This window comes from Flavobacterium sp. RHBU_3, assembly GCF_046613565.1.
In the GTDB taxonomy this organism is placed as follows: Bacteria; Bacteroidota; Bacteroidia; order Flavobacteriales; family Flavobacteriaceae; genus Flavobacterium.
In genome coordinates this window covers 229,940-287,610 of the sequence record NZ_JBKJHC010000003.1, presented here as the reverse complement: position 1 = coordinate 287,610, position 57,671 = coordinate 229,940, and the positions used below count along the sequence as shown (strand labels likewise).

Below are 57,671 nucleotides of genomic sequence, written 5' to 3'. Positions count from 1 at the left end.
GTTGCAAGTGTTGCAAATCCTTGTGGTATAAGGAAGTTACGGCCGTATCCTGGCTTTACTGTAACTACATCATCTTTAAAACCTAAGTTTTGTACGTCTTGTTTAAGTATAAGTTCCATAATATTGCCTCTTTATTATTTTAGTAAGTCAGCCACATATGGCATTAGTGCTAGGTGACGTGCCCTTTTAACGGCTACAGATACTTTCCTTTGGTATTTTAGTGAAGTACCGGTAAGGCGACGAGGAAGGATTTTACCTTGCTCGTTTACAAATTTAAGTAGGAAATCTGCATCTTTGTAATCTACATACTTGATACCTGATTTCTTGAAACGGCAATACTTTTTAGTCTTGTTTGTCTCTATGTTTAAAGGCGTAAGATACCTGATATCTCCGTCTTTTTTTCCTTTAGCTGACTGCTCTATTGTTGACATAATTAGTTTGCTTTAGCTTTTAGTTTTTCCCTTCTTCTTTCTGCCCATGAAATCGCGTGTTTGTCAAGCGCTACAGTTAGGAAACGCATAACCCTTTCGTCACGACGGAATTCAGTTTCAAAGCCGATTAGTGCATCAGCAGGAGCTTTGAATTCAAACAGGTGGTAAAACCCGCTTTTTTTGTTTTGGATTTCATAAGCCAGTTTCTTAAGGCCCCAATCCTCTTTTGATACAAACTCGGCACCCTTAGAAGTAAGGTAGTCTTCAAACTTACTTACTGTTTCCTTTACCTGGGTTTCAGATAAAACGGGATTCAAGATGAAAACAGTTTCATAGTGATTCATAGTACTATATAAATTTTGTTATAAAATTGGCTGCAAAGGTAATTCTTTTTATTTAATGTGCAACCTTAATTTTTTAGTTTTTTCCCTATTATCTAAAACGAAAAAAAACATTATATTTGTAAGCATTCCATCAAAAAAAAGCATAATACTGATTACTAAAACTTTCAAAAAAATATAAAAAGATGAAACTGAACTGTGTTGTTGTTGATGATAGCACAATACAAAGGATTACCATCGCTAAACTTGTAAATGAGCATCCTAACCTTACGTTAGTAGGCGATTTTTCAAATGCTTCCGAAACGCGCAATTGTATATTGCACAAACATGTTGATTTGCTTTTTTTGGATATTGAAATGCCGGTACAAACAGGTTTTGACTTGCTCGATGGTCTTAAGGTGCGGCCACAAATAATTTTTGTGTCTTCAAAATCAGATTATGCACTTAAGGCTTTTGACTATGCAGCGCTTGATTACCTGCACAAACCAGTAACCAAAGACAGGTTTAATAAAGCTGTACAAAAGGCAATTGACATGAAACTGCTCCAAAAAGAAGGAGTAGAGGAAGAAGGCGAGTTTATCTTTGTAAAGAGCAACCTTAAAAACTTTAAGGTGTACATTTCTAAAATCCGCTGGGTGGAAGCTTTTGGTGATTATATTAAAATTATTACCGAAGACGATTCTCATTTGGTACTGTCTACCATGAAATCATTTGAGAGTGAACTCCCCGCAGACAAGTTTATGCGTGTACACAAGTCCTATATTATTAACCTGGATAAGGTAGAACGCTTTAACAGCAAGTTTGCTGAAATAGGCGATACAAAAATTCCATTGAGCCGTAACAAGAAAGAAGATCTTGTAGCAGTGCTAAACAGGCCACAATAAATTGCCTGTAAAAAAAAGCTTATAAAAACCTCTCCACTACAACATACATTTCAGACTGCTTTTGCAGTCTGTTTTGTTTTAATATGGGTCTACATTAGGGGTAACCTTTACAGAACGGTACTGGGCTATGGTATCCATACTTTCCAGTATGCGGGTTATATTTCGTTTTGTGGTGCCAAGTGCCGCACCTAGGGGGATCTTTACTATAATGGTACGTATGTATTCATTACGTATACGGCTAATAGAAGGTTCTTCCGGACCCAGTATCGGGATGTTTAAATGTTGTTTTAATACGTTGTACAGCCAAAACGATGCTTCTTTCAGCTTTTCGTAATCGCGGTGCTTTAGTGTAAGGCGTACCATTCTGTAATATGGAGGATACTTAAAGTTTTTACGTTCGTAAAGCTGCTCCTTAAACATGCCTTCGTAGTCGCCTTCGGTTACCTGCTGAATAATATTGTGTAGCGGATTGTACGTTTGTATGTACACCTTGCCCCGGTCGTATTTACGCCCTGCACGGCCCGCCACCTGAACCATCATTTGGTACGCACGTTCAAACGCCCTGAAATCAGGTTGGTGCAGCATATTGTCGGCATTAAGGATGCCTACCATGCCCACATTGTCAAAATCAAGTCCTTTGGCCAGCATTTGTGTGCCCACCAGTATGTCTATTTCACGGTTTTTAAATGCGTCAATTATCTTTTCGTAACCGTGCTTGCCCTTGGTGGTGTCCTGGTCCATACGCCAGGTATTACGCTTCGGGAATATTCCCTGCAATTCCTGCTCTATCTGTTCGGTGCCAAAGCCCTTGGTGCTTATATCTAAACTATGGCACTGGTGACAATGCGTAGGCATGGCCATCGTATAGGCGCAGTAGTGGCAACGCAACTGGTTTTTGTATTTATAATAGGTAAGGCTTACATCGCATTGAGGGCATTGTGGTACGTGTCCGCAGTTCATGCACTCTACCCAGGGCGAGTAGCCTCTGCGGTTTTGAAACAGTATTATCTGCTTGCCTTGTGTTAGCGTTTCGGCTATGGCTTCCTGAAGCGTGTCGCTAAAATGCCCGGTCATTTGCTTGCGCTTGTACTTGTCTTTCAGGTCTACCAGAATAATTTCCGGGGGAAGTACACGCCCGTAGCGTTCCTTAAGTTCGGCGTAACCGTATTTACCACTTTGTACATTGGTGTAGCTTTCTATGCTTGGTGTAGCCGAACCCAACAGTACTTTTGCCTCAAAATAATTTGCCAGTACAATAGCCGCATCGCGGGCATGATAGCGCGGTGCAGGGTCTTGCTGCTTAAAGGTCTGCTCGTGTTCCTCGTCTATTACAATAAGGCCAAGGTTTTGAAACGGCAGGAACAAAGCCGACCGCGCTCCTATAACCACCTGCGCTTTTTCGCTTTGCTGCAACACTTGGTTCCAAACCTCTATGCGTTCGTTATTGGTGTATTTGCTGTGGAATACTGCTACTTTATTACCAAAATAAGCCGACAGCCGGTGAACCAACTGTGTGGTGAGCGCAATTTCTGGCAGCAGGTACAATACCTGTTTACCGGAATTGATGTATTCTTCAATGAGTTGTATGTATACCTCGGTTTTCCCGCTGCTGGTAATGCCGTGCAGCAGGGTAACAGGTAGTAGTTCAAAGCTGGCCTTAATGGTGTTTAGCGCCACCTGCTGACGGTCGCTGAGTTTAAAACCGGCATCGCCGCTTTCGGAAAAGCTTACACGGTCTTCCTGCAAAAAGTATTCTTCAAAAATGTTTTTATCGATGAGCGACTTTAATACCGCCGGTGTACTTCCTGCCGATTCCAGCAGGGCTTTTACCGTAATGGGCTTACGTTCGCGTGCCTGTAGCTGAAAATAGTGCAGTACCAGTTCGCGCTGTTTTTGCGCACGGCTTAGCAGTTCCAGCAACCCGCTGAGTTGTTCCTCTTGTAAAAACTCCTCCTGTAGCCGCACGTAGCGAATAACCTTTGGTTTGTATTTTTCGGCAATTTCCTCCTGTAGCAGCACCACGTTTTTTGTAATCAGGCGGTTTAGGGTAGGGAGTACCTTTTTTTTATTCAGTATAGCGGCAACCTCTTCTACCTTAAGTGCGCTCTGTTTTTGCAGTGCTTCGTAAATCAGGTATTCGTCGTCGGTGAGTTGGCCCGCATCCGGGGTAAAATCTTTCTTTGGGGTAATTATCGTTTCGCTTTCCAGCAGCAGCCCGCTGGGCAGGGCATTGCGGTACACCTCGCCCACGGTACACATATAGTACGATGCTATCCACTCCCAGTGTTTTAGCTGGTTAGCGGTTACAATAGGAGCATCATCCAGGATTTGGTCAATGTCCTTAGCCTGATAGAGTTGGGGAGGGTTTTGGTGTAGCGAATGTACCAGCCCTGTGTACAGCTTGTTTTTACCAAAGGGCACCGCCACGCGCATACCGGGCTGCAAAAACGCGTACTCCGCCGCATTGACCGAGTAGGTAAAGGTTTTTGGCACAGCCAGCGGCAGTATCACTTCAATAAAATAAGGCATGGAGTGTGTTTAGGGCAAAGATAAGAAGAAAGTAGTTATGCTATTTAAAAAGAAAAACCTGCAATTTTGTTACGGGTTGGTGTGGTGCTACTTTTTTCTAATTTCTGTAAGTATTTGTGAAATCTCTTTATATTGATTTATCCATATTACATTAAATCCTAGGTTATTTGCATCTTGCTCTTCAATGTTCTCCAATACAGGTATTACTTTTCGATCATTCTTAGAAAGATTTTGATTTTCAGGATATAAATCTTCAAGTGTGTAACGTTTTTTTATTATATAATGATTTTTTTCTCGTTTACCATTTTTTCTTGCTGACACATCAAGTAATCTTCTCATATTTGGGTCAGTTAAACTAATTCCTATAAACAAGCATGTGCTATTATTTAGATGACTTAATTGAACAAGATTACCCCAACTAAATGGATCAATAAACTGCGTGTGATATGCATCTTCACTAAATACGACTTCATTCTCGTTTGTAAGTTCAATTTTTCGAGGAAGAAATCCATGAGGATGGTAAATAGGTAATTCTTCATCACTAAATCTTTCGCCTTCTTTGTAAATAGATTTGAAATCTATTTTTTCTTTTAGAAGCTTCTCTTCAATCAAATCGTCAAAATTAAAAGTTATAATAGCTTTCAAAGGATGACGGTTTCTTTTTTGCCGACATAGTTCTATAATTTGTTCAATTGTTGAACTTTCATCTGTACAGTCCTTATATAAAGTATCTCTTACGGTCGAAGTGAACTTATTTCCTAACATAGTTTTTAAATACTGAGCAAGAATTAGAGGACTGACATTTATTCTTTTTAAAAAAAGATTAGCTAATTTATCATCCAGATTTGGTATTTCATGTGGATTCTCAGAATAGATTGCTTTTAATAATGATTTCAAAAGTATATTCCATGTAGGTATTTTTGCATCATAAGAAATGCCTGCACCACAGAATAAAGTTAAATTGCCATTTCTAAAAGAGTCTTTTAAACTTTTTATTTGATATTCATAAGATTCAACTTGAAAATTTTCAACATCACGATCTGGCTCTTGTAATTTAATATTATTTTTTCTTTTTAAAGCTCTGATGAGTTTGTTATATCCTTCTTCGAAGGAAAGCCGAAAATCGGCATATAATCTTTCTCTTAAAAATGATGGAATTTCACAATCTTCAATAAGTGCGGGAAGAATTATAGTTATATCTTTTGAAATTTCATTTAGGCGAGTAATTCCTAACTCATGATTTACCCATTGGGAACTAACTCCCGCTTTTGAAAGTATTACGATCAGATAATCAATGTCCTTGAGAGCATTATTAACTTCTTCAATGATGTTATCATCGTTAGCAATACCATGACGACCGATTAAGACATCAATCTTATCTTTTTTCAACCTTTCAGTTAATTTCATTGTAAAATCGTTGTCTTGGTAGCTATAGCTGATAAATATTCTCGCCATAATTGTTGGTTTAAGATTTTGCAATTTAACAAAAAAATCCCGCAGTTTTCACCACAGGATTTCCTAATATTCAGAGATTTCTCGACTCCGCTGCGCTGCGCTCGAAATGGAAGAAAAAAATTACTCCTCACTTTCCTGTTGCCCCATCATCATAAGATAGGCTTTCAGGAACGGGTCTATTTCGCCGTTCATAATGCCGTCTACATCGCTGCTTTCGTGTGCGGTGCGTACGTCTTTAACCAGCTTGTACGGGTGCATTACATAGTTACGTATTTGCGAACCCCACTCAATTTTCATTTTGTTGGCTTCAATTTCGTCGCGCATTGCCTGGCGTTTCTTCAGCTCTATTTCATAAAGCTGCGATTTCAGGAGCTGCATCGCCTTAATCTTATTATCCAGCTGCGAGCGCGTTTCCGAGTTTTCAATGATAATCCCGGTAGGGTGGTGGCGTAGGCGTACCGCGGTTTCCACCTTGTTTACGTTCTGTCCGCCCGCACCGCTGCTTCGCATGGTTTCCCAACTGATGTCGGCAGGGCTAATCTCAATTTCTATGGTATCGTCGGCAAGCGGGTACACGTACACCGATGCAAACGACGTGTGGCGCTTGGCATTACTGTCAAACGGGGAAATGCGCACCAATCGGTGTACGCCGTTTTCGCCCTTAAGCCAGCCAAAGCTGTAATCGCCTTCAAACTCCAGCGTTACGGTTTTAATACCGGCAACCTCCCCCTCCTGAAAGTTGAGTTCCTTTACCTTATAGCCGTGTTTTTCGCCCCACATTATGTACATACGCATAAGCATACTGGCCCAGTCGCAGCTTTCGGTACCACCGGCACCGGCTGTAATTTGCAGTACGGCACTCATGCTGTCACCTTCGTCCGATAGCATGTTTTTAAACTCCAGGTTTTCTATATGGGTAAGTACTTCGTGGTACTGGTTGTCGAGTTCTTCCTCGGTAACATCGCCCTCCTTAAAAAAGTCGAACATTATTTGTAATTCCTCGGCTAACTCGTTGGCTTTGTTATAGTCTTCCACCCACTTTTTCTTGCCGCGCAGGTTGCGCACAATAAGCTCGGCCTGCTTGGCGTTGTTCCAAAAATCAGGGGCGTAGGTCTTTTCTTCTTCGTTGGTTATTTCTATTAACTTCCTGTCGATGTCAAAGATACCTCCTCAGTGCTCCAAGGCGCTCCATAATACCTTTAATTTGTTCGGTATTTGTCATAAAAAATGTAGTTTTGTAATTGCTTACAAAAATAAGCGATACTTTTCATAATATGGAAATTAATTTAATTAGCGATACGGTTACCAAACCATCACACGAAATGCTGCAACAAATGTTTCGCGCACGTGTGGGAGACGATGTTTATAAACAAGACCCTTCGGTAAACGAACTGGAGGAAACGGTGGCAGGGCTTTTTGGCAAAGAAGCCGGGCTGTTTTTTCCCAGCGGTACCATGGCAAACCAAACCGCAATTAAACTGCATACCCAGCCGGGTGATGAGCTTATCTGCGATAAATGGGCGCACGTGTACAACTACGAAGGTGGCGGTGCTGCGTTTAACAGTGGTGTGTCGTGCAAGCTGATAGACGGTAACCGTGGTATGGTTACGGCACAGCAGGTACAGGAGGCTATAAACCCGCCTGATTTTTACCACAGTCCGCTTACATCATTGGTATGCATAGAAAATACAACTAACAAAGGGGGAGGTGCGTGCTATGACCTGCAAACCCTACGTGATATAAAAGAGGTTTGTACCCAAAACAACCTTAAATACCACCTGGACGGCGCCCGTCTGTGGAATGCCCTTGTGGCAAAGCGCCAGCACCCGCGCCAGTTTGGCGAACTGTTTGATACGGTATCGGTATGCCTTAGCAAGGGGCTTGGTGCCCCGGTAGGTTCGGTACTGGTGGGCAGCAAAGCCGATATGAACCGTGCGCTGCGCATCCGTAAGGTGCTTGGTGGCGGCATGAGGCAGGCCGGTTATCTTGCTGCTGCGGGTATGTATGCACTACAGCACAACGTAGGCCGCCTGGAGGAAGACCACCGCCGTGCGAAACAGCTGGGCCAACTGCTGAGCCAACTTCCGTGGGTGGCAAAAGTGGAACCTGTGGAAACAAACATCCTGATTTTTACGCTTCGAGAGGGTTTCAACGAAACGGCTGTAATAGAAAAACTGAAACAAAAAAGCATTTTTATCAGCTCTATGGGGCAGGGCAAATTACGTATAGTAACCCACCTGGATTATAAAGAGGTAATGCACCAGTATGTAGTGGAAACGCTGAGCAGGTTTACGGTTTAATTTTGTTTAAAGTTTAAGGTTTAAAGTTGCTTACTCGAACCGTACGGTTTCAGTTTATGAAAAAGTTACTTCCATTACTCACTATGGCTATGAGTTTGGTTTCCTGTAAGAAATCAAATGAGGAGATTGTGGCTTCGCATCAGTGGAAGTTTGGCGAAGGGGCACATGACCTTGGCGATTGGGTAAACTTTCCCAAAAAAAGTAACCCGCTACATAACGATACTATATTTAAAGATAATATACCCACAGCAATAATTGATTCTGTCTACCATAATTATGACCATTATATACTTGTGATCCGCTCGGTAAAGACAGGTCAAAAAGGACTTTATTTTGAAAAAGGGGAAGTAGACTAATTTTTATTATCCTTTATCACTTTCGGCATGTCCATAGATTTTCTGAAATTCAGGAAGCAGTTTCATGAAATTTTCCATTTCTTCCTTTTTTTGGTCAACAACCGAAGGGTGAAACATACCGTCAACTTTAAATACTATTTTGTATTCCCGTTTCTTTTGGAATACCACATTTTCATTTAGTGGTGAAATTGTTTGTGGGTATTCTGTGTCGATATAATGCAATTCCAAATTTTGCGGCAGAGGAGTGACTTTCTTCTTATCCTTGTACCATCCGTAATCATTTATTGAGGTAAACTCGCTGGCAGATATTTCATACACTTCCCTGCCAAAGCTGTTCCATAAAAGCGACCTTGAAAGGAATACCACAAACGCCCCCAGGAATACAGCCCCGATAAGCTTGCCGAAAGGGCTGCCGCCCGGTACAAAAAGTATCCCTATAGCCAATACAGCACATGCAACATTAATTACCAGGAATAATATCCTGAAAATAATATTGGCAGGCTTCACTTTGAACTCAAGCCCTATTTCATTCGGTTTTATTGTAGCATGTATCATGATTGGTTGGCTTTATAATGTAAGAGTGAGCAACAATGAACCATAAACAATAAACAAACTAACCTTCAAGCAGATCCGGCCTACGGGTTTTAGTATGTTCATATGCCATGTCCTCACGCCATTTGTCTATGTTTGCCTGGTGACCGCTTAATAGGATATCCGGCACTTTCCAGCCTTTGTATTCGGCCGGGCGGGTATATACCGGTGGGGCAAGCAGGTTGTCCTGAAAGCTGTCGGTAAGGGCAGAGGTTTCATTGCTCAATACACCCGGAATCAGGCGTATGATAGAATCTGCCACAACAGCAGCGGCAAGCTCACCACCCGATAGCACAAAATCACCTATAGATATTTCTTTAGTAATAAACTGGTCGCGCACGCGCTGGTCTACACCTTTGTAATGCCCGCACAAGATTATGATGTTCTTTAAAAGCGACATACTGTTTGCCATCCCCTGGTTTAGCGTTTCTCCGTCCGGGGTCATATAAATCACCTCGTCGTACTCGCGCTCAGCTTTCAGTTTGCTTATGCACAGGTCTATGGGTTCAATAGACATCACCATACCCGCACCGCCGCCAAACTGGTAGTCGTCTACGTTTTTGTGCTTGTTAGTGCTGTAATCCCTAAGGTTGTGCAGGTGTACTTCTACCAGGCCTTTGTCTATGGCACGTTTCAGGATAGAAGCCTCAAATGGGCTGCGTAATAACTCAGGTAATACGGTAATGATATCGATGCGCATTTTCTAATATATCAATTTTTCAATGTGCAAATGTAACAATTAAAGGCGGTGCATAAAACATTGTGTATACAGTATTTGATGTGCCAATTTTTTAATGAATTAATGTAGCAATTAAACCCAAGCCAGTAAACACGTTGCCAAAAATTGATTAATTGTTACATTAAACCATTTTTACATTAATTATACCCCGAATTGCTTCAGGTGGTGGTCAAGGTGTTTCCATTGGGCGGTATCTATTTCCTCATAGGTCATTTTCCCGAATAGTGGATGATCGGTTACCTTAATGCCATCATGGCCTTCGCGGCTAAACTTGGCCACCAATTCTTTAAGTTGAGTTTTCGCCGTTTCAAAGTGTGGTTCGTGTGTTACTTTGAACTCTTTTGCTGTAGGCATGCCTTTACCAAAAGGATGCACACTGGTAAATTGTTTCTTTATACTTTTTCCGAACAAGAACTTCAAAAGCGGGTTTACTTTAAGTTGGCGTGTACCGTATACTACCTGTAAAGGCATTTGGCAGTGTTCCAGCATCTGGCTCACAGTCATTACGCCCCATTCAGATAGTTTTATAGGGGTAAGTTTGTCTATACGGTCTAATATATGCTGATTCCCTACCGGGTGAAAAAGGCTTTCCATAATGGTGATTTTTAACGTATCAAAATTAAGAATAATTCTCAGTTATTTATCCCCGATAATAGTGTGTAAACCTCTTTTTATTATTTTTTTGACGAATTGAATTGGTCATTATTCTAATATTTTTATTTCGAGGAATAGTACATCTTTGATGTAATCTAAAAGTAACCAATCAGGTAATTTATGTATCATTCCCTTCTTAAGTTTGAGATAAGGCAAAATGTTAAGAGCAATACCCTTTCGTACTTCGTTTTCTTCTTCTGTGTATCCATCGTCTTTTACCCTATTATCATAGAACAAAACGCATAATGCCGTGAGTAATATTTCTTTTTTAAATTGTAAATAGTTACTGTTGTCTATTGCGTCTATAAAGAGTGCAATATTTGCTTCATCAGCTAAAATGATTTCTTCGTCCTGTTCAAAAAAATAAAGATTAGGATGTTTCCCCCAAACGTCTAAAATTTGCTTGTCTATTTTAATAGTATTCAAATCAATGTGATTAAAGACATTCATATTGCAGTTATTGCAAGGTAGTGCAATCAAATTTTCATAATCCGAAAAAGTCGTTGCGGTATCATTAACTTCTAAATGAATATTTTGTGCACAGTTAGCACAGTATTTAGTTAATTGTGTTAGCATACTGGTATGTTAAGGGATACCAAATTTACTGTTTTGATATGAGTTACCTCCACAAATAAATTTGTAAATTTGCTGCTTCAAATAAACTTGATAGATAATGGAAAACGGAATTTACGCAAAATTTCATACTTCAAAAGGAGATATCCTTGTGAAACTTACTTACGATCTTACTCCGGGGACTGTGGGCAACTTTGTGGGCCTTGCCGAGGGTAACCTTGATAACGATGCTAAGCCGATGGGCAAACCATATTATGACGGACTGGTATTCCACCGTGTTATTTCTGACTTTATGATTCAGGGCGGATGCCCGCTGGGCAAAGGTACAGGCGGTCCTGGTTACCAATTTGACGATGAGTTTCACCCAAGCCTTAAACACGATGGCCCGGGTGTACTAAGTATGGCTAACGCCGGTCCTGGGTCTAACGGATCTCAGTTCTTTATTACGCACGTGGCTACTCCGTGGTTAGACAACAAACATACTGTGTTTGGAAACGTAGTTGAAGGACAGGATGTGGTTGATGCTATTCAGCAAGGTGATAAAATAGAGCAGCTTGAGATTATTCGTGTGGGTGAAGAAGCCCAAAAATGGAATGCAATAGAGGCCTTTCGTACCTTTGAAGGGTCGCGTGAAAAACGTATTGCCGAGCAAAAACGCCAGGCTGAGGAAGCTCTTGAAAAACTTGCAGCAGGTTTCGAAAAAACTGAAAGCGGTCTTCGCTACCAAATAATTCAAAAAGGTAACGGTAAAAAAGCAGAAGCCGGCCGTAAAGTATCAGTACACTACAAAGGTGCTCTTGAAAACGGTATGGAGTTCGATTCGTCTTACAAGCGTAAGCAGCCTATTGAATTCCCATTAGGACAAGGCCACGTGATTGAAGGCTGGGATGAAGGTATCGCCCTGCTTCAGGTAGGTGACAAAGCCCGTTTTGTTATTCCGTCGTACCTTGGTTACGGTTCTCGTGGTGCAGGTGGTGTTATCCCTCCGGATGCTACACTTATTTTCGACGTAGAACTTATGGACGTGAAATAGTATTAAGACTTTAGTTCGAAGTATTAAGATAGAAGGCTGCCCAGTTGGGCAGCCTTCATTTTTAGGAAAGGTATATATAAAAAACGAGTATGCCTATTAATCTCTTAATTCTTAATACTCCCACCTTAATACATCATTACTGTTTTACCAGTTTTTGTGTTTCTACAGTGCCGCTTTCCGTTTGCAGGGCTATACTGTAGTATCCGCTTGCCAAATGATTTACGGAGATACTATTATCACCTTTGGCTGCGTTACCTGTTGCCACTACACTTCCGGTAAGGCTGGTTATGGTATAGCTGCCGGCTTCATCGGCGACAAGTGTTACTTTTTCCCCGGCAGGGTTAGGGTAAATGCTGAATACAGGAGTGCTTATGTCTCCTACTTTTTTACTGCCGGCCGGTTTGGCACTGTTTTCTACTTGCGTAAAAGACCATTGTTGGTTTGTACCACCTCCATATGCCCACACCTGAATAAGTGCGCCATTAGCTGTAGAAACGTCGGTAACATCAAGCGCTTTTCCGCTATATACATTTTCTATTTTGTAATAGCCGCTGCCCACACTGGTTACTGTCCACTTGTAGGTGTCGTTATTTACAAAACTTTTTTGCTGCACTTTTATACCATCTGCTGTGCTTGTACTTGCCAAGGCAAGGTACATATTGGTTGATTTTACACGGATGTAATATTGGTTATTACCTGCGCTTTCAAACCTCCAGCGTTGGTTGTTTCCACCACCGCTCGTAATGTCCCATTGCTGTATGCTTGCACCGCTTGAGGTAGAATTGTTGGCTACATCCAGCCCTTTGCTGCTCAACCTCGAAATAATGTTGTAGTAGCCTGGAAAACCCTGCGTGCTGCCTTCAGTCCACTTAAAACTTATGGCTGCAGAAGCGGGGATTGAGTAAGTAAATGCATTGGAACCCGATACAATTTTGGTGCTCAATGCCGAACCCGATGAGTTATATACCACAAGCACTACTGAACCGTCGTTGTTTTTAAACGCTGAAGCCGAAAGGCTGCCGTTTGTACTGCTGCTGCCTATGCGTACAGCGCCGTTTTTTACGAACTTAGATATTTGCCCGATGATGTAGTAAGGTGAGTTACGGGTATAACTGCTGCTGCTGTTTATGGTTACGGCTCCCATACAATTGGTACACCCACCCGAGGTATGTGGCCCGTAAGAGGTATCAGTAGCCAGGTTCCATTCCAATGCGGTTTTACTCCAATTATTCATACTGCCGATTACCACATTTTGCATATGCCAGCCAAAGTCGCCCGAAAAACTGCCTGGGCCGCCTACATATTGCTCGGTAAAATATACGTTTTTACCGGTGTTGTTTTTTACTGTGGTCATTGCTGATATGCTGCCTGCATACAGGTGGAAAGCTGCGCCGTCTACATAGCTGCTGTTGTTCAGCACATCGGTAGGATAGGCGGTGTTGTCGCAGTTGTGGTCAAAGGCAATGATTTTTACATAACCATATCCGGCCGACATCAATGCTGGGCCAAGGTTGTTATTAATAAAGTTTTTCTGCTCGGTAGAGTTCATGGTCATGCTTGGCTCGTTGTATGGGTTCTCAGGCTCGTTTTGAGGGGTTATGGCCCAAATCTTTATACCCTGTGCCTGCATGGCCTGTAGGTACTTTACAAAGTAATTAGCATACACACTGTAGTTGGCTGCCAAAAGGCTGCCGCCTATCCAGCCATTGTTGGTTTTCATCCAATACGGGGCACTCCACGGGGTAGCCAGTATTTTGATGTTTGGGTTAATGGCAAGGATTTTCTGTAATATCGGCACTGTGTAGGTAAGCGTAAAACCCGACAGGCTGAAGTTGTTTAGCGCTGTATCTCCATAGGTGTCGTCGTAACTGTAGGTGTACTGGCTTAGGTCTGATGAGCCAATACTAATGCGCACCACATTAGAACTAAGCCCTGTGCTGGGATTAAAAAGTTCCTGTAGCAGGTTGTTTTGGGTAGTGGCATTCAGTCCCGAAATTACCTGTGCGCTGCCATCGGTCAGTGTCCAGCCATAGCCGTCTATGGTTTGGTAGGTGGTACCGGGGGTTACGGTAATGGTGTTTGAGTTGGTGCCGGAGTTTGTAGTAAAGCTTACATTTCCCTGCTGGGCAATTAAGGCCGACTGGTCGCCTTTAGTAAGCCACGGGGTTACGGTTTGTGCCAACCCCGAAAAGCTGAGGAGTAATCCGGTAGCTGAAGTAATAAAAAGTTTTTTTGCGCTTGCGCGAGAAATGAGTGAATGGTTTTTCATAATTAAAAATTTAATGAGACAAAATTTTAATTTGCATAAAATTAGTCTCTTAAATTTTCAGGAGGTTCAAAACACCTTCTATCAAAAACCTATCATTCTGCTATTTAAATCTTTACAAAAACTTATTTAAATGAATTAAACACCTTTGAAAATCAGTTTTTTAACACTTGAATCTTACTTTGTCTCAAAACCTTTCCAACGATTCTTTTCGTCGGTGATATCTGCTTTTAAAAGAGGTCTTATGTCCACTTTAGCGCCCTTAAGGATGTAAATACTAGTTCCGTTTTCCCTTGCCAATGGATTGTTCAGCTTACCGTATCGGGTTACCGATTCAAAAAGTGGCTTTTCTTTTTCACGTTCCGGATCGTCGTCACTTGCTTCCTGTACCAAAATCACGTTAGCGTATTTTTTATTCAGGTCTATCCAGTTTACATAGTCGGCATTCATGGTTACCGCCTGTATATTTGGGTCAGTACTGTAATAGTTTATGGCTCCTGCCTGTCCGTAATTGTCGCACAACACAAGCGTATTGTTATTTGTATCTACTTTGTGGTAGGCATTTTCAGCCATTAAAGCAATGGCACGCCACCCCTGCATATCGGCAAAATCCTGTGGCAGGTCGTGCAGCTTATCGTCTTCCCAACGCGATAGTTCAAGTTTCTTATAGCGTGCCGATATTGTTGAAATCTCTTTAGGACTGTATATCGGGAATGCAACTGTGGCAATCGGGATGAACAGTGCTATGGCAAGGATGACCAAAACCGGCTTTATGAAGCGCTTTTTGCCTGTTTGCAACAACTCTTCCAGATATACCGAACCAAAGCCAATATAAACAGGGTATAGCCCTAAAGCATAATATCCTTTGGCTTTAAACCAGATAAAAATACCCAGTACTATGAAGAATGACACAAAGAACACCCTGTATTTTTTAAAAGGGATGTAGGCAAGAAAACCAATTAATGCAGCCGGAACCAGATAGAATGTACCAATAAAAAACAACAATTGCTCTTTTATGAAACCACCACGGTCGGCATTTATAAGTTGAGTTTCGTTCAGTTCCTTCATGTGGTGCAGCACCGGCCAGTAGTTGTCGTATTGCCAGTACAGGTTGGGTGAAATAGTGAGCAATGCCAGTAGAGTAGCCCCTATAATATGCCCGTTAGCAAGTATGCGGCTGTTCCTAGTAAAAAGCAGCGCAGGTACTATTCCGGCTACGAGAAATACAATATTGTATTTGTTAAGGAAGCCTATGGCAAAGCCCACTGACATAACATACAGCCAGCGGTTTTGCTGTGTACTGATGTGCTTTATGAGTGCAAAGCATACAAACGTCCAGGCCAGTATATCGAAAGAATTGGGCTGGAATAGTAGGTTGATGCGTGCCAGTGCACTAAAAGTAAGTGCGGTAGCAGCCAGTATCTGGGCGTAGTAACCACCTTTCAGCTCTTTAATGATGTGCCACACCACTACTATGGTCAAAGCTCCGAAAAGTGCTGGGAAAAAGCGTACCCAAAAAACATCGTTGCCCAAAAGCCAGATTAGGTATGAAAACCATGAGGTAACCGGAGGTACCGATAAATAGCCCCAGGCTAAGTGGTGTGCCTGATCCAGGTGCAAGTATTCGTCGCGGTGCAGGTCGTAACCGGGGTCTATGAGGAAAAACTGTAATACTATTTTAATGATGACAAATAACAACAGTATTACAGTATTCTTCATGGCTTATATGCAGAGTTTTATTGGTGTTTTAAAAAATCCTTCAGCTCACTGTAGGTACTTATCTTTGTGGCTTTTTTCTCGCCGCCCAGTACCGCCTTTATCTGATCCGGAATAGGGATTTCAATGTTAAGGTTGTTTACAATGCTGTCTGCAAATTTAACAGGATGCGCGGTTTCTAAAAACACTCCTGTTAAATTTTCATGATTTTCTAAATATTTTTTTAAACCGAGGTAACCTACAGCACCGTGAGGGTCGCACAGGTAGCCGTCTTCGGTGTATACCTTTTGCATGGTAGCCACAGTTTCGGCATCGGTAAAGGAATATGAGGTAAGCTCATTATCAAGTGCGCCAAACTCCTTACCAAACAGTTCCAGTATGCGTACAAAGTTGCTCGGGTTGCTTACATCCATAGCGTTGCTCAGGGTTTCTACGGTAGGCTTAGGCTCATATTGTTGTGATTCCATAAATCTTGGTACCGTGTCATTCACGTTGGTAGAAGCCACAAAGTGCGCTATAGGCAGGCCAATCTTCTTAGCCATCATACCGGCACATATGTTCCCAAAGTTACCACTCGGTACACTCACCACTAGCGGTTTGCCTAGTTTTTTTAACTCTTTATAGGCTATAAAGTAGTAGAACATCTGCGGTAACCAGCGCGCCACGTTTATAGAATTGGCCGACGTAAGGCTCACATCTTTTAATTCTTCATCAAGGAACGCCTGTTTTACCATATCCTGGCAGTCGTCAAAGGTACCGTTAACTTCCAAGGCTTTTATATTTTGACCAAGGGTAGTAAGCTGCTTCTCCTGCACGTCGCTCACCTTACCGCTTGGGTAAAGGATTACTACATCTATGCCTTCCACACCCAGGAAACCACTGGCTACAGCCCCGCCGGTATCACCCGAAGTTGCCACCAGTATGGTAATCTTTTTATCCTCGCCCTGTGTAAAGTAATTAAGGCAACGCGACATAAAGCGTGCGCCTACATCCTTAAACGCCATAGTAGGCCCGTGAAACAGCTCCAGCGAATACACGCCTTCTTCTACCTGCACCACAGGGAACGGGAACGCAAGGGTTTCGGCTACAATCTGCCTTAGTTTATCTTCGGGTATTTCATCGCCTACAAATGGCGCTATGGCACGGTAGGCAATTTCTTCATAGCTGTAGTTTTCTATGTTTGCTATAAAATCAGCATCCAGCTGTGGTATGCTTTCCGGAAAGTACAGCCCTTTGTCTTTGGCTATGCCGGTTATGGCTGCTTCCTTAAAGCTGGTTTGTATGTCGGGGTTATTTAAGCTGTAGTATTTCATTATAATATCTTTATTCCTGTTGGATTTATTGCCGATACATGTACTTCAAACGGCACATTGATTTCTTCTAAAATTACTTTCATTGCCTGTGCGGCCTTCTCTGCGTTTTCTCTGCCTTTGCTTAGCGCGAATACCGATGGCCCCGAACCCGAAATCCCTCCACCCAAAGCACCCGCTGCAATGGCTGCAGCTTTTAGTTCGGCAAACTTAGGTATCAGTATACTGCGTACGGGTTCTACAAGTTCATCGTGCAGGGAGCGGCCTATAAGGTAGTAATCTTCGGTGTACAGCCCGCTTATGAGTCCTGCTATGTTGCCGCATTGTATGGTAGCTTTTTTAAGGCTGATGTTTTCGCGTAGCACAGAGCGCGCGTCTTTGGTCTTTAATTCTATCTGCGGATGGATAACCGTAGCATACAACTCCGCCGGAGCTTTTATGGCAATGATATCCAAAGGTTCATAACTGCGAACCAACGTAAATCCACCCAAAAGGGCAGGAGCTACGTTATCGGCATGGGCGCTGCCGCTGGCTAGTTTTTCGCCCTGCATAGCATGGAAAACCAGTTCCTTTGTGCTAAGCGGATTACCCAGTAAATGGTTGATGCCAAATACCGCACCTGCCGCACTTGCAGCGCTACTGCCTATGCCACTACCTGCCTTGATTTTTTTGGTAAAGCTGATGTCAAAACCGCAATAAGGCTGAAGTGCTTCCAGTAGCGAAAGCGCTGCTACACCGGCCACGTTCTTTTCGGTTTCCAAAGGCAAATCGGCACCGATGATTTCAGTGATGCGTATGCCTTTTTCGGCAGACTTTCTTATGGTCATTTCATCGCCCGTGCTGTCCAGGCAAAGCCCCAACACATCAAATCCACATGATACGTTGGCAATGGTAGCCGGGCAAAATAATTTTATCTCCTCCATAGTTTATTGGCCACGAATTATGCTAATTAAACGAATTTTATGAGTAATGAATTGGTGTAATTCGTGAAATTAGTGGCACGTCTTACCTGTTTCCTATCCTGATTACATCTGCAAAAATACCTGAGGCGGTTACATCGGCTCCTGCACCTGCACCTTTTATAATCAGTGGCTGATCGGCATAGCGGTCGGTGTAAAACAGTACAATGTTGTCTTTACCCTCCAGGTTATAAAACGGATGCGACTGCGGTATAAATTGTAGCCCAACATTTGCTTTGCCGTTTTCAAATGATGCCACAAATTTCAGGCGGTCGCCATTGTCTGCAGCTTTTTTGTATAGTGCATTAAAGTGGTCGGCATTTTTCTCAAGCGAAACCAAAAAGTCGTCGTTATTGGTGGTAGCCATACACTCATCCGGCAGGAATGAAATGGTTGCTATATCGTCAATCTCCATTTCGTAACCACTTTCACGGATAAGGATAACGAGTTTACGTTTTACGTCCACGCCACTAAGGTCAATCTTAGGGTCGGGTTCGGTATAGCCTTCCACCATAGCCTGTTTTACCACATCGCGGAAAGCCGTTGTATCATTAAAATTATTAAAGATAAAGTTAAGGCTACCGCTTAGTACTGCCTGTATTTTATGCACGCGGTCGCCGCTGGCCACCAGGTTTTTAAGGGTGTCTATAATAGGCAATCCTGCACCCACGTTTGTTTCAAACAAGAATGGCGCGTTGTACTGCCTGCTCAGGTTTTTCAGGTACTTGTAGTTAGAAAACTCAGACGAACAAGCCACTTTGTTACAGGTAACCACGCCTATACTGCTCTTAAGGTATTGTGCATAAGTAGCAGCAACCTCATGGCTGGCAGTGTTGTCTACAAAAATGCTGTTGCGCAGGTTCAGTGCTTTTATCTTTTTAATGAAACCGTCAAAATCACTGGCTTCACCTTGAGGTAGTAACGCTTTCCAGTTTTCAAGGTCTATGCCTTCCTCATCAAAATACATGGTACGCGAGTTGGCAAGGCCTGCTATACGTACATTCAGGTGCAAGTTATCGCGCAGGTATTGCGCCTGTTTTTGTATTTGGGCTATAAAGCGTTCGCCAACATTGCCTACACCCATAACAAACAGGTTCAGCTGTACTGTAGCATCTTCAAAAAAGGTTTCGTGCAGGGTATTCAGCGCTTTTTTTACATCCTTACTGTCTATTACGGCAGAAATGTTACGCTCGCTGGCACCCTGAGCTATAGCCCTGATGTTGATGTTATTTTTACCAAGAGTGCTAAACATACGTCCGCTAAGCCCCTGGTGGTTTTTCATGTTTTCGCCCACCACGGCTATAATGCTAAGTCCGTTTTCTATAATGGCAGGGTATATTTTTCCCTGTTGGATTTCAAAACTAAATTCGGCATTAATGGCGGCTTCGGCTTTAGCCGCTTCGTTATCGGCAATACCAAGGCAAATAGAATGCTCAGATGACGCCTGTGTAATGAAGATAACGCTTACGTTTTCTTTACTGATAACGTCAAACAAACGTTTAGAGAAACCTGCAACGCCCACCATACCCGGCCCCTCAAGGGTAATCAGGGTAGTGTTGTCTACGTTGCTTATACCGCGGATAGGGTTATCGCTTTTCACCTCCGGCACCTTGCTAATCACACTACCGTGGGCTTCGGGCTCAAAAGTATTTTTTATGTGTAGGGTAATGTCCTTGTTCAGTATGGGCTGAATGGTAGGAGCATACAATACTTTGGCACCAAAATGCGAAAGTTCCATAGCTTCCTCAAAGGTAATGTAAGGTATGGGCTCGGCTTGCTTTACCAGCTTAGGATTTGCAGTGAAAATACCGTTTACATCCGTCCAAATTTCAAGTGAAGGTACCTCAAGCGCTGCGGCTACAATGGCTGCGGTATAGTCCGATCCGCCACGGCCCAGGGTGGTGGTATGCCCATCTGCCGATTTGGCGATGAAGCCCGGCATAACCGTTACCTGTTTGTTGCTACGTTCGTAGTAGTCAAATATCAGTTTGTTGGTGGCGTCAAAGTCTACCGATGCTTTACCAAAACGGCTGTTGGTTTGTATTAGTTCTCGGCTGTCGGCAAGGGCAGCGTCTTCGCCTTGGGCTTTCAGTGCTTCCGATATTATATATGATGAGAGCATTTCACCAAAAGAAACAATAAGGTCTTTGGTACGCTCAGATAGTTCGCCCAGTAACGAGCAGCCATCCATTAGTGTTTCCAGTCGGTTTAGCTCACGTTTTACGTGGCTCAGTACTGCGCTTTGTCCTGCTACCGGAATCAGTTCTTTAACGGTATCCAGGTGACGTTTTTCTACTGTTTCCAGTATTTCTTTATAGTTGTCCTGTTTTTCAGATGCCTGTGTGGCGGCATTCAGTAGTAAATCGGTTACACCTCCAAGGGCTGATACTACTACGATTACAGATTCTTTTTCTCGTTTTTGTTTGATGATATTGATAGAGCGCTGTATGTTTTGCGCATTGGCTACAGAGGTTCCGCCAAACTTTATAACATTCATTTCTGAAATGGTTTTCGGTAAATATATGGATTTAAATACAGAGGGTTCCGCTATTTTCTCCCGAAAATAACCCTTAACGTGGCTATATGTAAATGATTATACCCCGCACGGGGTGATGGTTGTTGTTGTTGTGCCAATAATGCCAATAGCCCCGGTAAACGAGGTAGCTATTGTTAAATATTTATTGGCAACGTGATTCATATAGTTACAAATGTAATAATTTTACATAGCCAGCCAAATGGATAGGGGCTTTTTAGGGATATTCTAAAAATTCAACAAATTAAAGGGTGTATGAAGATTTTTGACACAAAAAACATTAGGGAAGCTGATAAAACTACAATAACTGCACAGCAAATTACTTCTTATGAGTTGATGGAGCGTGCCGCAACTGAGGCTTTTTTGTGGATTAAAAAACACTTTGCCGATAAGGAGACCACTTTCCATGTGTTTTGCGGACGCGGTAACAACGGCGGAGACGGACTGGTAATAGCACGGCTGCTACACAACGACCACTATGCGGTAAAAGTTGACATTATAGAGGAGGCGGGCAGTCCAACACCTGATTTTGAGTTGGCATTAAAGCATTTGCAGGAAAGCGGTATTAACATTAATACAGACATTGCCTATCCTTACGAAAAAGGTAAACTTATATATATCGATGCGTTATTTGGCATTGGGCTGAATCGGGAATTGCCCGAGGCTGTAAAAACAGTAGTTGAAAAGATAAATAGGAGCGAAGCCTATGTTATATCTATAGATACCCCAAGCGGATTGTTTATGGATAAGCCTACCGAGGTTGCGGTAAAGAGTGACTATGTACTCACATTCCAGTTCCCGAAGCTGGCTTTTTTCCTGCCGGGTAATTGCGAATTTGTAAATAAAATTGCGGTGCTGGATATTGGTCTTGATAAAGACTTTATTGCCAATACGCCTACTCATTTTTATTATATAGACAGAAAAGAAATAGGTACGCGGTACCGGCCGGTAAAGCCCCATGCACACAAAGGTACACAGGGGCATGCACTCATCATTGGCGGAAGCTATGGTAAAATAGGAGCGGTGTGTTTATCTGCCAAGGCTGCTTTAAAAGCGGGTTGCGGACTCGTAACGACTTATTTGCCTAAATGCGGCTACGAGGTTATGCAGGGTTATTTCCCCGAAGCTATGGCGCTGACGGATGGCGATACCCACATACAAAAAATCAGTTTCGATTTTGAACCGAAAGCTATTGGTATAGGACCGGGTATTGGTCAGCATCCCGAAACTCAAGAAGCTATACTCAATTTTTTAAAGCTGCAAACCAAACCCTTGGTGATAGATGCTGATGCGCTAAACATTTTGGCACAAAACAAAGATTGGTTACAGTACCTCCCCGAACACTCTATCCTTACGCCTCACCCTAAGGAACTTGAACGCCTTATGGGGAGCTGGCATGATGATTTTGACAAGCTTAGTAAAATGAAAGCTTTCAGTATGGAGCATAAATTGATTTTGGTAGCCAAAGATGCCCATACAATGATTGTTTCAGGCGAAAGCGTTTATGTAAACTCTACTGGTAATGCTGCACTGGCTACCGGTGGTAGTGGCGATTGCCTTACGGGAATCATTACCGGGCTGCTGGCACAGGGGTATAATCCTGTTGATGCGGCTATTTTTGGGGTGTATCTCCACGGGCTAACCGCCGATGTAGCAATTGCCGAAACCAGTATGCAGGCCTTCACTGCGTCGGATATCCTGCAATATCTGGGCAAAGCGTATATAACGATTGAGAACGAGTGCCGACAAAAATGAATTATTGGTAAAATTGTTGTTTTTTAATTGCAGAATAGTGAATTTTGGGCTTTCAAAAATCAGTACCTGATGGACAACATACATTATATAAGCAGTGATATCCTTTCGCTTGAAATTGTGAACACAATCCTGTCGCAGGATATGAAGCTTGCCCTTAGCGAGGAAGCCCGCGGAAACATAGAAAAATGCCGTGCTTACCTGGATAAGAAAATGGAAACGCACGAAACCCCCATTTATGGCATCAATACAGGTTTTGGGGCGTTGTATAATGTAAAGATTGACACTGATAACCTTTCTAAACTTCAGGAAAACCTTGTAAAGTCGCACGCTTGCGGTACCGGTGATGTGGTACCGGAAGCTATTGTGAAACTAATGCTGTTACTAAAAATACAGTCGCTTAGTTACGGTAATAGCGGGGTGCAGCTGGTAACGGTGGAGCGCCTTATCGATTTTTATAATAATGATATACTTCCTGTAGTGTATAACCAAGGGTCGCTAGGTGCATCGGGCGATTTATCGCCATTGGCGCACCTATCATTACCTTTGATTGGAGAGGGCGAGGTATTTGCTGATGGTTTCCGTCAGCCAGCGCACAAGGTGTTGGCAAGTTTTGGCTGGGAGCCTATTGTATTAAAAAGCAAAGAAGGCCTTGCCCTGCTAAACGGTACACAGTTTATGAGTGCGTACGGCGTTCATGTACTACTTAGAGCTGTTAAATACTCGTATTTAGCCGATGTTATAAGTGCTGTATCGCTTGAAGGCTTTGACGGACGTATAGAGCCGTTTAACGAGCACATACACATAGTACGTCCGCATAAGGGGCAGATTGTTACGGCACGCCGTATGAACGAGCTGCTTGAGGATAGCGAAATCATAGCACAGCCTAAAAAGCACGTACAGGATCCGTACAGTTTCCGTTGTATACCGCAAGTGCATGGTGCTACAAAAGATACTATTGATTACGTAAAAAAAGTGTTCCGTACCGAAATAAACTCGGTTACCGATAACCCTAATATATTTGTGGAAAGCGACGAAATCATTTCGGGGGGTAACTTCCACGGGCAACCACTGGCGCTTACGCTAGATTTTCTGGGTATAGCCCTAGCTGAGTTGGGCAGCATATCAGAGCGCCGTACCTACCAACTTATCAGTGGGCTTCGTGGTTTGCCGCCATTTTTAGTGAGCAACCCAGGACTTAATTCCGGCTTTATGATACCACAGTACACTGCGGCAAGTATCGTAAGCCAGAACAAGCAGCTAGCCACCCCGGCCAGTGTAGACAGCATAGTATCGAGCAACGGTCAGGAAGACCACGTAAGTATGGGGGCTAATGCCGCTACCAAAACACTACGAATAATGGAGAACCTGGAGCGTATCCTTGCCATAGAGCTAATGAATGCTTCGCAGGCACTGGAATTCCGCAGGCCGTTAAAGTCGAGTGATTTCCTTGAAATGTTTATCAGCTCGTACCGCGAGGAAGTACCGGTTGTAACCGAAGACCGCATACTGCATTATGATATAGAAAACACCTTGTCTTTCCTGCATAATTTGCAGATAGATGAAGTGGTTTACGAATAGATTATTGGATTTTCAGATTCTTAGATCTTTAGACTGAAAATAAATCCGAGTATATAATAGAAGCGCTACTCTGCAAGGAATAGCGCTTCTATTATTTTAGAGGAAAATGTACTTGCTACGGTTTCTATAAAATGCAGGAAATCGGCAGGAGATTCTTCATCGGCAGTATCAGAGATAATACGGATTACTGTAAGCGGAATATCGTGCTCAAAGCATACTTGGGCTACTGCTGCGCCTTCCATTTCCACACATTGTATGGTAGGGAGTTTTGCAAGCAGGTTCTGTTTATCAGCTGAGGTAGCAAAAAAACGGTCGCCACTGGCTATGTCGCCCACTATCACTTTTGGGTTATAACCCTCGGCAGGAGTACGGAGAATGAGTTGGCTAATGGCTTTAGCGGCTTTATCACGGTACGTGGCATCGGCATCCAGGAATTTTTTCCCCAACAACGGTATCTGGAATTCCTCCATAATTGGGCGGGCATCAATATCATGCTGAATCAGTCGGTCGGCTACTACTACGTCTCCTATGTTTAGCTCAGGAGCAATACCGCCTGCCACACCCATAAACAGGATACGGCTTACTTTAAATTCGTTAATCAGCGTTGCGGTAGTAGCCGCTGCGGCTACCTTACCCCAACGCGAAAACACCAAAACCACACGTATACCATTTATAGTGCCATGGGTGTATGTACGGCGGCCTATGGTGGTCTCCAGAGGGCTTTGTATCAGTGGAATAATGCCGTTTATTTCCTGGGGCATGGCGCCCATAATGCCTATAATGGTGTCTGTCATGTTATTTGTTCACTTTAATATTGAAACGCATTACCATTTCGTCGTCCAAATATACTTCAATAAACCGCACATTCGGGTTTGTTACTGTATATTGAAATGTATATTGTTTGTCGTTTTTGGAAAAAGGAATAACCGTAAGGTCTTCTGTATATTCTAAATATTTATTACTCTCATCTTTATTGATGGTATATGTTTTTTGCCGTTTTGTATTGGTATTGAGAGATATTTTTTCAAAATAAGCATCGGTATTAAAGCTGAAGGTAAGTACGCTTCCTAATTTGGCTTCTACAATTCCTTTTGAAGGCAGTGTTATTTCTGTATTTCTTATATAATCTTTTTTGATATAAGGATTGTCGCGGTATTTTTCTACAGGGTATTCAGCTGCCCCTGGATTGGTTTTGTCTTCGGGGTAATGATCCATGCAAAATTTTTCAGTGGGTGTAAGCCAATAAAAATTATTAAAGCTTTTGAAGAATTCATCCAGATGTCCTTTCTTATCTATAGTACAGCCTCCTGCAGCCCATGTAACATCCAGGAAATAGTATTTTTCATCGAGTATTATCCCGTTCCAGGCATGGTCATTTGTGCCCATACGACCTATCTGATTAGGCTGATTCTTTACATATCCGGGAACATAATCAGTTTGTAATCCTGCATAATCGCACATGCGTTTAAACAACATTGCATAACCCTCGCATACGGCTTTCCCTTTCCTTAATACCCTGTTGGTATAGTCTATTTTCCACTGGGCTACAATGTCGTTATAATTTTTACCCTTTTTAGGTTTGGGACGCTTCGGTAGTTTATGCTTATTAAAAGCCTTACAGTCGTAAGCTATATTGTCAGTTATCCATACAAAAATGGCACGGGCTTTTTCGGTTTGTGTAGTGCAGCTTTCGGTAAGTTGGCTTACCAGCAAAGGTAAATCACCGTTATATTTTTTTTTACGGGAAATGCTGTCAAGTTGCGTAAAATCGGTTTGAGGAGCCTGCGCAAAAGCAGTGACACAAAACAGTAGTAATAGATGGTAGAGTAGGTGGTGTGGCCGTGAGGATTTCATGGCATTAGCCTCTTGGCGGATTTAATCCGTCATCGCCTTTATTACTGGTGGTAGTTGATGTGCTTCGCGGTGTAGTGGTTGCCGGTGCTGTAGTGGTACGTGTTCTTGGCGCTGTACCGGTTGTGGTACCCGATGTACCCGTAGTACGCCCACCGCCGGTAGCCTGGTTTGTTGATGTCCTTGACCCCGCAGTACGCCCCGAAGGTGTACTGTTAGATGTTGTGGTACGTCCACCTGTAGTAGTCCCTGTACCTGTCCTGTTGCCTGTTGTTGTACCTGTAGGCTTAACTCCGGTACCGCCCTGAGTCCTGGTTAAAGAACTTGCAGTAGTACCTGAAGGTTTTGTGCCGGTAGCAGGTGTAGAGGTTCCGGTTGCCGGAACTGTATTAGGTGCTGTTTGCTGCGGTTTTGTACCCGGAGTGGTAACAGGTTTAGTTCCAGTTTGCGGTTTTATTGCGGGTTTTACTGGCTGGTTTGTTGCCGGTGCCACGGTAGCGTCGTTTATAGGTGGTAAAACAGGCTGGGTGCTCAGCGAATCCACTATTATAGGTTTACCAATAGGAATGTATATATCCGTTTGCCATTGCGATGGCCTACGGGTTTGTTTTATGTTTTTGGTATATATTTCAAGGTATTCCCCGGTAGTATTTTCTTCAAGTGTTTTTTCTGCTACGTGCTGCCAGGCTTTTTTCCAGGCGGCAGGAAGGTGCGAATAGTCGCCCTTTAGGGATGTTTTTAGTGCTTTAAAAGGGATAATCTCGCCACCGTTGTATTCGCTTCCGGCACTGGTAAATATGGCTTCTTTAAGCGGAATGGCAAATGTACAATCGGCGGTTTTAGCTGTTTTATCAAGATTTTTATAAATGATAAACGGTACGCCGTTAATAGCCATATTATTTTGCTTGGCAAATGCCTCCAGCTTTTCAAACTGTTCAACTGAGAGTCCATTTACTTTATCCAACGGAGATTTTATGGTATGCCCAAGATAGAAAGCCCCTTTTTTGGTAACAATGTCCTTAATGTCTATTTTATAGTTACGCAGTTCGGTAACTAAATAAGCATTAAGGTTTTCTAGACCCTGCTGAATATTTTTTTCGTAGTTTTTACTGATGCCGCCTTTTATAAGTGCCTCAGCTTTTTCCATAAAGGTAAGTTTACCCGTAAGTTTTATACTTACCCGTGTTGATTTAAGAGTATCCTTAAACTTCCATGCTAAGCTGCTTTCAAGGTTATCTACTTCCGTTTTTTGGGAAATGGAATCATTTTCAGCGTTAGCTATAGTGGTTATATTTCCTGAGCCTTTAGCGCTTTCCCATTTCATGAATGCTCCGGCACCCGATGTCCTGCCACTGTATTTAAATGTTGCGGTAGAGTCGGCACCCTTAAGCATGCCCAGGTTTTCCCAGTTTTTAAAATCGTTTACGTAGTTATACAGCACTGGTCTTGGCACATTTACTACGGTATGTTTTTCTATGGTATAGGTGCCGTTTTGGGTAGCTATAAACACGGTAAGCGCTATAGCTGCCAAAAGCAGTAACAGAAAAACATATTTTGCAATTTTCATTAACGGGAATAAATTCCTGTAAAATTATAAATAATTCCGTAAATCCCTATAACCGGGGCGTATTTTATAGAAAAGTGATTACTCGCAATCTATAAAATTATTTGGGTAAGGAGAAAGGCTTACTTTATCTACAGTTAAAAAAATATTTTCGCTATCAGTATATGTTTCTATTTCAGCGCTTACGGTTCCGGGGTTCAGTACTTTTCTATGGGTAGTGGCCTCATACTGCCCCGATTCATCGCTTATATGGTAGTTAAAAGAAATTACGGTTTCATAACTACTTTTAAACTGCACCTTCCATATATGACGGTCACCATTTTTGCCTTCATATTTTAGTTTGAACTGTATTTTGCTGTAGCAGCTGGTATTTTGCCATTCGTTCTGCTCTTTTTGCTGTGCAAATGCCACAGTTGATATTAGCAGCAGTAGAAATAATCCTAGTTTTTTCATGGCTATTGATTTTCAACTTTTACAATGGTTACATAACAATCAGCGCCCTCCTGCACGAAAGGATACCAGCCCTGGGTTTCTGTATTAGGTTTTACAGTATCTGTAAGATAGTAATACACATCAGTAGCTTTGCCTTCATCCTGTAGTTTTTCAAACTCATCTAAAGTTACAAGCTTTATCTTATCTGTATAAGGCTTATCGGTTATAGCATAGGTCACTTTTAAGTTAGATGGCAACGTGGTTTTAAACTTGATTTTTTTACCCCAAACATTTTTACCCTCTACAATCTGCGGATAGTACTCTACCATGTATGATATGCCTTTATCAGTATCCACCCATTTGTTGTACTTCTCAGTGTACTTTGCATCCATTTTTACGGTAGGTGGAGCAGCAGGACTTGTTTTAACAGATGTGTCTACAGGTAATACCTGTGTACGCCCCAAGTCAAAGTAGTTTACTATTTGCAGGCCTCTTTTATAAGGAATGTTTATGGTATCGGTGTCTATTATATTACCCGGGCCATATTTTTTTATGGTAAACTTGTTTTCGCCGTTAGGGTTCAATGGCACACGTGTATAGCTGATAGTAGCCGGTAGCGTTTGCCAGTTTCGGGTGTCCGCTTTTTCTGTAATGGCTCCTGCAGCATCGGCTCCTAATCGTATAAGTTCGGCACCGTCTTTGCCTACAGCCTGTCTTGCTACTTCCTGTAGCAGTATGCTGCCTGCCTTTTTTGTAGCAAAACGGGTAACAATATTTACTGTTTCGCGCAGGTTACGGTCGTTAAGGCATTGCTTTGCTATCGGATAAAAATCCTGTGCGGTTTCAAAGTATTGTTCCCGGCCGTTTACAGTAAGGGATGCTTTACTGTAATAGCTTATACTGCGGTTGTATTTAGGTATGGCAACGGCATTAATGGTGCCCAGGTTAGATCCCATTGGTATGGGAATTAGTATTTGTTGTACGACCCCATCTTCCATATAGGTGCCGTAAAAAAAACTACCCGCACCCGATGCTGTAACCACTACTTGATCTTTAACCGGGCCTAATCCGTTTTCCCAAAAAACAATAGCCTCTCCATAAACGTTAGGTGCGGGCGGAGGGCTTGTAGCAGGAAGATTAAACTGAACCAAATACTTATTATATTCTTCTGTAAAGCCAAGTGCGTATGCGGTACGCAACAGGTCGGCCTGAAGCTGTTTTGGCAGTGTTACGCCATAATAGGTGCCACCTGCCGCGGTATAAATTTCTTCGGCATTACGGTAGGCAATAAACGCGTTGTTTATATCGCCTGTGCTTTCATATAAAATGCCCTGCAATATCTGGCTAAAAGCGTCCTGGGTGTATTTGTTTTTGTTGTCTTTATAGCGGTTGTTAAGCTCTTGTAATTTCAGGTCGATGCGTTTGGCTTCTACCAGTGCTTCGTCCGGTTGTCCCAGCATAAAGTAGTTAATGGCCTTGTAATAGTGTATGGTTACTTTTTCAAAATCCTCTCCTTTGTAGGGTGCTGCCATGGGATTAGTCAGGTTTGCAGCTACTGCATGTCCGGCAGAGGTTTTTATCCTATCGTCTACAAGTATGTACGCTTCCTCAAAAAGCCTGTTGCTTTCTTCGTAGTTGCCACTAATGTGCTCCATTTTACCTTTTTCCAGCAGATAAAGAAGTTTATTGCGCTTTTTACCAAGAAAGGCATTTTTATCTAAAAGACCCGAAGCGTTTTTAAAACGCCCGTTTACCATTTCCTGGTGCACATCGGTAATCTTGTCGTTATAGGTAGCACAGGAAGTAATGCATACCAATAAGAGTAAAAGTGCCGCCCGTAGTGGGGCGGCAACAAAGTTTACGGCTCTTTTCATCTGTTCAAAAAAAGAAAGTTGCCTCAATTATCGTACGATTTTTTTAATCTTTTTGTCACCTATCCATACCTTTTCATTGGTTTGAATATTGGTAAGTTCCAGGTCTATCTGGTAGTAAACGGCTTTTTCTTTTTTGCCCTGGTCTACTATAGAGTTTACTGTACCCTGAAGCATAAAATCGGCGCCGTGCTCCATGCCAAATTTCTTAATAGTATTTTGTGCAGCATTGTTTTGCTGGTCGGCGCGTTCTGCACGTACTTCCTCGCGCATGTTACCGGCCTGTACCAGTTTCATGCGGCCTGAATTTATGATTGCTTTTTCTATGTCTTTAGAAAAAGTTTCGGTAGCTATATGTTCGTGTGATTTATTTGTAATAAGCCCTACAATAATTACCGGTTTCTTCGCTCCGTTTTCGCTTGCAAAAGTGCTGTACCAAGAGTGATCCATCATTTCGGCGGTAATTTCTTCTGCTGTAAGTCGAGAGTCGGTATCGTTCCAGCGTCCGCTAAGGTCGGTAACACTGTTTTCATTTACGCGTTCTACAGGTTGCTTAGACGAGCAATTTGTTAGTGCTAATCCAAGTGAAGCCACAGCAAGCAGGGTGAAGATATTTTTTTTCATGTGTTTTGTTTTTTGATTAATGTGAAATTATGATGTTTTATTATGATTAAACGTGTTAAATCAAAGAGTATGCCAAATAAAAACCATGGGTCCCTTAACAAGGGACCCATTTCCTAAACCAACTACAAATAACTAAAATAAAAATTTAGTTGCTCTTCTGCAATGCGGTAACACCTGTTGTAGATTTTACTAAGAAGCATTGCGTTTTTCTTTTCTAAAAATCGTATTTCTTTTCTACAGAGTAGCGTAGCAAGTCGTTTTTTCCCTGTAGGTTTAATTTTCTTAAAATGTTTTTACGGTGTGTGTCTACCGTAGATTTTTCTATAATCAATATGTCGGCTATTTCCTGAGATGTTTTTCCCTGTCCTACCAGTTTTAGTATTTCGGTTTCCCGTTTACTTAATATAACTTCCGGCTGTTTTGGAGCCAAAGATTGTTGCCCTGCATTAAAATACGTTTCGCCATGATAAACGGCCTTTATAGCAGCTGTTACTTCTTTTAAAGATGAACTCTTTAGTATATAACCCGACGCCCCTGCAGCCTGCATTTGCGTAATAGCCTCTTCCTGGTCGAACATGGTAAAGGCAATCACCTTACAATGCGGAAATTCCTGTTTTATAGCCTTTGTAGCGCTTATTCCATCCATAACAGGCATGCGTATGTCTGTAAGAACCACATGTGGTCTTTTCAGTCGTACAATCTCTAATAGACTGGCGCCGTTATTGGCTTCACCTACTATAGAAATCCCTTTTTCGTATTCCAGAAACACTTTCATGCCGTCTATAAGGGCCTGATGGTCTTCGGCTATGGCTATGGTTATCATATCGGTATATCTATTAGTATTGTAGCACCTCTGCCTAAAGCGGAGTCTGTATTAAATGTACCGCCAAGCTGCGCTACCCTGGCCGATATGTCTTTCAGTCCGTTACCTTTTTTCATGGCTTTTAGTGTGCTAAATCCTATGCCGTTGTCTTCGGCAATAATATTTAATACCCCATCATGCCCGGTAAGCTGAATGGTGGCTTCGGTAGCTTCGCTATGCTTTACAATATTAAGGCACAGTTCGTGTACAATGATTAAAATGCTTATTTCCTGAGCGTTGCCCAAACGTTCGGATAGGTTAAAGATAAGCATTTGAAAGTTTATACCTGTATTTTCTGACGCAATTGATCCAAGTTTTTTTAAGGCGGGTACTAAACCTTCCTTTGCTTCTACACCAAAGCTTTTACTGGTACCCAGCCGTTTTATCTTTTGATACCCCTGGTCTAATAGTTGTACCGTATTATAAAGCAATTGGTTTTCCTTTTCATTTTCTAAAGGTTTAAGGATGCTGAGGCTCTCAAAATTTGCTTTTAAGGCAGCAATTGTACTTCCCAGATTATCATGAAGTTCATCCATGGCCACTGTTCGCTCTTGTTCCTGCTTGTTCAGTAGGGTGTCCAGGCTTACTATCTCATGGTCTTTAAGGTCGTTTTCTACTTCCAGGAAACGTATATGCTCGCTTTGCAGCGACAACTTTTGCCTGTAGTAATCTGAAACTATATAAAGTATGCCGAAACATAATATCAGCATTACTACAATGATACTTGCGGTTAACATTTATCTAAGTCGTGTTTTCTGTTTAGCAATTTTCCCGAGGACAAATTTGGGCAAAACTGTAACATTATAAAATCCCTATATATAGGGATTTTTATTTTTTTAACACTCTTAGTGTACGGTGTCTTTGGTAAGTAATTTTATAACAAAAAGCAAGGCTATAAAGCCCAGGAACGCAAGCAGTATAAGGTAAGTCCTCTTATAATAGAGTTTGTGCAGGGGTAGGTCTTTGCGGTACATAAATACCAGTGCTATGGTAAATACAATAACAAATAGTGCAGCAAATACAAGTTGTCCGGTAGAAAACATGTTGAAATCTTTTGTGCAAAGCTACAACAACAGCCCTTATTTAGGCTTATTTTTAATCCATAAATTTTTTGCAATATGAAAAAACAACTCGACTCAGTAAAGCTGTTCCATACTTCGTTTAAACTTGGGGTAGGTGAGGCACCCCGCGCCAGTCTTGGTGAAAATATTAATATGCTGCGCTACAACCTTATGAAAGAGGAAAATGAAGAATACCTGGAGGCTGTGCAGAATAACGATCTTGTAGAAGTAGCTGATGCTCTGGGTGACATGCTGTATATACTTTGTGGAACCATAATAGAGCATGGATTGCAACACAAAATAGAAGAGGTGTTTGATGAGATTCAACGCAGTAATATGAGTAAGCTGGATGATAACGGGGAGCCTATTTACCGTGAAGATGGTAAAGTAATGAAAGGCCCAAATTATTTTAAACCTGATTTTACGGAAATACTTAAATAGTTTACAGTTTACAGTTTACAGTTTACAGTTTACAGTTTACAGTTTACAGTTTACAGTTTACAGTTTGTAATGGTAAACATCTGGCAAAAAAAAATGCCCTGAATTTTTTCAGGGCATTTTATATTTAAGCCAGTTCTAAAGCTGTAAACCTAAAACTGTAAACCGTTGTTTAAATCTTCACTGTCCAGCCAAATGTGTCTTCGGCTAGTTTGTGCTGAATATTTGTAAGCTTATCTTTTATCTGTAACGAAAGCGGATTTTCAAGCTTAGGCAGTTCGTAGTAGTTTTCCTGGTAGCTAAAGCCTATAATAGGGTTAACTACGGCAGCTGTACCAGCTCCAAAAATTTCTTTCAGAGAGCCGTTCTTTAAGCCTTCTACAAGTTCGTTAACCAGTATTGGCCTAACTTCTACTTTTAAGCCTTCTTTTTCGGCAAGCTCTATAATACTCTTACGGGTTACACCATCCAGTATACGCTCGCTTGTAGGTGCAGTGCAAAGGGTATCGTTAAAACGGAAAAACACATTCATGGTACCGGCTTCTTCAAGCTTGGTATGTGTAGCGTCATCCGTCCATATTACCTGCTGGTAGCCTTGCTCATTAGCAAGCTTGGTAGGGTAAAACTGTGCCGAGTAGTTACCGGCAGCTTTTGCTGCGCCTATGCCACCATTTGCTGCACGGCTAAAGTGTTCTGCAATAAGTACTTTAACCTCGCCAGAATAGTATGATTTAGCAGGAGACATAATAATCATAAACCTGTATTCCTGCGATGGCGATGCTATAACACCGTGGCCTGTAGCAATCATAAACGGGCGAAGATACAGCGAGTTACCTTTTCCTTTTTTTACCCATTCACTATCCAGTGCTATAAGGTGTTTAAGGCCTTCCATAAATACATCCTCAGGTACTTCAGGCATAGCAAGCCTTACTGCTGATTTGTTAAAACGAAGGTAGTTTTGGTCGGGTCTGAAAAGCCAAATATCATCATCCTCATCTTTGTAGGCTTTCATGCCTTCAAAAATAGCCTGTCCGTAGTGGAATACCCTGGACGACGGGTCCATAAGCATTGGGGCATAAGGTTCAATAACCGGAGTACCCCACTGTCCATCTTTGTAATCACAATACAGCATATGGTCTGTAAATGTGTTTCCGAATGGCAGGTTGTTGAAGTCTACAGCTCCTATTTTTGAGGTTTGGGCTTTGTGCACTTCAATGGCAAAAGTAGGGTTACCGCTCATTATTGTATTGTAGTTTAGGGTTATTCGCGTCTGCGCAAATTTACTAAAAAATCATCGTTAGGGCGTTTTTAATAAAAAAAAATGAAAAATAAAAAAACAATTTGCTGAAACAAAGAAATATAAATAACCACCTTAAGTTGTTGTAATTAAACTTTCTGTATAAATTTGTCACATTAAAGACCAAATTAGTTAAAAATGAGAAAAACATTAGTACTTGTTGCCGCACTAATGAGTATGGCTGCCTGTAAGAAAAATGAAACGGAAGTTAAAACCGAAAATACGGTTATAGAAGGTGAACACGATACACTAAATGTGGATACCGATACTGTAACCAATGATGCTGAGGCGCCTGAAGCAAAAGAGTCTTCTGAAGCAGTAGAGGCGAAAGAATCTCCTGAAAAGCCTGAAGCTGCCGAAAAGAAAGTATCGGCTGCTAAAATAGACTATGCATCTTTTGGTGATAAGATACTGGCTGATAATGCAATGAGCAAAGAGCAAATGCTTAAGAAATACAGTACGCTGAAACCAGGGGACTCTGTAACTGTAAAGTTTAAAACCAATATTAAAGAGGTTTGCCAAAAGAAAGGCTGCTGGATGTCTTTGGATCTTTCTCAGGGTAAAGAGTCGTTTGTTAAGTTTAAAGATTACGCATTCTTTGTGCCGCTTAATGCAGGCGGACAGGAAGCTATAGTGCACGGTAAGGCGTTTGTGAGTGAAACATCGGTAGCACAGCTTAAGCACTATGCCAAAGACGGCGGAAAAAGTGATGAGGAGATAGCTAAAATTACCAAGCCTGAAGTGAAGTACGGATTTATGGCCGATGGCGTTCTGATAAGCAAATAATGAAGAAAGTATTTATCCTGGCCGTAATTTTTATTGCACTTACCGCTTGCAAGAAAGAAACACCTGCTAAAACCGAAACGGTAAAGAAAGATACAGCTGCCGCCGCCTGTACCAAGCCTAAGAAGGAGTTTAAGATGTATGAAATGAGCGAGCTGGCAGCGCTTATGGAGCAGATGTATGTAGAAAACGAGCAGCTGAAACAGCGCATTCTTAAAGGTGAGGCTGTGGGGCATTTTCCGGAGCACTTAGTAAAGATACATTCTGCAGCCATGACCGATGAAAGCGACCGTGACGCGTTTTTTAACGAGCAGGCTGCTAATTTTATTAAGGCACAGGAACTTATTTATAACGATCCGAAAAATGCTAAACAGCATTTTAATGATGCTGTTACCGCCTGCCTTAACTGTCATGAAGGTAAGTGTGGTGGGCCTATACCAAGGATTAAAAAACTTTATATTAAGTAAGTGAAAGAGTTATTAGGAGAAGTTGTAATTAGGATGTTAATCAATGTTATTTTGAATAGTATTGGTGCTGCCGTACGATGGCTTTTTCTTTTTAAGAAGTATTCTTATAAAACTCTTTTTGCTGAAGGTGACGATTTTCGTAATATCTTTTTAGGTGGCAGTTTGTTAGTTTCCATCATACTTTCGGTATTTTTGCTGAAATAAATTCACCATTTTGAAACGAGAAATTATAGTTACCGGCGATGGATCTGTAACCATACACCTTCCGGATATGAAGGAGAGTTACCATTCTAAGTTTGGTGCAATACGCGAAGCATATCATGTATTTATACAAAACGGGCTGGCCTTAACTAATGGCCAGCCTGTTGCTGTTTTAGAAATAGGTTTTGGTACGGGGCTTAATGCCTTTATTACATATCTTGAAACTGTAAAAACAGGTCAGCAAATTCATTACACAGGGGTAGAGGCATACCCGGTGGCGGTAGAAGAGGCTATGCAGCTAAACTATGTTACTGAGCTGGATGCTGTAGCACATGCGGGAATTTATGAAACTATGCACAATGTAGCTTGGGAGCTACCTGTTAACCTGAGTGATAAATTTGAGTTAAACAAGCAGCATAAGTTTTTTCAGGATATAGAGGATACCGAACTTTACGATCTCATTTATTTTGATGCTTTTGGGTTTCATGCGCAGCCTGAGCTGTGGAGTGAGGAAATTTTTGCCAAAATGTACAAGGCGCTTAAGCCTAACGGTATACTGGTTACCTATGCCTGCCGTACTGTAATAAAGAATGCTATGAAAGCTGCCGGATTTACTACAGAAAAGCTTCCCGGTCCACCCGGAAAGCGCGAAATGCTTAGAGGGTTTAAATATTAAAAAGGAGTTAAATAATTAACATATTAAAAATTTTAATAGGTTAAAATTATGAAATTCGTTTTTTAGGTTGAGAAATATTTTATACTTTTACACTCACGTTCTTTTATAACCATAAACTCAAACCAATAATTTTATGCCTGCATCCATGTTTAATTACACAAAGACAGTGCTGGAAAACGTGAGTTTTGATCCATCATTGTTTTGCAAGGAAGTAGAAAAAGCCTTAAAAATGTTACTGCCTTATGAGCTGGAACAGCTTATAGACTGGCTTTACAAGTTTACTACAAACAAGCCCGAACTACAGGTTTGTCTTACAGTAGTAGAAAATACAAAATAAAGGTCGCTGCCTTTATTAAAAAAACCGGTTGTCCGTTATAGGCAACCGGTTTTGTTTTTTATGAGTAAAATCCTTTGCTGTTATTTCAGTTCTTTTACAAAATCGTCGTCGAGCAGGTTTGTAAAAGCGTTTTTAATGGTTCCGTCGGCGTTTAGCACTATAGTACGGTTTATCTTGGTAAGTACCCACTTTTGCCTTAGTTCTTCAAAATTAGTAGCACGTAGTTGTTGTACACCTTTCAGGTTGTATACCTGCAGGTCTTTTCGCCATTCTGTATCGTTATCTACGTTTACACCTATAAAATCTATGTCTTTATACTTTGCCTTTAGCTCAGTTATTTTGTCGTAAACCCTTTGAAGATTAATGCGTGCACACCCTGTCCAGAAAAACACCACTGTTTTTTGTGCTATTTCCTGCCTTATATTAAAAGGTTTGTTGTTAAGGTTTGTAAGCCCTATTGCCGGTAGCTTATTACCGGCAGACAGTTCTTTAATGCTTTTTTGCATTTTTTCAATCTCATTATCAGGTCCTTTTTCAGTAGAAAGCTGGCTGTAGCGTTGTAAAAACTTTTGATTGTTTACTACATTTTGATCCTGAAGCAGATAAGCGAAAGCAATAGAAGTTAATATCTGGTTTTTAATCTTTGGATTTTTAAAAACAGAGTCGGCTATATTTAGCTTGTTAATACTGTATTGTAGTGTGTTTTCTTTAAATTCAGCATCTTTAGAAAATGTTTTGTAGTAAGCAAGATTGTTAGTCAGTGCCATGCCATAGCGTACAAAGGGCGAAAAACCGGCCAGTTTACTATTGTTAAAATCTATTTTCTTTCTATAACTGAAAAAATCTTTAGGAATATCCTGTCTTACATCTGTAGCGGTTCGCCTGGCATGCACATATGCATAGTATTCTTTATATGCATAGTAATTCAGATTGAGGCGGTATTGGGCATAAAAATCAAAACCCTCGCTCCATTGTATGTCTTCTTTACTTTTTTTGTAAAACTTTTCTCTTAACGCATAAGTCGAGTCAATAAAATGGGTGTACTTATCTGGGCTTTCAGAAAAAATATCGTATGAATTTTCTTTCGAAACTTCGTGCATTGCAAAAAGTTCCATCATAAAGTTGTTTTTTCGGTCGCCACGTCCACCAAAAACTATAGACTTGTCAAAATCATTTGCATCTATATAAACCGATAAGCTATCGTTTTTGTCAAAATAAATGTATTGATAATCAGGCTCCAGTTTAAAGCTGTACATGCCCGGAGTTAGTGAGTCAAACTTAACCGAAAAGTGGTTTTCCTTATCTAGCTTTATGGTGTCTACCACTTTATTATCTCTGCTAAAAAGCAGGTAGGGTTGGCGTGCATTTTTCACTTGTCCGCTAAAATATGCGGTGTAATTATTGTCGTCGCTCCCGCAGGAAACAAGGAGCAGCAATATAATATACAAAGGCCATTTAGTAAGAATACAAGACATTCAGGTGAATAATAGTGAAAAAGCAAAAATATTTTTATTATGTTATAAGGGCTGTTAAAATACCGTTAAATCATGTAAAGGTAAGCTTATTGGATTCTCCTGCAAATGAAAGCCTATTTTTTATATTTTTGCAAAAATTTTTTCTTCATGCTATCAGTTTCAAATCTATCGGTGCAGTTTGGTAAAAGGATTTTGTTTGACGAAGTAAACACAACCTTTACCCAGGGCAACTGTTATGGTATTATCGGTGCAAACGGTGCCGGAAAATCTACGTTTCTAAAAATCCTTTCAGGTGATATGGATCCTACATCGGGTCGTGTACACCTGGAGCCGGGCAAACGTATGAGCGTACTGAACCAGAACCACAACATGTTTGACGAGCATACGGTGCTTGAAACAGTGATGATGGGTAATAAAACCCTTTTTGCTGTAAAAAAGGAGATGGACGAAATTTACCTGAAACCTGATTTTAGTGATAAAGATGGAGAAAGGGTAGGAGAACTTCAAATTATTTTTGAAGAAATGAATGGCTGGAATGCCGATTCGGATGCGGCAACTATGCTTAGCAACCTGGGTATAGGCGAGGAGTTCCACTACACCCTTATGGGTGATATGGATGGTAAGCTTAAGGTACGTGTGCTATTAGCACAGGCACTTTTTGGAAGCCCGGACGTACTGATAATGGACGAGCCTACAAACGACCTTGACTTTGAAACCATCTCTTGGTTAGAGAACTTCCTTGCTAACTATGACAATACTGTAATCGTAGTATCGCACGACCGTCACTTCCTGGATGCCGTGTGTACGCACATTTCTGATATTGATTTTGGTAAAATAAACCACTTTAGTGGTAACTATACCTTCTGGTACGAATCAAGCCAGCTTGCGCTTAGGCAGCGTGCACAGCAGAACAAAAAAGCAGAAGAGAAGAAAAAAGAACTTCAGGAATTCATTATGCGTTTTAGCGCTAACGTGGCTAAGAGTAAGCAGGCTACCAGCCGTAAAAAAATGCTTGAAAAACTTAAAGTTGACGATATTAAACCATCGAGCCGTAGGTACCCTGCTATTATATTTGAGCAGGAGCGCGAAGCCGGTGACCAGATACTTAACGTAAAAGACCTTTCTGCATCTATAGATGGCGAATTACTGTTTAAAAATGTAGACCTTAACATGGCAAAAGGCGACAAGATAGTGGTTTTCTCTAAAGACAGCCGTGCTACAAGCGCTTTCTATGAAATTATAAACGGTAACCTTACCGCAGACAATGGTACATATGAGTGGGGTATTACCACTATACAAAGCTACCTGCCTGCAGATAACCACGCGTTTTTTGATAACGACCTTACCCTTGTAGACTGGCTGCGCCAGTGGGCTAAAACCGAAGAAGAGCGTGACGAGGTTTACGTACGTGGTTTCCTTGGTAAAATGATTTTTAGCGGTGAAGAAGCCCTTAAAACCGGCCGTGTACTATCGGGTGGAGAAAAAGTGCGTTGTATGCTTAGCCGTATGATGATGCTACGTGCCAACGTGCTGATGCTTGATGAGCCTACAAACCACCTTGACCTGGAAAGTATTACTGCGTTTAACAACTCGCTAAAAAACTTTAAAGGATCTGTACTGTTTACTACGCATGACCACGAGTTTGCACAAACGGTAGCAAACCGTGTTGTAGAAATAACCCCTAACGGTGTTATAGACCGCTACATGACGTTTGATGATTACTTGGAAGACGAAAAAGTACAGGAGCTAAGAAAGAAAATGTACTCTTAATTAAATAGAGTTAAAATATAAAATCCCGTAAGTAGCACGTACTTACGGGATTTTTTTATTTAATGATATGCTTTTATTTAAAATAAGAAAAAGTTTCTCCTTCTTCAATTTTAAGAATTGTTTCGTAGATAAGTTTAATTACGTTTTCCACATCTTCCTTGTGTACCATTTCTACAGTGGTGTGCATATAACGTAGCGGTAGAGATATTAGTGCCGAAGCCACACCGCCGTTACTGTATGCAAATGCATCGGTATCGGTACCCGTAACGCGGCTTGATGCCAGGCGTTGGAACGGAATTTCGTTTTGTTCAGCAGTATCTACAATCAGTTCGCGTAGTTTGTTTTGTACAGCAGGTGCGTAGGTAATAACGGGGCCTTTGCCTATTTGCGTATCACCTTCAATCTTCTTGTCAATCATAGGTGTGGTGCTGTCGTGGCATACATCGGTAACAATAGCCACATTAGGGCGGATGGTTTTGGTAATCATCTCTGCTCCACGCAGGCCTACTTCTTCCTGAACCGAGTTGGTTATATAAAGCCCAAACGGAAGTGTTTTTCCGTTTTCTTTAAGCAAACGGGCAACTTCGGCTATCATAAAACCACCTATACGATTGTCTATGGCGCGGCATACAAACTTATTTTCATTAAGTATCATAAACTCGTCGGGGTAGGTAATCACGCAGCCTACGTGTACGCCAAGTTTTTCTACTTCTTCTTTATTGCTACAGCCCAGGTCTATAAACAGTGTTTCTATTTTTACGGCTTCTTCCTTGCCACGCATACGGGTATGAATGGCCGGCCACCCGAAAACGCCTTTTACAATACCGTTTTTGGTATGTATGTGTACGCGTTTGCTTGGTGCTATCATGTGGTCGCTACCACCATTGCGTATTACATATATAAGGCCGTTATCGCTAATGTAGTTTACGTACCACGAAATCTCATCGCTGTGGCCTTCTATCACTACCTTGTAAGGAGCATCGGGGTTAATTACCCCTACGGCTGTGCCATAAGTATCGGTTATAAAAGTGTCTACATAGGGTTTTAGGTACTCCATCCATATTTTTTGCCCTTCGCTTTCATATCCGGTAGGGGAGGCGTTGTTTAAATATTTCTCTAAAAATGCTACAGAAGCATCGTTTAGTACAGTTTTTGCAGACATAAATTTAATTTTTGGCTAAAATATAAATTACATAGCACAGTTATATATTATTGTATACATTTGAGCAGAATTTTTATGAACATGAAACCAACTTTTTACTTTGTTTTGTTCCTGCTTTTATGCAGCTTAAGCACTCATGCACAGGTGGTGCAAAACGATAGTATAGCTAATGATTCTATAGTATTTAATACCCAGCTACCCGATTTGGTTATAGGGAATGTAAAAGATTCTATTACACCCGACGAAAAAGCACAACTTATGGCACTGCGCCGTCGTGTGCTTAAGGTATATCCTTATGCAAAGATTGCTGCAGAGAGGCTTAATACTTTTAAATATAATATGAGCTGCCTTAAAACAGAAAAGGAAAAGAAGAAGTATTCTAAAATGGTAGAAAAGTACCTGGAAGATGAATTTGAAGGGCAATTAAAAAAACTATCGCGTAAAGAAGGGCAAATACTGGTTAAGTTAATATACAGGCAAACCGGCGAAAGCACATACGATATTATTAAGGAGCAAAAAAGCAGCTGGAAGGCATTTTGGAGCAATCGTATGGCAAGGCTTTTTCAGATAGATATTAAAAAGACATACAGCCCTGCTAATGTAGCCGAGGATTTTATGATAGAAGGTTTTTTGCTGAATGCTTTTGAAGAGCATAAGCTTATAAGGCAGGAGCCTGCTTTTACTATAGATTATCCTGCGCTGAAAAAACAATGGCGTGCCAGGCAGAAAGAAGCAAAACAAAAAAGTGAATAAACAAAACAGCCATTTATATAAATGGCTGTTTTGTTTTATAGTTTAAACGTAAAACCGTCTGAAACTTTACTATTATATTTTTCCTGGTCAAACATATAAAGGAAAGATCCTTTTCTGGAAGAGTTCATGTCTTTCTCTTCAGTTTTTACCAAAATATCCAGACCGTTTATTTTATTGATAAAGTTACGCTTATCCAGTTTTTCTCCTAATATAGCTTCATAAAGCATTTGCAGCTGTTTCATAGTAAACTTTTCCGGTAGCAGTTCGAAGCCTACAGGCTTTGTTGAAGCACGGTAGCGCAGGCGTGTAAGCGCGTTTGCCACCATTATATTATGGTCGAAGATAAGGCTGGGAAATTCATTAATATCAAACCAGGCTGCCGAGAAGTTTGAATTTATTTCGGTATGTTCTGATATATTAATGAGTGCGTAGTAAGAAACTGACACGGTGCGCGCCACCGGATCCCTGTCTATGGCACTGTAAGAGCGCAATTGCTCCATGTATACATTACTAAGCCCGGTAAGGTGGTGCAGTACGCGTGTAGCGGCATTATCCAGGTTTTCATCTGGGCGCAAAAATCCACCCATAAGAGACCATTTGCCTCTTTCGGGTTCAAAATCCCTTTTAATAAGTAATATTTTTAGCTGTTTTTTGTCAAATCCGAAAATGATACAGTCTACTGCTAAGAGAACTTTTTCCTGGTCGTGATAACTATTCATGTGTGTTTGAATTGGTGGCAAGTTAGTAACTATCAATGGAACTTCCAATAATATTGAATAAATCGCATGAAAATACAAATTTTTTGCGACAACGTTGTAGCATTACGAGGTTATTAGTTTATTTATAATAAATTTTAAAAAAATGAAAAATTTATTTGCTTTTTTAGATAATCTTTAACTAAATTTGGAAGTGTAAAAAATACATTTATTAAACAAACCAAATTTTAATTTTATGATGGCATTAACCACATTATTAAAAGACACCGCCCGCAAGGTTATTAAAAGTAAGCTTGCAGGTTTAATGTTTGTGCTGTTTACCGCGCTCACGGCTTCGGCCCAGGTAAACATAAGCGGTACAGTAACATCGGCCGAGGATGGCCTGGGGCTTCCTATGGCTACCGTTACTGTAAAGGGAACTTCAAACAGTGTGTCTACCGACCTTGATGGTAATTTTATTATCAAGGCCAGCGCAAACGATGTATTAGTTATCTCATACATTGGTTTCGCAAACCAGGAGATTACCGTGGGTAATCAAACTACTATTAATGTAAAGTTGTCTTCGTCGGCCACACAGCTGGATGACGTTGTGGTAATTGGTTACGGAACCGCTAAAAAATCCGACCTTACAGGATCTGTGGGTATTGTAAATGTAGAGAATGCTAAGAAAACTGTTACCTATGATGTGGCCAAGCAGCTTCAGGGTCAGGTAGCCGGTGTTACTGTACAGTCTAGCGGTGAGCCCGGAGGGTTTGTAAATATTAAAATACGTGGTATCTCGTCATTTAACAATAACAACCCGTTATTTGTAATTGATGGAATGATTACCGATAACCCTTTTGACTTTGCTACAGGTGAGATTGAATCAATCCAGGTGCTTAAAGATGCTTCGTCTGCTGCCATTTATGGTGTGCGTGGTGCTAATGGTGTAGTTATTATTACTACTAAGAAAGGTAAGGCCGGTAAAATTAATGTAAACTACAGGTCTTATACCGGTTTCCAAAATGTAGCTAATACTATCCCGGTAACAAACAGGGAGCAATATCAGCAGATAACTAATGCAGCTTATATCAATGATGGTATGGCTCCGCTACCGGGTAACGACCCGACAAGTTCGTACTACATTAATAATGTAGATACAGACTGGCAGAAGGCTGCTTACCGTACCGGTAAAGTGCAAAACCAGTCACTTACTTTTAGTGGAGGTTCAGAAAGTCTGAGCTACAACTTTAACATGGATTATTTTAAAAATACCAGTTATTTAAAAACTCCTCAGGCTTATGAGCGTTATTCTACTACACTAAACCTTACAGGTAAAAAAGGTAAATTTAAGTATGGCGCTAAACTTGCCTATACTGATAGCGGTAAAGAAAACTTTAACTCATACAATGGTGAGTCGGCTATTATGGCGCTGTTACAGGCTATACCTACCATGCCAGTATACGACCCTAACAGGCTTGGTGGCTATGGTGGTGCAGATAACCTTACACAAAGGGCTATTACCCTTAACGTAATAGGATGGAACAACCTACTTACAAATACCAGCAACAGGAACCGTTTTATAGGTAACGTGTGGGGTGAGCTTGAAATAGTTAAAGGGCTTAAGTATACTGCAAGGATTACTGCTGACCAGACAAACCTGAAAAACAGAATGTATGTGCCTGAAAGCGACCTTGGCTGGTACTATATTACTACAAGGGATGAAGCAGCGCTAAACATAAATACTACGCACAATACAAGGACAATTATGGATAACCTTGTAAACTATGAAGTAGCTTTAGGCAAGCATAAAATAAGTGCTATGGCTGGTTTTATTATGGAAGACTGGAGGGATGAATATCTTTGGAGCCGCGGTGTAGGTTATGACTATGACGAAATAGCCATGATTCAATACGCCGATGCAATTTCAGGTGGTGAATACATGCAGCGTGAAACAAGGCGTTCATACCTGGGTAAAATAGATTATAACTATAATGATACTTATTATCTTACCGGTAACTTCCGTCAGGACAGGTCTTCTAAATTTGCACCAAAAAACAATACAGGTAATTACTACTCATTTGCAGCAGCATATAGGATTAGTAATGATATTAAACTTCCGGAGTGGTGGGATAGTCTAAAACTTCGTGGTGGTTACGGTCTACTTGGTAACAATACAATTGCTAACTACGGATATTCTTCTACTGTAAATGCATTTGCAGGTTACGATTTTAACAACCAGCTTGCTCCGGGTACTATAGTTGTAGATGTAAAAGACCCTAACATTAAATGGGAAGATACCACTACTTTCAATTCAGCACTTGAATTTGCATTCTTTAAAAACAAACTACAGTTTACAGCTGAGTACTTTGTAAGGACATCAAATGACCTTTTGGCTAACCAGCCACTACCGTACTCAACAGGTGCATTCCCTGCTTCAATTACTACAAACGTAGGTAAAATAAGAAACAGTGGTCTTGAATTTACCTTGGGTTATAGCAATCATGATCATGCATTCCAGTGGGATATTAGTGCTAACGTAGGTACTCTTAAGAATGAAGTACTTAAAATAGCTAATGATGGTTTACCTATTTATGGTATAAACTCTATTACTGAAGTGGGTTATAGCGCAGGTGAACTTTATGCTTATGAAGCAGAAGGTATTTTTAAAGATGCAGCCGATGTGGCAAGCCATGCTACACAACCGGGTGCACAGCCGGGCGACGTGAAATTTAAGGATGTTAACGGAGATGGTCAAATTACTGATGACGACCGTAAGCACCTTGGAAGAACAATACCTAAGTATACTTATGGTTTTAACTTTAATGCAAGCTATAAAAACTTTGATCTTACCATGTTCTGGCAGGGTAGTGCCGGTAACTATGTTTACAATGGTGTTTACAACGGCCTTATGATAGGCGGACTGCTTAACCACCACACAGATGAGCTTAATTACTGGACTCCGGACAATACTGATACTAATGTACCGCGTCCTACTTTTTCTGACGTGAATGCAAACTCAAGGGCATCTACCCGCTTTATTCAAAAAGGAGACTATATCAGGTTACAAAACCTACAACTTGGTTACAACGTACCGCTTGAAAAAAACAAATACATAGAGCGTGTTCGTTTATTTGCTCAGGGTTCAAACCTTGTGAAAATAACACCTTATAAAGGTCTTGACCCAGACTTTAACAACGATGGTCTTTTCTCAAGAGGATACGATCCTGGATCATTCCCTAATCCACGTACTTTCACGTTTGGTGTTGAAGCAAGTTTCTAAAAAAAATATGAAAAAGTGATGAAAAGAATATTTACTCTAAAAAATGCGGTTGTTCTTCCCGCAATAGCTCTTGTCCTTTCAGGATGTGTAAGAGAAGAAGACTTAACACAGGTAGACCCTAACAACAATAGTGCTGCAAGTTTCTGGAAAACTGAGGATGATGCACTACAAGGTGTAAACTCTGTTTACGGAAGTCTAATAACAGACGGTACTTATATGAGGAGTACGCCAATACTACTTGATGGTAAGGCAGACGACTCTCGCAGTAATAGCCCGTGGGCAGCTATGGCAAACTGTGGAAGGTTTAACTCAAGTATAGCCGATGCTGCAATTTACGGCTGGTGTTATGAAACCTGCTACCAGGGTATGTATCGTGCAAACCAGGTTTTAGAACATGTGCCTTCAATAGAATTTGAAGACGAGGATTATAAAAACAGGATTTTAGGTCAGGCATATTTCCTAAGGGGGCTTTACCTTTTCCATATGGTAAACCTGTTTAAAAACGTACCTATTCCGCTAACAACGGGTGAAGTGTATCACCCACAGAAAACTCAGGAAGAAGGATGGGCGCAGGTAAAAGCAGACCTTCAGATGGCTGCTGACCTGTTACCGGCGTCGTATACCTCTGGTATCTCTGGTCCTGATGCTGGCGATGCAGGTCGTGCTACAAAAGGTGCTGCTCTTGCTTACCTGGGTAAAGCACAATTGTTTACTTATGATTATGCCGGTGCTAAGGCTTCTTTTGAAGCAGTTATGGGCTTAGGTGTATACTCATTGGTTTCTAATTATAAAGACAACTTTACTACTGCTAACGAAAACAACTCAGAATCTATATTTGAGGTACAGTTTAGCCGCGATGCAGGTGGTGTAGCTCTTGGTTGGGGTGGTGCTCCAGGGTCTGATTGGGGTAAAACCAGCGCACGCGCCATTACTTATGCTCCACGTGCTTTCGGTTGGACCGATATGCAGCCTACATGGACACTGTTTAACGAATACCATGAAGAAGCAACAGTTAGCGGTGATGTAGATCCAAGGTTAGATGTTAGTATCATTTATAACAAACCGGGTATGATGCTTTATGGGCAGTCTTTCCAAACTGTGTATGGTGGCAGCCCTGCTGATCTTAACGACCTTTTCTGGAGGAAGTATGAAAATGCAGATGGTGATTTTGCTAACGAATATGACTGGAGGAGTGGTATAAACGAGCGTTTGATGCGTTATGCCGATGTACTTCTTATGTATGCTGAAGTACTTAACGAACTTGGCCAAACTGCTCAGGCTTATCCTTACATACAACAGGTAAGGAGCCGTGTAAACCTGCCGGATCTTGCTACAGCACACCCTGGTATGACACAGGCACAAATGAGGGAACAGATAGGACACGAGCGTTTTCTTGAATTCTCTTCAGAAGGTCACCGTTTTGATGACATACGTCGTTGGGGCTGGTTACAGGATGCTACAAAACTTGCCTGGTTGAAAAACCGCGATAGCGAATTTAATACTTACCAGGCAGGAAGGGAATATTTCCCAATCCCTCAGCTGGAAATGGATAACAATCCGGGTACTGTTCAAAACAGCGGTTACTAATATTTTAATATAAAGCTAATGCCAAGCGGCGGGTATGTGAGGGCCCGCCGCATTGGCATTAACTATTTTAAATACCAAATATCAAACTCAAATCAAACTCACTTTTTATGGGCAAGCAAAAAAATCTTTTATCTACAATTTTCTTTACTGCAGCTACTATGCTGCCGGGTGCTTTAATGGCTCAGCAAAAATCTACGGTTACTGTAACAGCAAAGGCCGATGCACCTACCATTAGCAAGCATATTTACGGACATTTCTCTGAACACTTAGGCCGTTGTATTTATGACGGTTTTTATGTGGGAGAAAACAGCGCCATTCCTAACACAAAAGGTGTGCGCAATGATATTATTGCAGCACTTAAAGACCTTGGTATACCTAACCTGCGCTGGCCGGGTGGTTGTTTTGCCGATACCTATCACTGGAAAGACGGTATCGGGCCAAAGAACCAAAGGCCAACTATAGTGAACCAATGGTGGGGTGGTGTAACCGAAGATAACAGCTTTGGTACACACGATTTCCTTGACCTGTGTGAGGTACTGGACACTGAGCCGTATCTTGCTGCAAACGTAGGTAGCGGTACTGTACAGGAGTTTACCGAATGGATACAGTATGTAAACCACGGTGGAAAAAGCCCTATGAGCGACCTGCGTAAAAAGAATAACCGCGAAACACCATGGGGTGTTAAGTTTTGGGGTGTAGGTAACGAGGCTTGGGGTTGTGGCGGTAACATGACTGCAGAGCATTATGCTAACCTTTACAGGCAGTATGCTACCTTTATGACAGACTGGTCTAATACCGGCGAGCTTTTCCGTATAGCATCGGGTGCTAATGTGGCCGATTATCACTGGACAGAAGTACTAATGCGCGAAATACCTAAAAGCCTGTTAGACGGTGTGGCACTACACTCTTATTCGTTTGTAACTTGGGAGAAAAAAGGTTCCTCAACAAAATTTGACGAAAGCCAGTACTTTGAAACCATGAAAACTGCCCTGAAAATGGAAGAGCTGGTTACAAAGCATACTGAGATAATGGATAAATACGATCCGAAGAAAAAAGTAGCACTTGTAGTAGACGAGTGGGGCGGATGGTATGATGTGGAAGAGGGCACAAACCCTGGGTTCCTGTATCAGCAAAACACCATGCGCGATGCTATGATAGCGGGTACCACTCTGAATACATTTAACAACCACAGCGACCGTGTGCGTATGGCTAACCTGGCACAAACAGTAAACGTGCTTCAGGCGGTAATACTTACTAAAGGTGATAAAATGCTGCTTACGCCTACGTACCATGTAATGAAACTTTATAAGGTACACCAGGATGCAAAACAGCTTCCTGTTACATTAGAAACACCTGAATATAAGTTTGGTAATGAGTCGCTTCCGGCAGTTTCGGTTTCAGCTTCACAAAAAGAAGGTAAAACCCACATTTCACTGGTAAACATCGATTCTAAACAAAAGATTACAACCGAAATAAAACTTGAAGGCCTTAACCTAAAGGATTTTACTGCTAAAATCATTACTTCGGGCAAGCTTCAGGACTGCAATACGTTTGAAAATCCAACGGCTATAACGCCTAAAGACTTTAAAGACTTCAAATTTAAAAAAGGAGTACTTAGTGTAACACTGCCTCCATTCTCGGTTGTGGTGCTGGAAGGGAAATAATGCTAAATGACTATTGCTATGAATACTTCTGTAATTAATAAATCACTGTTCCGCGCTTCGGTACTGGTGCTGGCTATGCTGGCATCATGTACCAAAGACAGTGGAACCGGTACCGATGGTAACGATGACGATGGTACGGGTACAACACCTACATTTGATATTGCTACGATTACCGATACCTATCCGGGGTATGGCCCCGATAATGTTTACCAATGGGGTTATCGCAACGTTCATGACCCATCAATAATAAAAGACGGCGATACCTATTATTGCTACAATACCGATGTTTGTTTTGGTGCTGATATAAGGCCGGGTATCCAAATTCGCAGGTCAAAAGATCTTATAAAGTGGGATTTTATGGGCTGGGTTTTTGATCAACTGCCGGCTCAGGGTTCTAATTTTATTTCTACCAGCGGAGGTACACCGTTTAATTCGCTTTGGGCTCCCTACATTATGAAGGTAGGCAGTGAATACAGGCTGTATTACTCGCTTTCTTCATCAACGCCCAGGCTTAGTGTTATTGGCCTTGCTACAGCTTCGGCGCCGCTGGGGCCATGGACAGAAAAGGGTATTGTAGTAACATCGAGAAACGATTCAACGATACAAACCAATGCCATAGACCCTACTGTGGTTATAGATCAAAGCGGACGCCATTGGATGTACTATGGCTCTGCATGGGACGGTATTTATAAACTGGAACTAAACCCAGCTACCGGGCTTGTAAAAACAAGTGGCGATAAAGGTGTTAGGGTAGCACAGCGCGGATTTACAGGTGGTGTAGTTAATGGCAACATTGAAGGCCCCGAAGTTATTTACAATGCCCAGTTTAATAAATACTACCTTTTTATATCATATGACTGGCTACAAACCAAGTACAATGTGCGTGTGGGCAGGTCGGATTCTCCTGAAGGTCCATTCCTTGATTTTAACGGGAACGATATAAATAACGAACAGGATGATTATCCTATGATACTGGCTCCTTACAAGTTTAACGGACATTCGGGCTGGCAGGGCGTAGCCCACTGTTCTGTATTTGATGATGGTACCGGAAGTTATTATATGGCGCACCAGGGCAGGCCGGGAGAAAACAGTTATTATATGGACTTGCACGTTCGTAAAATATTCTGGACGGAAGAAGGCTGGCCGGTAGTTTCACCAGAGCGTTATGCCGCTGTAGAACAAACCGCCATAGCCGCTACAGACCTTGTGGGTAATTACGAACAGATAATTTTAGGTTATAATGTAGTGCCGGGTTATGGAGACGAGCAAACCAGCCCTGATTTCCAGACTTCAGTTTCGCTTACTCTTGATGCCGCGGGTACTATAAATGGTAGTGCTAACAACCACTGGAGCTATAGTGCTCCATGGCTTACTCTTACATGGAGTAACGGTTATACCGATAAGCTTCATGTAGAACGCGGTCGTGATTGGGAAAACGCAGTGCAAAGTACCATATTATTGTCAGGTCTTAACAATGCCGGTACGGCAGTATGGGGTAAAAAGATAAATTAATCAACACCGTAACCAATTATGAAGATAAATAATTTATTAAAAGCGTCTGGTAAGGGTAAAGGAATAGTGGTGCTGGCCATAGCGGCACTGCTTTTTGCTGCATGTACAGGCGATGATCATTCTACCAGCAGCACTGACCCGGACCCCGATCCGGATCCGGTGGGCTTTAACGGGCCTACCTATGCTGATAATTATACACCTATAAGTGGTTGGGAAAACCGAAGCCAGTGGAACCTGGCTAACGTGCACGACCCTACAATAGTAAAGGACGGTAACTATTATTATATGTACCAAACCGATGCTTCTTATGGTAATGCTTCCTTCGGGCACGGACACTTTCATTGCAGACGTTCGATGGATTTAGTTAATTGGGAGTACTTAGGTGCGACCATGAATAATGAGGCAACTTGGGTAAAGGATGAAATAAACGTTAGAAGGGCTGCCGAAGGGCGTGCTCCTATAGAAACTATTAGCTATGGCTATTGGGCTCCATGTGTACGCAAAGTGGGGGATAAGTTTAGGATGTATTACAGTATCGTTCATGATGCTTTGATAGAAGGAACTGATCCTAACACCAGCTGGGGCGAAGAAGCCTATATAGGCATGATGGAAACCTCTGATTTAGCCTCTAATCAATGGGTAGATAAGGGTATGGTAATATGCAACATGTCGGACGGCGTTGTTGATTATCATAGAAACGGACCTAACGACTGGAATGCATATTATAAATTTAATAGTATTGATCCCAGTTATGTAGTTACGCCGCAGGGAGACCATTGGCTTATCTACGGTTCATGGCATACGGGTATTGCTGCTGTACAAATTAACCCCGAAACAGGAAAGCCTTACCAGCTTAATACTTTAGATGACTATGGTGTGCGTATAGCAGGTCGTGGTAATATTAATATTAACCGCTGGCAGGCACTGGAAGGTGCTGAGATTGTATACAATGAAAGCACGGGTTACTACTATCTGTTTATGGCAAATGATGAATTATCTATAGCGTATAATACCCGTGTAGCAAGATCTACAAGCATAACCGGGCCTTACTATGGTATGGATGGCGGTAACGTATCTCAGGGTGCAGAGTGCTGGCCTTTGGTAACACATCCGTACAAGTTTAATAACCATACCGGATGGGTAGGTATTTCGCATTGTGGAGTTATAAAGGATGATACAACAGGAAAGTGGTTTTTTACGTCACAGGCCCGACTTCCCGAAAATGTTCCGGGTATAAACGTATCTAATGCTGTTATGATGGGGCATGTGCGCGAAATTCAATGGACCTCAGACGGATGGCCGGTAGTATCACCTGAACGTTATGCAGGAGTACCGCAAACTGAAATTACTGCGGAAAAGATAGCCGGTACCTATGAAATTATAATTGTGGGCTACCAGTATCGAGTAATGCAAACATCGAGTATGGTGAGCCTGAATGCTAATGGTACGGTGGGTGGAGGCCTAACGGGTACCTGGAGCTATGATTCGGCTAATAAAGAACTACTGATAAACGGAATGAAATGTAAGGTGTTTGACTCATGGGATTGGGAAAGCAGCCCTCGTAAAGTTACCCTTGCTATTTCAGGTTATACCCCTGAGGGAAAAGGCATTTGGGGTAAAAAGTTATACTAATATTACAACACACAATTATGAAGAAAGTTGCGTTGGTTGTTGTTTCGGCATTAACCACTTTAGCCTGTTCAGCCCAGAAGAAGGTAACAGCTAAAGAGCCTGTATATAACAACCCTATAATAAAAGATAAATACATGGGCGATCCCGCAGCCCTTGTATATAAAGACTCGGTATACCTGTACGCAGGGCATGATGAGGCACCAAATGATTTCAACTTTTACAGGATGAATGAATGGCTGGTGTATTCATCTGCCGATATGGTACACTGGAAAGAGCATAAAGTACCACTAAAAGTTAGCGAATTCAGCTGGGCAAGTGGTGATGCCTGGGCATCTCAGGTTATAGAGCGAAACGGTAAGTTTTACTGGTACATTTGCGCCGAGCATAAAACCATTAAAGGCAAAGCCATAGGCGTTGCGGTAAGCGATTCGCCGCTTGGGCCGTTTAAAGATGCTGTGGGGCATGCCATTATTACTAATGACATGACTACTCAAACAAGCATTACTTGGGATGATATAGACCCTACTGTGTTTATTGACGAAAAAGGGCAGGCGTACCTGTACTGGGGTAATACGGTTTGTCATTTCATCAAACTTAAAAAGAACATGGTGGAAACAGAAGGTGAAATAAAAGTGGTAGACCTGCCTCATTTTACCGAAGCACCATGGATTCATAAAAACAAAGGTTGGTATTATCTTTCGTATGCGTATGAGTTTCCTGAAAAGATAGCGTACGCTATGAGTAAGAGCATAGAAGGCCCCTGGGAGTACAAAGGTATACTGAATGAACTTGCCGGAAACAGTAATACAAACCACCAGAGTATTATAGAGTTTAAAGATCAGTGGTATTTTATATACCATAACGGAGCCATTCAGCCAAATGGTGGCAGTTTCCGCAGGTCGGTGTGTATAGACAAGCTGTACTATAACCCGGATGGTACCCTTAAACGTGTAATAATGACCTCAGAAGGCATCCAAAACTAAAAAACATGAGAAATCATTTCCTTTATATTTGGGTAAGCATAGTTTTGTTCTCCGTTTGTGGCAGTGCTTTTTCGCAGGAGGCGCTGCCTACGGGCGAAACTATAGTGCACGATCCGGTTATGATAAAACAGGGCAGTATGTATTACCTGTTTTGTACCGGTCATGGTATAACGGTGTACTCGTCACCGGATATGAAAAACTGGACCAAAGAGGCACCAGTTTTTACCGAACAGCCCAAGTGGGCTACCATTGTTGCGCCTGATTTTAAGGGCCACATCTGGGCTCCTGATGTAAGTTATCATTACGGACAGTATTACCTGTATTACTCGGTTTCTTCCTTTGCCAAAAATACTTCGGCAATCGGGGTAGCCACAAACAAAACGCTTAACCCTAAAGACAAAGATTTTAAGTGGGTAGACCACGGTATTGTAATAGAGTCGGTTCCAAACCGTGATTTATGGAATGCCATAGATCCTAACCTGGTTTTAGACGAAAACAATACACCGTGGCTTACATTCGGCTCGTTCTGGAACGGACTTAAAATGGTAAAGCTTAACGCAGATCTTACTACTATAGCTACCCAACCACAAGAATGGTATACTGTGGCACGCCGTGAGCGTACCTTCAGCCTGCAGGACAAAGACCCGGGCGATGCAGCCCTTGAGGCGCCTTTTGTGTTTAAAAAAGACGGCTGGTACTACATGTTCCTGTCATGGGATTATTGCTGCCGTGGCGAAAACAGCACCTATAAGGTGGTGGTAGGCCGTAGCAAAACGGTAACCGGCCCTTATGTAGATGCTACAGGTAAGGAGTTGTTTCAGGGAGGAGGTACACTTGTAATTGAAGGTAATAAAAACTGGGCAGGGGTAGGGCACAACAGTGCTTATACTTTTGACGGTAATGATTACCTGATTTTTCATGGGTATGATAATGCAAAAAAAGGAGCTCCGAAGCTTATTATTAAAGAGATTAAGTGGAAAGAAGGTTGGCCGGTTGTAGCGCCAATGCAGTAATAAAAAGATAATAATGAAAAAAACAATCTTATATAGCCTTGGTGTGTTTGTTCTTGCTTTAGGGCAAACCTATGCACAGGCTGGAAAATCAGATACGGCAGCCGGGCAGCAAGCCATCGGTTATCCTATACAGGCAGTGCCCATAAGCCAGGTAAAGGTTACTGATAACTTCTGGCTGCCTATTATAAAAAGGGTACAGGAAAAAACTATTGAATATGCCATTCAGAAGTGTAGTGAAGAAGGCAGGTTTGATAATTTCCTTATTGCCGGGGGGGTAAAACAAGGCGATGTTAAAGGGCAAATGCCGTTTGACGACAGCGACGTTTACAAAATCATAGAAGGTGCATCCAATTCCTTAATAAGCTCACCCGACGAAAAGCTGGAAAACCTGCTCGATTCACTTATAGCCATAATTAAGATAGGCCAGGAGAAAGACGGTTATCTTACTACTTGGCGTACCATAAATCCTGCTAAGCCGCCTGCACCGTGGGTAAAGGTAGATAAAGGCGAACGCTGGGAGTACATGAACATGAGCCATGAAGAGTATAACGCAGGGCATATGTACGAAGCCGCTGCCGTACACTACTGGGCTACCGGTAAACGCAACTTCCTTGATATTGCACTTAAAAATGCCGACCTGTTTGTAAAAACCTTTGGCGATAAGCCAGGACAGATATTAGCCGTACCGGGGCACGAAATTATAGAAACCGGCCTTGTAAAACTGTACCAGATAACGGGTAAAGAAGAGTACCTGAAGCTGGCTAAGTTTTACCTTGACCACAGGGGCGACCCCAATAAAAAAGAGCAATACGGTGCTTATGCACAAGACCACGTTCCGGTTATACAACAGGATGAAGCCGTGGGGCATGCAGTGCGCGCGGTGTACCTGTATGCAGGTATGACCGATATTGCTGCCATATATAACGACGCTGACTATCGCGCTGCCATTGACAAAATTTGGCACAATATGGTAGAAAAGAAAATATACATTACGGGTGGTATAGGCGCGCGCCACGACGGTGAGGCTTTTGGCGATAACTATGAATTGCCAAACCTTACGGCTTACAACGAAACCTGTGCTGCCATAGGCTCTGTATACTGGAACAACCGCCTGTTTAACCTTACCGGCGATGTAAAATATACCGATGTACTAGAGCGTACTATGTACAACGGCCTTATTTCGGGTATTTCTTTAAAGGGTACCGAGTTCTTTTATCCAAATGCGTTGGAGAGTGACGGTAAGTACCTGTTTAACCGCGGGGCGTGTACACGTTCGGCATGGTTTGACTGTTCTTGCTGCCCTACAAACCTTATCCGTTTTATACCGGCCATACCGGGGCTTATTTATGCACAAAAAGATGATGTACTTTACGTAAACCTTTATATGGGTAATACCGCAGATGTTAACCTAAAATCGCAAAAGCTAACGGTTAGCCAGGAAACAGCGTATCCGTGGGATGGCAGCGTTAAGGTAGCCTTCACTCCTCAAAAGGAAGGAACCTTTACCGTTAAGTTCCGTGTACCGGGCTGGGCCAGGAATGAGGTTATGCCGGGAGGATTATACAACTATACCAATAAGCTGAAAGGCACTCCTGAGCTTAAGATTAACGGTAAAAAGCAAAACATACAAATAACAGACGGATACTTTACTGTAACCCGCAGTTGGAAAAAAGGCGATACTGTAACGCTAAACTTCCCGATGGAAGTACGTGAGGTTGAAGCCAGCGATAAAATAGTAGACGACAGGGGCAAAGTGTCATTAGAGCGTGGCCCGCTGGTATATACTGTGGAGGCCGCAGACAATGCCGATGTACAGGCTGTAAAAGTTAGCGGTAAAACTAAATTTACCGTAAAAAACCATCCTGAATTGCTTAAAGGAATTTATACTATTGAGGGTAAAACAAACGGCAAAACATTTACCGCCATACCTTACTACACCTGGAGCAATCGTGGCGTAAACGAAATGAAGGTATGGTTGCCCGAAACTAAATAATTATTAAATTGAGAGAACAAACTAAGTATATAATGAAAAAACAACTTTTAAGGAATGCTGCTTTTTCAGCAATCGTGCTAAGTAGCTTTATGGCTACTGCCCAGCAGAATAAATATGTGCTGGATACTAAAGAAACAGGTGTAAAAATACAGCCTACCATGTACGGTATCTTCTTTGAAGACATCAACTTTGGTGCTGATGGCGGTCTTTATGCCGAAATGGTTAAAAACCGTTCGTTTGAGTTTGATGCGCCGCTTATGGGCTGGACACAACCAAACAGCGACAGGCATTCATTTAATGATAAATCAGGCTATGCCAACATTATAGAATCTAAAACCAGCGGAAACAAAAATTTTGCCCGTATAGAGGTAAAGGATGATAAGGGTTACAGCCTTATTAACGAAGGTTTCCGTGGTATGGGTATTAAGGAAGGCGATGTTTACAATGTTTCTATCATGGCTGCGAACCAAGAGGGCAACATTAGTAAAATCAATTTCCAGTTTGTAGATGAGCAGGGTAATGTAATAGGGGAAGCTTCGGTAAGCCCTACAGGTAAAGACTGGAAAAAATACACTGCCCAGATAAACGCTACAAAAACAGTTGCAAAAGGTAAACTTAAAGTAACCTTTACAGGAACAGGTGTTATCAATATTGATATGGTATCGATATTCCCTCAGGAAACATGGAAAAACAGGCCCAACGGTCTGCGTAAGGATTTGGTACAAAAACTGTACGACCTTAATCCGGGCTTCCTGCGTTTCCCTGGAGGATGTATTGTAGAAGGCCGTACACTGGAACAACGCTACCAATGGAAGAAAACAGTGGGTAACCCTGAAGATCGTGAAACTCTTATTAACCGCTGGAACGTAGAGTTTGACCACAAGAAAACCCCTGATTATTTCCAAACGTTTGGTCTTGGGTTCTTTGAATATTTCCAGCTTGCTGAGGACATAGGAGCAGAGCCGCTACCGGTATTGAGCTGTGGTATTGCCTGCCAGTTTAATACAGGTGAGCTTGTGCCACTTGCCGAACTTGACCCTTACGTGCAAGATGCGTTGGATCTTATTGAGTTTGCTAATGGTTCTGTAAGTACCAAGTGGGGTAAATTACGTAGTGATATGGGGCATCCGAAACCTTTTAACCTTAAAATGATAGGTGTAGGTAACGAGCAGTGGGGACCTGATTATATAGCACGCTACAAAGTATTTGAAAAAGCCATCCGTTCTAAATACCCTAATATTAAGATAATATCGGGCAGTGGGCCATTCCCTTCAGGAGAGTATTTTGACTATGGCTGGGAACAGCTTAAGGAGCTTAAAGCCGATTTTGTGGATGAGCATTACTACAACTCTCCCGAATGGTTTAAAACCAATGTAACCCGTTATGATAAATACGACCGTAAAGGGCCAAAAGTATTTGCAGGTGAATATGCGGTACAAACCAAGGACATAGCCAGTGCTGAAAACCGTAACAACTGGGAAGCAGCGCTTTCTGAAGCCGCGTTTATGACAGGACTTGAGCGTAATGCTGATGTGGTGTACATGACCAGCTATGCGCCGCTTTTTGCACATGCCGACGGTTGGCAGTGGACACCGGATCTTATCTGGTTTAACAACCTGCAAAGCTACGCTACGCCAAACTACTACGTACAAAAATTATACGGAAACAATGCCGGTACTAAC

Annotated in this window: 51 protein-coding genes (2 of these 51 running past the window's edge); 23 read left to right on the top strand and 28 right to left on the bottom strand. The window is 41.8% G+C overall.

What is annotated here, in order from left to right; genetic code table 11:
- The 3 genes in view from rplI to rpsF are tightly spaced (at most 15 nt apart) and all read right to left on the bottom strand, a layout consistent with a single transcriptional unit that may run on beyond the window.
- Positions 1–119 carry the 5' end (the start) of a 50S ribosomal protein L9 gene (gene rplI, locus ACLI1A_RS05595; RefSeq protein WP_411406966.1) on the bottom strand. Its footprint begins 340 nt before the window's first position, so 119 of the gene's 459 nt are visible here — the first part of the coding sequence; the start codon lies at positions 117–119; its stop codon lies beyond the left edge, outside the window.
- 15 nt (positions 120–134) lie between these two features.
- Positions 135–431, bottom strand: a complete 297-nt coding sequence (gene rpsR, locus ACLI1A_RS05590) for a 30S ribosomal protein S18 (RefSeq protein WP_322624722.1) — start codon at positions 429–431, stop codon at positions 135–137.
- 2 nt (positions 432–433) lie between these two features.
- On the bottom strand, positions 434–775 hold the full coding sequence (gene rpsF, locus ACLI1A_RS05585; protein WP_411406964.1) for a 30S ribosomal protein S6: 342 nt from the start codon (positions 773–775) through the stop codon (positions 434–436).
- 182 nt (positions 776–957) lie between these two features.
- Between rpsF and ACLI1A_RS05580 the strand changes: the two genes are divergently transcribed.
- Positions 958–1,656, top strand: coding sequence for a LytR/AlgR family response regulator transcription factor (locus ACLI1A_RS05580; RefSeq protein ID WP_411406962.1), 699 nt, complete (start codon positions 958–960; stop codon positions 1,654–1,656).
- A gap of 78 nt (positions 1,657–1,734) precedes the next feature.
- On the opposite strand, the gene priA is transcribed toward ACLI1A_RS05580, so the two are convergent.
- From priA to prfB, 3 genes are all read right to left on the bottom strand, one after another.
- Positions 1,735–4,185, bottom strand: coding sequence for a primosomal protein N' (priA, locus tag ACLI1A_RS05575; protein WP_411406960.1), 2,451 nt, complete (start codon positions 4,183–4,185; stop codon positions 1,735–1,737).
- Between the two features lie 87 nt (positions 4,186–4,272).
- Positions 4,273–5,640: a TIR domain-containing protein gene (locus tag ACLI1A_RS05570; protein WP_411406958.1), complete on the bottom strand. Its 1,368-nt coding sequence runs from the start codon at positions 5,638–5,640 to the stop codon at positions 4,273–4,275.
- 120 nt (positions 5,641–5,760) lie between these two features.
- Positions 5,761–6,862 (bottom strand): peptide chain release factor 2 gene (gene prfB, locus ACLI1A_RS05565; RefSeq protein ID WP_411406956.1). Its coding sequence is split into 2 segments (ribosomal slippage): positions 5,761–6,798 and positions 6,800–6,862, totalling 1,101 coding nucleotides; the frame shifts between segments, so codons are not numbered across the junction.
- A 52-nt stretch (positions 6,863–6,914) separates the two neighbouring features.
- On the opposite strand from prfB, the gene ACLI1A_RS05560 reads away from it, so the two are divergent.
- Positions 6,915–7,940 carry a threonine aldolase family protein gene (locus tag ACLI1A_RS05560; protein WP_411406954.1) on the top strand — a complete coding sequence of 342 codons (1,026 nt, stop codon included), beginning with the start codon at positions 6,915–6,917 and terminating at the stop codon, positions 7,938–7,940.
- A 56-nt stretch (positions 7,941–7,996) separates the two neighbouring features.
- Complete coding sequence (locus tag ACLI1A_RS05555; protein WP_411406952.1) at positions 7,997–8,296, top strand: hypothetical protein; 300 nt, start codon at positions 7,997–7,999, stop codon at positions 8,294–8,296.
- Between the two features lie 6 nt (positions 8,297–8,302).
- Here ACLI1A_RS05555 and ACLI1A_RS05550 read toward each other — a convergent pair whose 3' ends face one another.
- From ACLI1A_RS05550 to ACLI1A_RS05535, 4 genes are all read right to left on the bottom strand, one after another.
- Positions 8,303–8,851, bottom strand: coding sequence for a hypothetical protein (locus tag ACLI1A_RS05550; RefSeq protein WP_411406950.1), 549 nt, complete (start codon positions 8,849–8,851; stop codon positions 8,303–8,305).
- 58 nt (positions 8,852–8,909) lie between these two features.
- Positions 8,910–9,587 carry a tRNA (guanosine(37)-N1)-methyltransferase TrmD gene (gene trmD / locus ACLI1A_RS05545; protein ID WP_411406948.1) on the bottom strand — a complete coding sequence of 226 codons (678 nt, stop codon included), beginning with the start codon at positions 9,585–9,587 and terminating at the stop codon, positions 8,910–8,912.
- A 180-nt stretch (positions 9,588–9,767) separates the two neighbouring features.
- Entirely contained in the window at positions 9,768–10,220 is a 453-nt protein-coding gene (locus ACLI1A_RS05540; protein ID WP_411406946.1) for a DUF1569 domain-containing protein, read from the bottom strand.
- Positions 10,221–10,328: 108 nt separating this feature from the next.
- Complete coding sequence (locus ACLI1A_RS05535) at positions 10,329–10,856, bottom strand: hypothetical protein (protein WP_411406944.1); 528 nt, start codon at positions 10,854–10,856, stop codon at positions 10,329–10,331.
- A gap of 97 nt (positions 10,857–10,953) precedes the next feature.
- Between ACLI1A_RS05535 and ACLI1A_RS05530 the strand changes: the two genes are divergently transcribed.
- The gene (locus ACLI1A_RS05530) at positions 10,954–11,886 is read left to right on the top strand and encodes a peptidylprolyl isomerase (RefSeq protein ID WP_411406942.1); all 933 of its coding nucleotides are present in this window, start codon (positions 10,954–10,956) and stop codon (positions 11,884–11,886) included.
- Between the two features lie 136 nt (positions 11,887–12,022).
- Here ACLI1A_RS05530 and ACLI1A_RS05525 read toward each other — a convergent pair whose 3' ends face one another.
- From ACLI1A_RS05525 to thrA, 5 genes are all read right to left on the bottom strand, one after another.
- The gene (locus tag ACLI1A_RS05525) at positions 12,023–14,155 is read right to left on the bottom strand and encodes an RICIN domain-containing protein (RefSeq protein WP_411406940.1); all 2,133 of its coding nucleotides are present in this window, start codon (positions 14,153–14,155) and stop codon (positions 12,023–12,025) included.
- 174 nt (positions 14,156–14,329) lie between these two features.
- Complete coding sequence (locus tag ACLI1A_RS05520) at positions 14,330–15,871, bottom strand: ArnT family glycosyltransferase (protein ID WP_411406938.1); 1,542 nt, start codon at positions 15,869–15,871, stop codon at positions 14,330–14,332.
- Positions 15,872–15,888: 17 nt separating this feature from the next.
- Positions 15,889–17,181, bottom strand: a complete 1,293-nt coding sequence (gene thrC / locus ACLI1A_RS05515) for a threonine synthase (RefSeq protein WP_411406936.1) — start codon at positions 17,179–17,181, stop codon at positions 15,889–15,891.
- On the bottom strand, positions 17,181–18,101 hold the full coding sequence (locus tag ACLI1A_RS05510; protein WP_411406934.1) for a homoserine kinase: 921 nt from the start codon (positions 18,099–18,101) through the stop codon (positions 17,181–17,183). The genes thrC and ACLI1A_RS05510 overlap by 1 nt, the downstream gene beginning before the upstream one ends.
- Before the next feature lie 82 nt (positions 18,102–18,183).
- On the bottom strand, positions 18,184–20,634 hold the full coding sequence (gene thrA, locus ACLI1A_RS05505) for a bifunctional aspartate kinase/homoserine dehydrogenase I (protein ID WP_411406932.1): 2,451 nt from the start codon (positions 20,632–20,634) through the stop codon (positions 18,184–18,186).
- Between the two features lie 291 nt (positions 20,635–20,925).
- Between thrA and ACLI1A_RS05500 the strand changes: the two genes are divergently transcribed.
- On the top strand, positions 20,926–22,425 hold the full coding sequence (locus tag ACLI1A_RS05500) for an NAD(P)H-hydrate dehydratase (protein WP_411406930.1): 1,500 nt from the start codon (positions 20,926–20,928) through the stop codon (positions 22,423–22,425).
- Positions 22,426–22,494: 69 nt separating this feature from the next.
- Positions 22,495–24,003 carry a histidine ammonia-lyase gene (gene hutH / locus ACLI1A_RS05495; protein ID WP_411406928.1) on the top strand — a complete coding sequence of 503 codons (1,509 nt, stop codon included), beginning with the start codon at positions 22,495–22,497 and terminating at the stop codon, positions 24,001–24,003.
- A gap of 65 nt (positions 24,004–24,068) precedes the next feature.
- On the opposite strand, the gene ACLI1A_RS05490 is transcribed toward hutH, so the two are convergent.
- The 9 genes from ACLI1A_RS05490 to ACLI1A_RS05450 all read right to left on the bottom strand — a co-directional run bounded on the left by ACLI1A_RS05490 (position 24,069) and on the right by ACLI1A_RS05450 (position 32,250).
- Positions 24,069–24,797 carry a 5'-methylthioadenosine/adenosylhomocysteine nucleosidase gene (locus ACLI1A_RS05490; RefSeq protein ID WP_411406926.1) on the bottom strand — a complete coding sequence of 243 codons (729 nt, stop codon included), beginning with the start codon at positions 24,795–24,797 and terminating at the stop codon, positions 24,069–24,071.
- A 1-nt stretch (position 24,798) separates the two neighbouring features.
- Positions 24,799–25,857 carry a transglutaminase domain-containing protein gene (locus ACLI1A_RS05485; RefSeq protein ID WP_411406924.1) on the bottom strand — a complete coding sequence of 353 codons (1,059 nt, stop codon included), beginning with the start codon at positions 25,855–25,857 and terminating at the stop codon, positions 24,799–24,801.
- Positions 25,858–25,861: 4 nt separating this feature from the next.
- The gene (locus ACLI1A_RS05480) at positions 25,862–27,421 is read right to left on the bottom strand and encodes a GyrI-like domain-containing protein (RefSeq protein ID WP_411406922.1); all 1,560 of its coding nucleotides are present in this window, start codon (positions 27,419–27,421) and stop codon (positions 25,862–25,864) included.
- Positions 27,422–27,499: 78 nt separating this feature from the next.
- Positions 27,500–27,871: a hypothetical protein gene (locus ACLI1A_RS05475; protein WP_411406920.1), complete on the bottom strand. Its 372-nt coding sequence runs from the start codon at positions 27,869–27,871 to the stop codon at positions 27,500–27,502.
- 2 nt (positions 27,872–27,873) lie between these two features.
- Positions 27,874–29,724, bottom strand: a complete 1,851-nt coding sequence (locus ACLI1A_RS05470) for a COG3014 family protein (protein ID WP_411406918.1) — start codon at positions 29,722–29,724, stop codon at positions 27,874–27,876.
- A 27-nt stretch (positions 29,725–29,751) separates the two neighbouring features.
- Positions 29,752–30,345 (bottom strand): penicillin-binding protein activator LpoB, encoded by a 594-nt coding sequence (locus ACLI1A_RS05465; RefSeq protein WP_411406916.1) that lies wholly within the window; start codon positions 30,343–30,345, stop codon positions 29,752–29,754.
- 214 nt (positions 30,346–30,559) lie between these two features.
- Positions 30,560–31,168: a response regulator gene (locus tag ACLI1A_RS05460; protein WP_411406914.1), complete on the bottom strand. Its 609-nt coding sequence runs from the start codon at positions 31,166–31,168 to the stop codon at positions 30,560–30,562.
- The gene (locus ACLI1A_RS05455) at positions 31,165–31,944 is read right to left on the bottom strand and encodes a sensor histidine kinase (protein WP_411406912.1); all 780 of its coding nucleotides are present in this window, start codon (positions 31,942–31,944) and stop codon (positions 31,165–31,167) included. Before ACLI1A_RS05455 ends, ACLI1A_RS05460 begins: the two co-directional genes overlap by 4 nt.
- 108 nt (positions 31,945–32,052) lie before the next feature.
- Complete coding sequence (locus ACLI1A_RS05450; protein WP_411406910.1) at positions 32,053–32,250, bottom strand: hypothetical protein; 198 nt, start codon at positions 32,248–32,250, stop codon at positions 32,053–32,055.
- Between the two features lie 75 nt (positions 32,251–32,325).
- Between ACLI1A_RS05450 and ACLI1A_RS05445 the strand changes: the two genes are divergently transcribed.
- Entirely contained in the window at positions 32,326–32,709 is a 384-nt protein-coding gene (locus ACLI1A_RS05445; protein ID WP_411406908.1) for a hypothetical protein, read from the top strand.
- Between the two features lie 169 nt (positions 32,710–32,878).
- Here ACLI1A_RS05445 and ACLI1A_RS05440 read toward each other — a convergent pair whose 3' ends face one another.
- Positions 32,879–33,946: a branched-chain amino acid aminotransferase gene (locus ACLI1A_RS05440; protein ID WP_411406906.1), complete on the bottom strand. Its 1,068-nt coding sequence runs from the start codon at positions 33,944–33,946 to the stop codon at positions 32,879–32,881.
- A gap of 195 nt (positions 33,947–34,141) precedes the next feature.
- On the opposite strand from ACLI1A_RS05440, the gene ACLI1A_RS05435 reads away from it, so the two are divergent.
- The 5 genes from ACLI1A_RS05435 (at position 34,142) to ACLI1A_RS05415 (ending at position 36,467) form a co-directional block, all read left to right on the top strand.
- Positions 34,142–34,789: a DUF4920 domain-containing protein gene (locus ACLI1A_RS05435; RefSeq protein ID WP_411406904.1), complete on the top strand. Its 648-nt coding sequence runs from the start codon at positions 34,142–34,144 to the stop codon at positions 34,787–34,789.
- Positions 34,789–35,253: a hypothetical protein gene (locus ACLI1A_RS05430; protein WP_411406902.1), complete on the top strand. Its 465-nt coding sequence runs from the start codon at positions 34,789–34,791 to the stop codon at positions 35,251–35,253. Before ACLI1A_RS05435 ends, ACLI1A_RS05430 begins: the two co-directional genes overlap by 1 nt.
- On the top strand, positions 35,254–35,457 hold the full coding sequence (locus ACLI1A_RS05425) for a hypothetical protein (protein ID WP_411406900.1): 204 nt from the start codon (positions 35,254–35,256) through the stop codon (positions 35,455–35,457).
- Positions 35,458–35,467: 10 nt separating this feature from the next.
- Positions 35,468–36,130 carry a tRNA (5-methylaminomethyl-2-thiouridine)(34)-methyltransferase MnmD gene (mnmD, locus tag ACLI1A_RS05420; RefSeq protein WP_411406898.1) on the top strand — a complete coding sequence of 221 codons (663 nt, stop codon included), beginning with the start codon at positions 35,468–35,470 and terminating at the stop codon, positions 36,128–36,130.
- 133 nt (positions 36,131–36,263) lie between these two features.
- A complete protein-coding gene (locus ACLI1A_RS05415; protein ID WP_411406896.1) occupies positions 36,264–36,467 on the top strand; it encodes a hypothetical protein in 204 nt (67 codons plus the stop codon).
- An 80-nt stretch (positions 36,468–36,547) separates the two neighbouring features.
- On the opposite strand, the gene ACLI1A_RS05410 is transcribed toward ACLI1A_RS05415, so the two are convergent.
- On the bottom strand, positions 36,548–37,942 hold the full coding sequence (locus ACLI1A_RS05410; RefSeq protein WP_411406894.1) for a TlpA family protein disulfide reductase: 1,395 nt from the start codon (positions 37,940–37,942) through the stop codon (positions 36,548–36,550).
- A 147-nt stretch (positions 37,943–38,089) separates the two neighbouring features.
- Here ACLI1A_RS05410 and ACLI1A_RS05405 point away from each other — a divergent pair, with 147 nt between their 5' ends.
- Positions 38,090–39,712, top strand: a complete 1,623-nt coding sequence (locus ACLI1A_RS05405; protein WP_411406892.1) for an ABC-F family ATP-binding cassette domain-containing protein — start codon at positions 38,090–38,092, stop codon at positions 39,710–39,712.
- Positions 39,713–39,785: 73 nt separating this feature from the next.
- On the opposite strand, the gene ACLI1A_RS05400 is transcribed toward ACLI1A_RS05405, so the two are convergent.
- Positions 39,786–40,874 (bottom strand): M42 family metallopeptidase, encoded by a 1,089-nt coding sequence (locus ACLI1A_RS05400; RefSeq protein WP_411406890.1) that lies wholly within the window; start codon positions 40,872–40,874, stop codon positions 39,786–39,788.
- Positions 40,875–40,955: 81 nt separating this feature from the next.
- Here ACLI1A_RS05400 and ACLI1A_RS05395 point away from each other — a divergent pair, with 81 nt between their 5' ends.
- Positions 40,956–41,627, top strand: coding sequence for a DUF4294 domain-containing protein (locus tag ACLI1A_RS05395; RefSeq protein ID WP_411406888.1), 672 nt, complete (start codon positions 40,956–40,958; stop codon positions 41,625–41,627).
- A 35-nt stretch (positions 41,628–41,662) separates the two neighbouring features.
- Here ACLI1A_RS05395 and ACLI1A_RS05390 read toward each other — a convergent pair whose 3' ends face one another.
- Positions 41,663–42,346: an NUDIX hydrolase gene (locus ACLI1A_RS05390; RefSeq protein ID WP_411406885.1), complete on the bottom strand. Its 684-nt coding sequence runs from the start codon at positions 42,344–42,346 to the stop codon at positions 41,663–41,665.
- Between the two features lie 232 nt (positions 42,347–42,578).
- On the opposite strand from ACLI1A_RS05390, the gene ACLI1A_RS05385 reads away from it, so the two are divergent.
- From ACLI1A_RS05385 to ACLI1A_RS05345, 9 genes are all read left to right on the top strand, one after another.
- Positions 42,579–45,605: a SusC/RagA family TonB-linked outer membrane protein gene (locus ACLI1A_RS05385; RefSeq protein WP_411406883.1), complete on the top strand. Its 3,027-nt coding sequence runs from the start codon at positions 42,579–42,581 to the stop codon at positions 45,603–45,605.
- 18 nt (positions 45,606–45,623) lie between these two features.
- Positions 45,624–47,192: a RagB/SusD family nutrient uptake outer membrane protein gene (locus ACLI1A_RS05380; protein ID WP_411406881.1), complete on the top strand. Its 1,569-nt coding sequence runs from the start codon at positions 45,624–45,626 to the stop codon at positions 47,190–47,192.
- Positions 47,193–47,350: 158 nt separating this feature from the next.
- Positions 47,351–48,856 (top strand): alpha-N-arabinofuranosidase, encoded by a 1,506-nt coding sequence (locus ACLI1A_RS05375; RefSeq protein WP_411407219.1) that lies wholly within the window; start codon positions 47,351–47,353, stop codon positions 48,854–48,856.
- Positions 48,857–48,874: 18 nt separating this feature from the next.
- A complete protein-coding gene (locus ACLI1A_RS05370) occupies positions 48,875–50,368 on the top strand; it encodes an arabinan endo-1,5-alpha-L-arabinosidase (RefSeq protein WP_411406879.1) in 1,494 nt (497 codons plus the stop codon).
- An 18-nt stretch (positions 50,369–50,386) separates the two neighbouring features.
- The gene (locus tag ACLI1A_RS05365; RefSeq protein ID WP_411406877.1) at positions 50,387–52,000 is read left to right on the top strand and encodes an arabinan endo-1,5-alpha-L-arabinosidase; all 1,614 of its coding nucleotides are present in this window, start codon (positions 50,387–50,389) and stop codon (positions 51,998–52,000) included.
- A gap of 17 nt (positions 52,001–52,017) precedes the next feature.
- Entirely contained in the window at positions 52,018–52,983 is a 966-nt protein-coding gene (locus ACLI1A_RS05360; protein WP_411406875.1) for a glycoside hydrolase family 43 protein, read from the top strand.
- 5 nt (positions 52,984–52,988) lie between these two features.
- Entirely contained in the window at positions 52,989–53,996 is a 1,008-nt protein-coding gene (locus ACLI1A_RS05355; protein ID WP_411406873.1) for an arabinan endo-1,5-alpha-L-arabinosidase, read from the top strand.
- 13 nt (positions 53,997–54,009) lie between these two features.
- Positions 54,010–55,989, top strand: coding sequence for a glycoside hydrolase family 127 protein (locus ACLI1A_RS05350; RefSeq protein ID WP_411406871.1), 1,980 nt, complete (start codon positions 54,010–54,012; stop codon positions 55,987–55,989).
- A gap of 32 nt (positions 55,990–56,021) precedes the next feature.
- Positions 56,022–57,671: the 5' portion of an alpha-L-arabinofuranosidase C-terminal domain-containing protein gene (locus ACLI1A_RS05345; RefSeq protein ID WP_411406869.1), read on the top strand. The gene runs 330 nt beyond the window's last position; 1,650 of the gene's 1,980 nt are visible here — the first part of the coding sequence; its start codon is at positions 56,022–56,024; its stop codon lies beyond the right edge, outside the window.

Bases quoted from the DNA above. Each gene is read 5' to 3' on its own strand.
- ACLI1A_RS05415 (WP_411406896.1), top strand. From the start codon at position 36,264: ATGCCTGCATCCATGTTTAATTACACAAAGACAGTGCTGGAAAACGTG.
- ACLI1A_RS05385 (WP_411406883.1), top strand. From the start codon at position 42,579: ATGATGGCATTAACCACATTATTAAAAGACACCGCCCGCAAGGTTATT.
- ACLI1A_RS05435 (WP_411406904.1), top strand. From the start codon at position 34,142: ATGAGAAAAACATTAGTACTTGTTGCCGCACTAATGAGTATGGCTGCC.
- ACLI1A_RS05395 (WP_411406888.1), top strand. From the start codon at position 40,956: ATGAAACCAACTTTTTACTTTGTTTTGTTCCTGCTTTTATGCAGCTTA.
- ACLI1A_RS05535 (WP_411406944.1), bottom strand. From the start codon at position 10,856: ATGCTAACACAATTAACTAAATACTGTGCTAACTGTGCACAAAATATT.
- ACLI1A_RS05480 (WP_411406922.1), bottom strand. From the start codon at position 27,421: ATGAAAATTGCAAAATATGTTTTTCTGTTACTGCTTTTGGCAGCTATA.
- ACLI1A_RS05370 (WP_411406879.1), top strand. From the start codon at position 48,875: ATGAATACTTCTGTAATTAATAAATCACTGTTCCGCGCTTCGGTACTG.
- ACLI1A_RS05570 (WP_411406958.1), bottom strand. From the start codon at position 5,640: ATGGCGAGAATATTTATCAGCTATAGCTACCAAGACAACGATTTTACA.
- ACLI1A_RS05350 (WP_411406871.1), top strand. From the start codon at position 54,010: ATGAAAAAAACAATCTTATATAGCCTTGGTGTGTTTGTTCTTGCTTTA.
- ACLI1A_RS05470 (WP_411406918.1), bottom strand. From the start codon at position 29,724: ATGAAAAGAGCCGTAAACTTTGTTGCCGCCCCACTACGGGCGGCACTT.
- ACLI1A_RS05555 (WP_411406952.1), top strand. From the start codon at position 7,997: ATGAAAAAGTTACTTCCATTACTCACTATGGCTATGAGTTTGGTTTCC.
- ACLI1A_RS05525 (WP_411406940.1), bottom strand. From the start codon at position 14,155: ATGAAAAACCATTCACTCATTTCTCGCGCAAGCGCAAAAAAACTTTTT.
- ACLI1A_RS05510 (WP_411406934.1), bottom strand. From the start codon at position 18,101: ATGGAGGAGATAAAATTATTTTGCCCGGCTACCATTGCCAACGTATCA.
- ACLI1A_RS05455 (WP_411406912.1), bottom strand. From the start codon at position 31,944: ATGTTAACCGCAAGTATCATTGTAGTAATGCTGATATTATGTTTCGGC.
- ACLI1A_RS05475 (WP_411406920.1), bottom strand. From the start codon at position 27,871: ATGAAAAAACTAGGATTATTTCTACTGCTGCTAATATCAACTGTGGCA.
- trmD (WP_411406948.1), bottom strand. From the start codon at position 9,587: ATGCGCATCGATATCATTACCGTATTACCTGAGTTATTACGCAGCCCA.
- ACLI1A_RS05500 (WP_411406930.1), top strand. From the start codon at position 20,926: ATGAAGATTTTTGACACAAAAAACATTAGGGAAGCTGATAAAACTACA.
- ACLI1A_RS05560 (WP_411406954.1), top strand. From the start codon at position 6,915: ATGGAAATTAATTTAATTAGCGATACGGTTACCAAACCATCACACGAA.
- ACLI1A_RS05465 (WP_411406916.1), bottom strand. From the start codon at position 30,345: ATGAAAAAAAATATCTTCACCCTGCTTGCTGTGGCTTCACTTGGATTA.
- ACLI1A_RS05380 (WP_411406881.1), top strand. From the start codon at position 45,624: ATGAAAAGAATATTTACTCTAAAAAATGCGGTTGTTCTTCCCGCAATA.
- rpsF (WP_411406964.1), bottom strand. From the start codon at position 775: ATGAATCACTATGAAACTGTTTTCATCTTGAATCCCGTTTTATCTGAA.
- ACLI1A_RS05540 (WP_411406946.1), bottom strand. From the start codon at position 10,220: ATGGAAAGCCTTTTTCACCCGGTAGGGAATCAGCATATATTAGACCGT.
- ACLI1A_RS05355 (WP_411406873.1), top strand. From the start codon at position 52,989: ATGAGAAATCATTTCCTTTATATTTGGGTAAGCATAGTTTTGTTCTCC.
- hutH (WP_411406928.1), top strand. From the start codon at position 22,495: ATGGACAACATACATTATATAAGCAGTGATATCCTTTCGCTTGAAATT.
- ACLI1A_RS05460 (WP_411406914.1), bottom strand. From the start codon at position 31,168: ATGATAACCATAGCCATAGCCGAAGACCATCAGGCCCTTATAGACGGC.
- ACLI1A_RS05550 (WP_411406950.1), bottom strand. From the start codon at position 8,851: ATGATACATGCTACAATAAAACCGAATGAAATAGGGCTTGAGTTCAAA.
- ACLI1A_RS05375 (WP_411407219.1), top strand. From the start codon at position 47,351: ATGCTGCCGGGTGCTTTAATGGCTCAGCAAAAATCTACGGTTACTGTA.
- ACLI1A_RS05360 (WP_411406875.1), top strand. From the start codon at position 52,018: ATGAAGAAAGTTGCGTTGGTTGTTGTTTCGGCATTAACCACTTTAGCC.
- ACLI1A_RS05390 (WP_411406885.1), bottom strand. From the start codon at position 42,346: ATGAATAGTTATCACGACCAGGAAAAAGTTCTCTTAGCAGTAGACTGT.
- ACLI1A_RS05365 (WP_411406877.1), top strand. From the start codon at position 50,387: ATGAAGATAAATAATTTATTAAAAGCGTCTGGTAAGGGTAAAGGAATA.
- thrA (WP_411406932.1), bottom strand. From the start codon at position 20,634: ATGAATGTTATAAAGTTTGGCGGAACCTCTGTAGCCAATGCGCAAAAC.
- ACLI1A_RS05430 (WP_411406902.1), top strand. From the start codon at position 34,789: ATGAAGAAAGTATTTATCCTGGCCGTAATTTTTATTGCACTTACCGCT.
- ACLI1A_RS05520 (WP_411406938.1), bottom strand. From the start codon at position 15,871: ATGAAGAATACTGTAATACTGTTGTTATTTGTCATCATTAAAATAGTA.
- ACLI1A_RS05400 (WP_411406890.1), bottom strand. From the start codon at position 40,874: ATGTCTGCAAAAACTGTACTAAACGATGCTTCTGTAGCATTTTTAGAG.
- ACLI1A_RS05440 (WP_411406906.1), bottom strand. From the start codon at position 33,946: ATGAGCGGTAACCCTACTTTTGCCATTGAAGTGCACAAAGCCCAAACC.
- ACLI1A_RS05490 (WP_411406926.1), bottom strand. From the start codon at position 24,797: ATGACAGACACCATTATAGGCATTATGGGCGCCATGCCCCAGGAAATA.
- ACLI1A_RS05410 (WP_411406894.1), bottom strand. From the start codon at position 37,942: ATGTCTTGTATTCTTACTAAATGGCCTTTGTATATTATATTGCTGCTC.
- priA (WP_411406960.1), bottom strand. From the start codon at position 4,185: ATGCCTTATTTTATTGAAGTGATACTGCCGCTGGCTGTGCCAAAAACC.
- ACLI1A_RS05450 (WP_411406910.1), bottom strand. From the start codon at position 32,250: ATGTTTTCTACCGGACAACTTGTATTTGCTGCACTATTTGTTATTGTA.
- ACLI1A_RS05405 (WP_411406892.1), top strand. From the start codon at position 38,090: ATGCTATCAGTTTCAAATCTATCGGTGCAGTTTGGTAAAAGGATTTTG.
- ACLI1A_RS05485 (WP_411406924.1), bottom strand. From the start codon at position 25,857: ATGAAATCCTCACGGCCACACCACCTACTCTACCATCTATTACTACTG.
- ACLI1A_RS05445 (WP_411406908.1), top strand. From the start codon at position 32,326: ATGAAAAAACAACTCGACTCAGTAAAGCTGTTCCATACTTCGTTTAAA.
- thrC (WP_411406936.1), bottom strand. From the start codon at position 17,181: ATGAAATACTACAGCTTAAATAACCCCGACATACAAACCAGCTTTAAG.
- ACLI1A_RS05580 (WP_411406962.1), top strand. From the start codon at position 958: ATGAAACTGAACTGTGTTGTTGTTGATGATAGCACAATACAAAGGATT.
- rpsR (WP_322624722.1), bottom strand. From the start codon at position 431: ATGTCAACAATAGAGCAGTCAGCTAAAGGAAAAAAAGACGGAGATATC.
- ACLI1A_RS05530 (WP_411406942.1), top strand. From the start codon at position 10,954: ATGGAAAACGGAATTTACGCAAAATTTCATACTTCAAAAGGAGATATC.